This is a genomic window from Sulfitobacter sp. 15WGC (assembly GCF_005068605.1).
GTDB lineage: Bacteria > Pseudomonadota > Alphaproteobacteria > Rhodobacterales > Rhodobacteraceae > Sulfitobacter > Sulfitobacter faviae.
On sequence record NZ_SZNL01000010.1, the window covers coordinates 1 to 56804 of the forward strand.

General features: G+C 62.9%; 57 protein-coding genes (1 of these 57 running past the window's edge). 40 read left to right on the plus strand and 17 right to left on the minus strand.

The genetic code is table 11. The features are described from left to right. Positions 1–137 precede the first annotated feature (137 nt). The 18 genes from FCK22_RS10060 (at position 138) to FCK22_RS10140 (ending at position 22651) form a co-directional block, all read left to right on the plus strand. On the plus strand, positions 138–1841 hold the full coding sequence (locus tag FCK22_RS10060; RefSeq protein ID WP_136720407.1) for a hypothetical protein: 1704 nt from the start codon (positions 138–140) through the stop codon (positions 1839–1841). Between the two features lie 6 nt (positions 1842–1847). Further along, complete coding sequence (locus tag FCK22_RS10065; RefSeq protein ID WP_067268074.1) at positions 1848–3740, plus strand: glycosyltransferase family 2 protein; 1893 nt, start codon at positions 1848–1850, stop codon at positions 3738–3740. Continuing rightward, a complete protein-coding gene (locus FCK22_RS10070) occupies positions 3737–5152 on the plus strand; it encodes a hypothetical protein (protein ID WP_067268071.1) in 1416 nt (471 codons plus the stop codon). Before FCK22_RS10065 ends, FCK22_RS10070 begins: the two co-directional genes overlap by 4 nt. Positions 5153–5156: 4 nt before the next feature. Continuing rightward, the gene (locus tag FCK22_RS10075; protein ID WP_067268069.1) at positions 5157–6107 is read left to right on the plus strand and encodes a response regulator; all 951 of its coding nucleotides are present in this window, start codon (positions 5157–5159) and stop codon (positions 6105–6107) included. 1 nt (position 6108) lies between these two features. Next, complete coding sequence (locus tag FCK22_RS10080) at positions 6109–8112, plus strand: ATP-binding protein (RefSeq protein WP_067268067.1); 2004 nt, start codon at positions 6109–6111, stop codon at positions 8110–8112. Beyond that, positions 8109–8468 carry a response regulator gene (locus FCK22_RS10085; RefSeq protein WP_067268065.1) on the plus strand — a complete coding sequence of 120 codons (360 nt, stop codon included), beginning with the start codon at positions 8109–8111 and terminating at the stop codon, positions 8466–8468. The genes FCK22_RS10080 and FCK22_RS10085 overlap by 4 nt, the downstream gene beginning before the upstream one ends. 65 nt (positions 8469–8533) lie before the next feature. Next, a complete protein-coding gene (locus FCK22_RS10090; RefSeq protein WP_067268063.1) occupies positions 8534–9229 on the plus strand; it encodes a hypothetical protein in 696 nt (231 codons plus the stop codon). A gap of 258 nt (positions 9230–9487) precedes the next feature. Further along, positions 9488–10468: a TAXI family TRAP transporter solute-binding subunit gene (locus FCK22_RS10095; protein ID WP_067268061.1), complete on the plus strand. Its 981-nt coding sequence runs from the start codon at positions 9488–9490 to the stop codon at positions 10466–10468. A gap of 111 nt (positions 10469–10579) precedes the next feature. Further along, complete coding sequence (locus tag FCK22_RS10100; RefSeq protein ID WP_067268059.1) at positions 10580–12823, plus strand: TRAP transporter permease; 2244 nt, start codon at positions 10580–10582, stop codon at positions 12821–12823. 120 nt (positions 12824–12943) lie between these two features. Continuing rightward, positions 12944–13855, plus strand: a complete 912-nt coding sequence (locus FCK22_RS10105) for an AEC family transporter (protein ID WP_067268057.1) — start codon at positions 12944–12946, stop codon at positions 13853–13855. A 120-nt stretch (positions 13856–13975) separates the two neighbouring features. Continuing rightward, positions 13976–14566 (plus strand): TetR/AcrR family transcriptional regulator, encoded by a 591-nt coding sequence (locus tag FCK22_RS10110; RefSeq protein ID WP_067268055.1) that lies wholly within the window; start codon positions 13976–13978, stop codon positions 14564–14566. Positions 14567–14568: 2 nt separating this feature from the next. After that, the gene (locus FCK22_RS10115) at positions 14569–15648 is read left to right on the plus strand and encodes an efflux RND transporter periplasmic adaptor subunit (RefSeq protein ID WP_082852162.1); all 1080 of its coding nucleotides are present in this window, start codon (positions 14569–14571) and stop codon (positions 15646–15648) included. 4 nt (positions 15649–15652) lie between these two features. Beyond that, the gene (locus FCK22_RS10120) at positions 15653–18703 is read left to right on the plus strand and encodes an efflux RND transporter permease subunit (protein WP_067268053.1); all 3051 of its coding nucleotides are present in this window, start codon (positions 15653–15655) and stop codon (positions 18701–18703) included. Between the two features lie 187 nt (positions 18704–18890). Continuing rightward, on the plus strand, positions 18891–19805 hold the full coding sequence (locus tag FCK22_RS10125) for an ABC transporter substrate-binding protein (protein WP_067268051.1): 915 nt from the start codon (positions 18891–18893) through the stop codon (positions 19803–19805). 89 nt (positions 19806–19894) lie between these two features. Then, entirely contained in the window at positions 19895–20230 is a 336-nt protein-coding gene (locus tag FCK22_RS19305; protein WP_248646495.1) for a hypothetical protein, read from the plus strand. After that, the gene (locus FCK22_RS10130) at positions 20230–20988 is read left to right on the plus strand and encodes an ABC transporter permease (RefSeq protein WP_248646497.1); all 759 of its coding nucleotides are present in this window, start codon (positions 20230–20232) and stop codon (positions 20986–20988) included. The genes FCK22_RS19305 and FCK22_RS10130 overlap by 1 nt, the downstream gene beginning before the upstream one ends. Further along, positions 20985–21920 carry an ABC transporter ATP-binding protein gene (locus FCK22_RS10135; RefSeq protein ID WP_067262440.1) on the plus strand — a complete coding sequence of 312 codons (936 nt, stop codon included), beginning with the start codon at positions 20985–20987 and terminating at the stop codon, positions 21918–21920. Before FCK22_RS10130 ends, FCK22_RS10135 begins: the two co-directional genes overlap by 4 nt. Next, positions 21917–22651: an ABC transporter permease gene (locus FCK22_RS10140; RefSeq protein WP_067262438.1), complete on the plus strand. Its 735-nt coding sequence runs from the start codon at positions 21917–21919 to the stop codon at positions 22649–22651. Before FCK22_RS10135 ends, FCK22_RS10140 begins: the two co-directional genes overlap by 4 nt. A gap of 3 nt (positions 22652–22654) precedes the next feature. Here the strand turns inward: FCK22_RS10140 and FCK22_RS10145 are convergent, their stop codons facing one another. From FCK22_RS10145 to FCK22_RS10155, 3 genes are all read right to left on the minus strand, one after another. Continuing rightward, positions 22655–23350 (minus strand): haloacid dehalogenase type II, encoded by a 696-nt coding sequence (locus FCK22_RS10145; protein ID WP_067262436.1) that lies wholly within the window; start codon positions 23348–23350, stop codon positions 22655–22657. A gap of 71 nt (positions 23351–23421) precedes the next feature. Then, the gene (locus FCK22_RS10150; protein WP_067262433.1) at positions 23422–24726 is read right to left on the minus strand and encodes an FAD-binding oxidoreductase; all 1305 of its coding nucleotides are present in this window, start codon (positions 24724–24726) and stop codon (positions 23422–23424) included. Further along, positions 24726–26075, minus strand: coding sequence for a glutamine synthetase family protein (locus tag FCK22_RS10155; protein ID WP_067262431.1), 1350 nt, complete (start codon positions 26073–26075; stop codon positions 24726–24728). Before FCK22_RS10155 ends, FCK22_RS10150 begins: the two co-directional genes overlap by 1 nt. 124 nt (positions 26076–26199) lie before the next feature. Between FCK22_RS10155 and FCK22_RS10160 the strand changes: the two genes are divergently transcribed. The 3 genes from FCK22_RS10160 to FCK22_RS10170 all read left to right on the plus strand — a co-directional run bounded on the left by FCK22_RS10160 (position 26200) and on the right by FCK22_RS10170 (position 29110). Then, complete coding sequence (locus tag FCK22_RS10160) at positions 26200–26901, plus strand: GntR family transcriptional regulator (protein ID WP_067262429.1); 702 nt, start codon at positions 26200–26202, stop codon at positions 26899–26901. 118 nt (positions 26902–27019) lie between these two features. Further along, positions 27020–28102 (plus strand): alpha/beta fold hydrolase, encoded by a 1083-nt coding sequence (locus FCK22_RS10165; protein ID WP_067262427.1) that lies wholly within the window; start codon positions 27020–27022, stop codon positions 28100–28102. A gap of 90 nt (positions 28103–28192) precedes the next feature. Then, positions 28193–29110: an MYG1 family protein gene (locus FCK22_RS10170; RefSeq protein WP_067262424.1), complete on the plus strand. Its 918-nt coding sequence runs from the start codon at positions 28193–28195 to the stop codon at positions 29108–29110. A gap of 31 nt (positions 29111–29141) precedes the next feature. On the opposite strand, the gene FCK22_RS18915 is transcribed toward FCK22_RS10170, so the two are convergent. The 4 genes from FCK22_RS18915 to motA form a co-directional block, all read right to left on the minus strand. After that, the gene (locus tag FCK22_RS18915; protein ID WP_067262423.1) at positions 29142–29480 is read right to left on the minus strand and encodes a peptidoglycan-binding domain-containing protein; all 339 of its coding nucleotides are present in this window, start codon (positions 29478–29480) and stop codon (positions 29142–29144) included. A gap of 182 nt (positions 29481–29662) precedes the next feature. Then, positions 29663–30088, minus strand: a complete 426-nt coding sequence (locus tag FCK22_RS10180; protein WP_067262420.1) for a hypothetical protein — start codon at positions 30086–30088, stop codon at positions 29663–29665. Then, entirely contained in the window at positions 30085–30342 is a 258-nt protein-coding gene (locus tag FCK22_RS10185) for a hypothetical protein (protein WP_067262417.1), read from the minus strand. Before FCK22_RS10185 ends, FCK22_RS10180 begins: the two co-directional genes overlap by 4 nt. Next, the gene (gene motA / locus FCK22_RS10190) at positions 30339–31205 is read right to left on the minus strand and encodes a flagellar motor stator protein MotA (RefSeq protein WP_067262415.1); all 867 of its coding nucleotides are present in this window, start codon (positions 31203–31205) and stop codon (positions 30339–30341) included. The genes FCK22_RS10185 and motA overlap by 4 nt, the downstream gene beginning before the upstream one ends. 93 nt (positions 31206–31298) lie before the next feature. Between motA and FCK22_RS10195 the strand changes: the two genes are divergently transcribed. From FCK22_RS10195 to FCK22_RS10220, 6 genes are all read left to right on the plus strand, one after another. Then, positions 31299–32399 (plus strand): hypothetical protein, encoded by a 1101-nt coding sequence (locus FCK22_RS10195; RefSeq protein ID WP_067262412.1) that lies wholly within the window; start codon positions 31299–31301, stop codon positions 32397–32399. Positions 32400–32585: 186 nt separating this feature from the next. Beyond that, a complete protein-coding gene (locus FCK22_RS10200) occupies positions 32586–33056 on the plus strand; it encodes a MucR family transcriptional regulator (protein ID WP_067262409.1) in 471 nt (156 codons plus the stop codon). A gap of 43 nt (positions 33057–33099) precedes the next feature. After that, on the plus strand, positions 33100–34029 hold the full coding sequence (locus FCK22_RS10205; protein ID WP_067262407.1) for a flagellar motor protein MotB: 930 nt from the start codon (positions 33100–33102) through the stop codon (positions 34027–34029). 277 nt (positions 34030–34306) lie between these two features. After that, entirely contained in the window at positions 34307–34936 is a 630-nt protein-coding gene (locus FCK22_RS10210; protein WP_067262405.1) for a hypothetical protein, read from the plus strand. A gap of 53 nt (positions 34937–34989) precedes the next feature. After that, positions 34990–36336: a flagellar hook-length control protein FliK gene (locus FCK22_RS10215; protein WP_067262403.1), complete on the plus strand. Its 1347-nt coding sequence runs from the start codon at positions 34990–34992 to the stop codon at positions 36334–36336. Between the two features lie 11 nt (positions 36337–36347). Next, the gene (locus FCK22_RS10220) at positions 36348–37016 is read left to right on the plus strand and encodes a flagellar hook capping FlgD N-terminal domain-containing protein (protein WP_067262400.1); all 669 of its coding nucleotides are present in this window, start codon (positions 36348–36350) and stop codon (positions 37014–37016) included. Between the two features lie 19 nt (positions 37017–37035). On the opposite strand, the gene FCK22_RS10225 is transcribed toward FCK22_RS10220, so the two are convergent. The 5 genes from FCK22_RS10225 to flgF all read right to left on the minus strand — a co-directional run bounded on the left by FCK22_RS10225 (position 37036) and on the right by flgF (position 40682). Beyond that, positions 37036–37614 carry a hypothetical protein gene (locus FCK22_RS10225; protein WP_136720408.1) on the minus strand — a complete coding sequence of 193 codons (579 nt, stop codon included), beginning with the start codon at positions 37612–37614 and terminating at the stop codon, positions 37036–37038. An 80-nt stretch (positions 37615–37694) separates the two neighbouring features. After that, positions 37695–38465, minus strand: a complete 771-nt coding sequence (locus FCK22_RS10230) for a flagellar basal body L-ring protein FlgH (protein WP_067262396.1) — start codon at positions 38463–38465, stop codon at positions 37695–37697. Beyond that, positions 38462–39121 carry a flagellar basal body P-ring formation chaperone FlgA gene (gene flgA / locus FCK22_RS10235; protein ID WP_067262393.1) on the minus strand — a complete coding sequence of 220 codons (660 nt, stop codon included), beginning with the start codon at positions 39119–39121 and terminating at the stop codon, positions 38462–38464. Before flgA ends, FCK22_RS10230 begins: the two co-directional genes overlap by 4 nt. After that, positions 39121–39906 (minus strand): flagellar basal-body rod protein FlgG, encoded by a 786-nt coding sequence (flgG, locus tag FCK22_RS10240; protein ID WP_067262392.1) that lies wholly within the window; start codon positions 39904–39906, stop codon positions 39121–39123. The genes flgA and flgG overlap by 1 nt, the downstream gene beginning before the upstream one ends. A gap of 32 nt (positions 39907–39938) precedes the next feature. Then, positions 39939–40682 (minus strand): flagellar basal-body rod protein FlgF, encoded by a 744-nt coding sequence (gene flgF / locus FCK22_RS10245; protein WP_067262389.1) that lies wholly within the window; start codon positions 40680–40682, stop codon positions 39939–39941. A gap of 98 nt (positions 40683–40780) precedes the next feature. Between flgF and FCK22_RS10250 the strand changes: the two genes are divergently transcribed. The 11 genes from FCK22_RS10250 to FCK22_RS10300 all read left to right on the plus strand — a co-directional run bounded on the left by FCK22_RS10250 (position 40781) and on the right by FCK22_RS10300 (position 51018). Further along, the gene (locus tag FCK22_RS10250; RefSeq protein WP_067262387.1) at positions 40781–42541 is read left to right on the plus strand and encodes a hypothetical protein; all 1761 of its coding nucleotides are present in this window, start codon (positions 40781–40783) and stop codon (positions 42539–42541) included. A gap of 98 nt (positions 42542–42639) precedes the next feature. Continuing rightward, a complete protein-coding gene (locus FCK22_RS10255; RefSeq protein ID WP_067262384.1) occupies positions 42640–43908 on the plus strand; it encodes a flagellar hook protein FlgE in 1269 nt (422 codons plus the stop codon). Positions 43909–43920: 12 nt separating this feature from the next. Further along, on the plus strand, positions 43921–45336 hold the full coding sequence (gene flgK, locus FCK22_RS10260; RefSeq protein ID WP_067262382.1) for a flagellar hook-associated protein FlgK: 1416 nt from the start codon (positions 43921–43923) through the stop codon (positions 45334–45336). 7 nt (positions 45337–45343) lie between these two features. Then, complete coding sequence (locus tag FCK22_RS10265; protein WP_067262380.1) at positions 45344–46405, plus strand: flagellin; 1062 nt, start codon at positions 45344–45346, stop codon at positions 46403–46405. A gap of 13 nt (positions 46406–46418) precedes the next feature. Further along, positions 46419–47519, plus strand: a complete 1101-nt coding sequence (locus FCK22_RS10270; protein WP_067262378.1) for a flagellar basal body P-ring protein FlgI — start codon at positions 46419–46421, stop codon at positions 47517–47519. Positions 47520–47528: 9 nt separating this feature from the next. Further along, positions 47529–47831 carry a rod-binding protein gene (locus FCK22_RS10275; RefSeq protein ID WP_067262376.1) on the plus strand — a complete coding sequence of 101 codons (303 nt, stop codon included), beginning with the start codon at positions 47529–47531 and terminating at the stop codon, positions 47829–47831. 35 nt (positions 47832–47866) lie between these two features. Continuing rightward, positions 47867–48205, plus strand: a complete 339-nt coding sequence (locus FCK22_RS10280) for a hypothetical protein (protein ID WP_156505629.1) — start codon at positions 47867–47869, stop codon at positions 48203–48205. Positions 48206–48312: 107 nt separating this feature from the next. Beyond that, a complete protein-coding gene (locus FCK22_RS10285) occupies positions 48313–49251 on the plus strand; it encodes a flagellin (protein ID WP_067262370.1) in 939 nt (312 codons plus the stop codon). A 105-nt stretch (positions 49252–49356) separates the two neighbouring features. Next, complete coding sequence (gene flaF, locus FCK22_RS10290; RefSeq protein WP_067262368.1) at positions 49357–49761, plus strand: flagellar biosynthesis regulator FlaF; 405 nt, start codon at positions 49357–49359, stop codon at positions 49759–49761. A 1-nt stretch (position 49762) separates the two neighbouring features. Then, the gene (locus FCK22_RS10295) at positions 49763–50188 is read left to right on the plus strand and encodes a flagellar biosynthesis repressor FlbT (protein ID WP_067262365.1); all 426 of its coding nucleotides are present in this window, start codon (positions 49763–49765) and stop codon (positions 50186–50188) included. Next, a complete protein-coding gene (locus FCK22_RS10300) occupies positions 50185–51018 on the plus strand; it encodes a DUF1217 domain-containing protein (protein WP_067262362.1) in 834 nt (277 codons plus the stop codon). Before FCK22_RS10295 ends, FCK22_RS10300 begins: the two co-directional genes overlap by 4 nt. Before the next feature lie 6 nt (positions 51019–51024). Here FCK22_RS10300 and FCK22_RS10305 read toward each other — a convergent pair whose 3' ends face one another. Genes FCK22_RS10305 through fliF form a run of 5 tightly spaced genes read right to left on the minus strand, consistent with a single transcriptional unit; the run spans position 51025 to position 55718 of the window. Beyond that, positions 51025–52074: a flagellar motor switch protein FliG gene (locus FCK22_RS10305; RefSeq protein WP_067262359.1), complete on the minus strand. Its 1050-nt coding sequence runs from the start codon at positions 52072–52074 to the stop codon at positions 51025–51027. A gap of 22 nt (positions 52075–52096) precedes the next feature. Then, a complete protein-coding gene (gene fliP, locus FCK22_RS10310) occupies positions 52097–52933 on the minus strand; it encodes a flagellar type III secretion system pore protein FliP (protein ID WP_067262357.1) in 837 nt (278 codons plus the stop codon). Further along, the gene (locus FCK22_RS10315) at positions 52920–53369 is read right to left on the minus strand and encodes a FliM/FliN family flagellar motor switch protein (protein WP_082851984.1); all 450 of its coding nucleotides are present in this window, start codon (positions 53367–53369) and stop codon (positions 52920–52922) included. The genes fliP and FCK22_RS10315 overlap by 14 nt, the downstream gene beginning before the upstream one ends. After that, positions 53356–54018, minus strand: a complete 663-nt coding sequence (locus FCK22_RS10320; RefSeq protein WP_136720409.1) for a FliH/SctL family protein — start codon at positions 54016–54018, stop codon at positions 53356–53358. Before FCK22_RS10320 ends, FCK22_RS10315 begins: the two co-directional genes overlap by 14 nt. After that, a complete protein-coding gene (fliF, locus tag FCK22_RS10325) occupies positions 54015–55718 on the minus strand; it encodes a flagellar basal-body MS-ring/collar protein FliF (protein ID WP_082852070.1) in 1704 nt (567 codons plus the stop codon). The genes FCK22_RS10320 and fliF overlap by 4 nt, the downstream gene beginning before the upstream one ends. A gap of 182 nt (positions 55719–55900) precedes the next feature. On the opposite strand from fliF, the gene FCK22_RS10330 reads away from it, so the two are divergent. Further along, positions 55901–56434 (plus strand): flagellar basal body-associated FliL family protein, encoded by a 534-nt coding sequence (locus FCK22_RS10330; protein ID WP_231886262.1) that lies wholly within the window; start codon positions 55901–55903, stop codon positions 56432–56434. Next, positions 56431–56804, plus strand: the beginning of a protein-coding gene (locus tag FCK22_RS10335) for a FliM/FliN family flagellar motor switch protein (RefSeq protein ID WP_067261046.1). It continues 574 nt past the right edge of the window; 374 of the gene's 948 nt are visible here — the first part of the coding sequence; it begins with the start codon at positions 56431–56433; its stop codon lies off the right edge, out of view. Before FCK22_RS10330 ends, FCK22_RS10335 begins: the two co-directional genes overlap by 4 nt.

Consider the following 56804-nt stretch of genomic DNA (forward strand, 5'->3'; position numbering starts at 1 on the left):
TTCTGAGGCAGCAAAGAAAACTGCAAAGGAGGCCAAAACATTGACCGCATCATAGACCACGACGCATAACTGAGGGTGGGTCAAATCTCGGTGAAAATACCGGGTCAGTTCTCAGTGACAATCAACATTCGGGCCGTTTGCAGCTTGAGCTTGAACATGCCTCCACCACCGAGGTGGATCGCTATTTGCAGGTTTCGGTCGCGGGCCGTCCGGTGACCTCGCAGGCGTTGCCCGATGGGGCAGGGCGGCTGAGCGTTCCGGTCCCGCTTAGCCCCGAGGACGTGTCGGGCGGGTTTATCGCCGTGGGCCTGTCCTATTCCGGGGCTTTCAGCGATCGGGTCTGCGTGGACGAACGCGCCTCGGGGGATTTTCTTGAGATCACGGCGGCTTCTTCCGTGACCTTGCAATTGGACCCGTCTGAGATCGACACATCGGCGGCATTCGCCGGGCTGCGCCCTGCGGATACGCGTCTGGCCATCGGGGGCAACGACTCCCTCGCGGCCTTGGCCGCTGCGACCCGCGCCGCAGCGCTGTTTGACGCTGAGGCCGGGCGGCTGACCTTTGGCGGCGACGGGGTCAGCACATCGGGTGCATGGGCCGAAGGGGTCATCGAACTGGACGTGACCACCTCGGGCGTGGCGAGCGAGATGGCCGTGGACAATCAAGCCGGGCTGCCCGTCTTGAACCTGCGCGGCAGCGATCCGCAGGTGGGGCTGTGGCAACTGGTCTCGGAATGGTCGGCCCTGTCGAACGAAGGCGCGACCGTGGTCGATGTGGCAGGGGGACCGGCCCGTTTTGACGACCGTTTGCCGCTGTCGGCGCTGGAGGGCGACCTCACCCCGCGTCCCGTGGTCTCGACCGAAGACTTCTTCGTGCCGTTCCAATCCTCCGACCTTCCGGCGGGCAAGGGCGTGTCTGGCGTGAACCTGCATGTCGCCGCAGCGCTTGACCCCGAAGGGCGGGGGGCGACGGCCTCGGTCTTTCTGAATGACACGCTGTTGGGCAACCGCCCGCTTGGCAGCGGCAAGCCCGAGCAGCTTACCTTTTCGGTCCCGAGCGGCCTGCTGGGCCGGGACAACCTGCTGCGGGTGTCGATCCAGCGTCAGCCTTCGGGCGGCGAATGTCGTTTCAAACCGCAGGGCTATCCGGCGCAAATTCTGCCCGGCAGCGCCCTGCTTCTTTCGGATTCCACAGCGCAGGATCGGGACTTCTTTACCCTGCGACAGGAATTCGCCGATGGCGTTCAGGTCGTGCTCGACCCCGCGCTTTCGCTTGATTTCGCGCAGACCCTGCCGTGGCTCGCAGGTGTCGCGGGCAGTGTGATCCCGGACCGCGCGCCTATCCTGCCGCGCGCCTCGGTCGAGGCGCTTGAGGGGGATGAGCCTTTCTTTGTAATCTCTGACCAGAACCCCGGCGATGCAGAGCCGCTGATCACCTTCGATCAGGGCCGGATTGAGGTGCGCGACCGTCAAGATAACCTGATCTATTCGGGCGAAGACCTGTCGCGGCTTGGCGTGGTGCAGATCGTCACCCGGGGCGACACCCGTGGCCTGTGGCTGCGTCCGGGCAATGGCCCTGCACCAGAGCTGACGCCCGAACGCCCCATGATGCTGGACCGCGGCGATCTGGCGCTGATCGGGCAGGAGGGGGTGATCCTTGCCACCGCCACCGACCGCAGCCCGCTTGTTGATGTCGTCTACCCCGACCGCACCAGCCTTGCTCAGATGCTGGCCAAGTACCGACCCTGGATCGTGGGGGCCATCTGGGTGCTGGTGACGCTGCTTGTGCTGATCGTGTTCCAGCGCGTCTACCGCGCCCGCCGCGGCAAAGACGAGACGTAAGCCACCGTGCCGTTGGATGCCGAAAGCGAAGCCATTGGTTCGCTGCTGCTTGACCGTGGCGCGCTGACGGCGGAACAGCTCGACGCGGCAGAGGAACTGGCCGAGGAGTGGAACGTCTCTCTGGTCAAGGTTCTTCTGTCGCGGCGCTGGCTGACCACGCAGACACTCTACCGCGAGATCGCCTTTTACCACGGGCTCGCGCTGGTCGATCTGATCGAGGACCGCGCCGATGACGATCTGATCCGCCAGTATGATCCGGTGGTGATGAACCAATTCATGACGGTGCCGATTGGCCGGGCAGAGGATGGCACGCTGACGGTGGCCACCTCGCGCCCCGGCCCGCGCACGCTGCTGCATATCCGCGAGGTCTATGGCTCTGGCGTGACCATCGTCGTGGCCTCGCATTTCGATGTGTCATGGCAGTTGCAACGCGCCTTCCGCGAGAAACATTCGCATGAGGCGGTCTTTGCGCTGGCCGAGCTTGACCCCGATATGTCGGCGCAGAACGTCGTGACCCCGCCGCAAATCTTGGTGATCTACCTCCTGATCTCGGCGCTGCTGCTGGGTCTGGCCTTTGCGCCCGTAGCCACGCTGATCGTGCTGAACGTCCTGCTGACGGTGTTCTACACCGGCAACTTCCTGTTCAAAGCGCTGCTGGTCTGGCTCGGCGGTGCTGCGCAGGAAACCTCATCGCGGGCCATCGCGGCCGAGGCATCGCTGCTGCGCGACGAAGACCTGCCGATCTATACCGTGCTGGTGCCGATGTTCCGCGAGCCCGAGGTGCTGCCGATCCTTGCCCAAGCGCTGCGCAACCTCGACTATCCGCTGGCCAAGCTCGACATCAAGATCGTGCTGGAAGAGGGTGATCACGAGACCATCGACGCGGCGCGCAAGCTCGACCTTGAAGGCGTGTTCGAGATCATCCGCGTCCCGGCCTCCCACCCGCAGACCAAACCCAAGGCCTGCAATTTTGCGCTGCGCTATGCGCAGGGTGATTTCCTCGTGATTTTCGACGCCGAGGATAAGCCCGAACCGGATCAGTTGAAAAAGGTCATCGCCGCCTTCAACCAATCCGCGCCCAATACCGCCTGCATCCAATGCCGTTTGAACTACTACAACGCGCGGGAGAACTGGCTGACGCGGATGTTCACGCTGGACTATTCGCTGTGGTTCGACCTGATGCTGCCGGGGTTGGAGCGTTTGGGCGTGCCGATCCCGCTGGGCGGCACTTCGAACCACTTCCGCATGGACGTGCTGCGCGAGTTGAACGCATGGGATCCCTTCAACGTGACCGAGGACGCCGATCTGGGCATTCGTCTGACGCAGAAGGGCTACCGCGTGGGCGTCATCGATTCCACGACCTTTGAAGAGGCCAATGTCTCGATCCCGAACTGGGTGCGCCAGCGCTCGCGCTGGATCAAGGGCTATATGCAAACTTTCCTCGTCCACAGCCGCAGACCCATTCACCTGTGGCAATCGGTCGGGGCGGCGGGCGTCTTTGGCTTTGTCTTCTTCATCGGGGGCACGGTGCTCTCGGGCCTGTTGAACCCGGTCTTTTGGTCGATCTTCGCCATCTGGCTGATCTTCGGGACCGAGGTGATCACCCCCTATTTCCCGCTGCCGGTGCTCTATCTGTCGTTGGTGAACCTCTTGGCGGGCAATGGGCTGCTGATCTATCTCACGATGGTCGCACCCTTCCGGCGCAGGTGGACCGATCTGGCGCCTTGGGGGATCACCGTGGTGGGCTATTGGGTGCTGATGACCGTGGCCTCTTACAAGGCGCTGTCGCAGTTGATCTTTAACCCGTTCTATTGGGAAAAGACCCAGCACGGCCTGTCCAAACACACCGCCAATGAGGTGGCCGAAGCCAGTGCCGAAGCGACGGAGGCCGCGCAATGATCCGCGCCGCCTCATGGTCTTTCGGCTTTGTCGCGCTGGCGTTGCTGCTTTTGCTCACCCTCGGCTGGACTGAGGCGCATGGCTTTTTGTCGATGGATGTGACCGACCTTTGGGCCAAGTCGATTGTGCAGATCGAGGGGCCAGCGCAGTTCAAGGCAAGCGATGCTTTCTACCCGCCCGTGCCCTATGCGCTGTCGCTTTTGGGGCAGGCGGTCTTGCCCGATACGCAGGTGCCGGTGCCTTTCGTGCTTTCCGCGCTGGTGGGGGCGGGGCTGCTGGTCCTGTGGTTCCTCAACCTGCGCGACACGGGCGGGTTTTCGGGCGTGACCTCGGCGCTGGTGGTGCTGCTCTTGGCGCTGAACCCGTTTTTCCTGCGCGCCTTGGCCGATGGGCCAGAGACGATGTTTTGCATCTTGGGCACATGGCTTTTCGCACGCGGGATCGTCAATCTGCGCCTCACGGGCAACGCGCCGGATATGATGAAAGTGGCCGTGGGGCTTTTGGTGGTGGCCCTGTCGGACAGCTATGGCCTGATGCTTTGCCTCGGGGCGATGCCTTTCATGATCGTCGCGGCACGGCCCAGCATGATCGCGGTCTCCTCGACGGGCTATCTGGTGGCGATGTTCTATCCCGTGGCCGCCGCCGTGGGGGCGCTGATGTTCGTCAGCATGATCTTCGACAGCCGCCTTATCCCGCTTTTGTCGGAAAGTGCCACGCCGCTGACCTTGCGGCAGCATCTGGTCATTCTGGCCGGGCTGGGCCCGGCGGCCCTTATCGCGATCCTGCGCAATATCATGGTGCCGCGTCTCTTCATGCCGCTCTTGGCAGCGGTCGGGGCGGTGCTGGGCGGCTATACGCTCAACGTCTTTTTCCATGTCGAAGGCGACCCGGCCATGGCGCTGGCGCCCATGCTGGGGGTCTTGGTCGCCGCGATCCGCTTTTGGCCGAACCTGTCCCTGCGCGAGCCGATTGCCATCGCGCTGTTGGCACTGTCGCTGCTGACCTCGGCGTTGGTGATGCGCCATGTCGCCCATGACGAGACCCGCGCTTGGAGCAACGCGATGCTCGGGGCGGAAAACGCAGCGTCCCGCCCCGCGCGAGAGGTCGTTTCATTCTTGCGCGACAAGTCTGATATTATGGTAGATGTTGAGAGAAACCCCGAGATCGTCGTCGGTCTGGGGAATATCGACCGGCTGGTGATCGCCGGTGAGCCTGCCTACGACTGGGCGCTTGAGGGGGGCGTGCCGCGCACAAGGTACATCGTGGTCCCGCAACAGGCGGAAGGGCAGGCCACAGCAGACAGAATTCTGCGCAGGTTCCCGCAGCTGAAGCAATCGCAGATGCCGGGGTATGAGGAGGTTTTTCAAAACAGCCGATGGCGTGTTTTTGAAAGAGTTAACGAGTGGAATTAAAATCATGAGCCCACGAATTATCGCAGTCGACGATTCGGATATCGCGCAGGATTTCATCAGCGCGACGCTTTCTGAGCTTGGCTTTGACGATGTCGTCAGTTTCATCGATCCGCGCAGTGCACTCGACGCGATCGAAAGCGATGAGGCCACGGCGGACCTGATCCTGATGGACATAATGATGCCCGATATTGATGGTATCGAGCTTTGCGCCCGTATCCGTGCCTTGGACAGATGGAGCGATGTGCCGATCATTATGCTGACCAGCCGAACAGACATGGGGTCTCTCTCCGAAGCCTTCATGGCGGGGGCCAACGACTATGTCACGAAACCCTTCAACCGGATTGAGCTTCAGGCCCGTATGCGCAGTTGCCTGCGGCTGAAATCCGAGTTGGACCGCCGCCGTTCGGGCGAAAACCGCGGCGCCCGCCGCCGTGCCGCGCCGAGCGTGTCAGAGGCCACGGTGCCCAGCCTTTTGGGCAGCAAATCCGGGTTTCAGGGGCATCTGATGTCGCTGTCGCCCGCGATGCAAAAAGACCTCGGCCTGATCGTCTTTCGTATTGATGGCGACCGTGATCAATCCGATGCGGCGCGCGCGCAGCGGCAAGAGCTTCAGCGCCTCGTGGCCGGGCTTTTCGGCAAGGTCGAAATTCCCGCGCAAGACGGGTTCGCCCATTGGGAGGATGACCTTTTCGTCTATGGCGCGCTCCAGGCGGATCGCGCCCAGCTTGAAGCGCGGGCGCAGCAGTTTATCTCAGCCGTGGCTGAGGCCTCGGCCACCGTGAAAGAAGGCTGGACCTCGCGGCCCTTGAGCGTCAGCGCCTGTGTCGTGCCGCCCTCGGACGCGGCTGTCGCCACCTCGCTTGCGCGGGGCATTCAAGGCGTCGAAAGTGCTGGAATAACAAGCGCGCCGGGCAGCATCTGCCTTGCCGCCAATGACATAGGACACCAAGCCTAGAATGGTCAGCACTGAGCCCACCAACAAAGCCGATGCGGAACCCTCTTCGCGCGCGCAAACGCTCTTCTGGGGGCTGATCGCAACGGTCGTTGTGACCTATTTCGTCGGGCTCGCGGCTCTGACCTGGTCCGACTACAACCGCGCCACAACCCGGGCCGAGGTGGAGCTTGAGCATTTCGCGGAGCTTTACGAGCAGGCGGTCGATGCCTCACTTTCGGTTGCGAATGTACGGATGTGGGGGCTGATTGATGAGCTGTCGACCGCGCGCCTGAGCGACCCCGCGCAGTTTGAGGCGCAATACGGCGATCTGATGAATGCCGCCGTGCAGGAGACCGAGCAGGTCGATGCGCTTGTGCTGATCGGCGCCGATGGGATCGTGCTTTGGGCCACGGCCAAACCCCTGATGGGGCAGTACCTTGGGGACCGGGCCTATTTTCAGGCTGCGATTGGCCTTGATGTGGATGAATACACGGTCGGGGTGCCCATCGTGTCGCGGGCCACGGGGCGGCGTCTGACCCCGATTGCATGGCCCTTGATCGGGATGGATGGCCGGTCACGCGGGGTCTTGGCCTCTTCGCTGGGCGAGGATTACTACTCGCAATTGCTGGCGATAGATGGGATGCAACAGGACATGTATGTCGAGGTGGTAACCTCCAACGGAGAGCGGGCCTTTGTTTCGGGGCGGCCTCCGCGCGACCCCGATACGCCCGTGTTCCGCGCCCGGAAGGAGATTCCGGCGCTGGACCTCTATATCGACGTGACGCGCAGCAAACGGGCGGTGCTGCAAAATTACTGGCAGCGCACATTGGTTTTCGTGGGGCTTGCCACGATCCTGTTCCTGACGGTGATCAATGCGGCGATCCGCGCGCGGCGGCAGTCGACCCAATTGGCGCAGGCCCTGCGCACTTCCGAACGGCACCGCGAACGGATCCGCGTGGCGCAGAGCGAATTTGACGCGATCTTTGAGAATGTCGGCGACGGGCTGATCGTCTATAACGACAACAACAAGCTGCACCGCTCCAACCGCAAGGCGCGTGCGTTGATGGGTGTGTCCTCAGACATCGAAGCCGTGCAAAAGCTCCGCGGGATGGTCCCGCCCTTTTCGCAGATGGACGAAGACGTGGCCGTTCACCGCATTCAGATCACCACCGCCGAGAACGAGAATGTGGCGGTGCAATGCCGGGTGATGAAGCTGCATCTGCATGGGGATTACATCGCCTATAACGTGCTTCAGGACATCTCTGCCGAAGAGCGTCTGGTGGCGGCGCGCACGGCCTTTGTCACCTCGGTCAATCACGAACTGCGCACGCCGCTCACCTCGCTGGCCGGATCGCTCGAAATCCTGCATGACCGCTTTGGCGACAGCATGCCAAAGAACGCGGGCAAGCTGTTGTCGATGGCCACCCGAAATGCCGACCGGCTGTTGGTACTGGTCAACGATATCTTGACCCTTCAGGCGATCGACCAGCGCCAACTTAGCATCCAGACCGAGCGGGTCGCGGTGTCGGAAGTGCTGTCGGAAGCCATCGCGGCCAACACCGGCTATGGGGTGAACCGCGACGTGCAACTCGACATTCACAGAGGCCCCGATGCGGCGCAGGAGGCCTATGTGCGGGTCGATACCGTGCGCATGCAGCAAATCTTCTCCAACCTCATTTCCAACGCGGTAAAATATACCCCGCGCGGCGGTACGGTAAAAATCGGTGCCGAGGTGGACGACCAATGGGTCACGTTCTATGTCTGCGATGCGGGGCCGGGCATCCCAAGAGCCGCCCATGATCGTATGTTCAAAAGGTTCGCTGACCCTGTGCACTCTCGCGAAAACCAAGCGAATGGGACGGGGCTGGGGCTGGCCATCACGCGGGAGTTGGTGTTGCGACAAGGTGGCGATGTGAGCTTTGAGACACGCTCGGAAGAGGACGGCGATGAGAACCCCGGCACCACGTTCTATGTGCGTTTCGCCCGGGATACAGGCGCCGCGCCCAAGCAGGGGGCATCGGTATGAGAGTGTTGTTCGTCGATGACGAAGATGACATCCGCGAGTTGATCGAGTTTGCGATCATGACCGAGGATGACATTGAACCGACCTTCGCGGGGACCGGGCTCGACGCGATTGCCACGATGGAGAGGCAGTCTTTTGACGTAATCATGCTGGATGTGATGATGCCGCCCCCCGATGGTATGGAGGTACTGCGCTGTGCGCGGGCCAATGCGAATTTGGACGACACGAAGATCGTCATGTGCACCGCCAAAACCTCGCCCGAGTCGGAGAGGAAGTTTCGCGACCTCGGGGCAGACCACATTCTGCACAAACCGTTCAAACCGCTGAAGCTCGCGGATTTCATTCGGTCGATCGTTTAATACCTCATCCCTCAGCCTCTCGCGGCTCTGAACACGCGGAACTTACCATGCGCAAAACAGCGAAAATGCCTTCTGACCTCCCGCGGCGGTTCTTGCCCCGGCTTGTTGTCTTCTCGGCCATCGGTACCATCGCCCTCCCGGCAAGTGATGTGGCATCGGCGGCTTGGCCGCGGGGCGAAGACAAAAGCTTTGTCTCCCTGTCCTATGAGACCACCGCAGATGGCCCCGACTTTGGCGATTTCGGCGCGTTTTACTACGAATACGGGGTGACCGAGAAACTGACCTTCGGCCTCGACATCGGCAAGAGCCAAAGCGCGGGGCAAGTCAGCGCCATCGCCTTTCTGCGCTATCCGCTTGAACTCTCGGGTGGGGACAATGTTTTCGCCGCCGAAGTCGGTCTTGGCTGGGCCGAACGGGATGGCAGCGCGGTGGCGGCCCTGCGTCCCGGCCTGTCTTGGGGGCGTCCGGTATCGGGGGCTTGGGGCAGCGGCTGGCTGGGGGTGGAAAGCACCTTTGCCATTTACGAAGACGGCGAAACACTGGGCAAGATCGACAGCAGCTTCGGCATCAACCATGACAATGGCAATCTGTCGATTTTCAAGCTGGAGTTCGCGGCCCCGTCAGACGGGGATGAGACATTGGCCTTTGCGCCGTCGCATGTGATCAAGGTCTCGGAAAACAGCTTTCTGGAACTGGGCCTTTCGCATGAATTCACCAACGCTGTGACCAAGGTCAAAGTCGGGGTCTGGCACAGCTTCTGACCGGGTGCGGCGCGGGGCAGCCTTTCGCCATGTGATTCTCTCCATGGGGCATCTCTGGCTCTCAGGCGGGGACCGAAAGGGAAAACGCCATTGACCCAACGGCAGGCGGTCTCTTTCTTTCGCATCTCGCATTTTGCGGCAAATTCGGACTTGCCTCTGCCTGCCGGAGTACAGTTAATTGGCCGAACAAGCTGAATACAGCGGCGGCGCGCGGCACCCTGTGCCGACGCCCGTTAAGAGCAACCAAGGGAGAGAGACATGAAATTCACCGCAATCCTCGCCGCAAGCACCATTCTGGCAGGCGCTGCCGCCGCTCAGGACATGGATAAATCCGACTGGCCGAGCAGCTTCACCGTGGGCACGGCCAGCCAAGGCGGCACCTACTTCGCCTATGGCTCGGGCTGGGCGAACCTTGTGGCCAAGGAACTGGGCCTGACCGGCGGTGGCGAAGTCACCGGCGGCCCGATGCAGAACATGGCGCTGGTCCACACCGGCGAGGCGGCCTTCGGCATGACCACAATGGGCCCGGCGGCGGAATCGCTGGCCGGCACCAACCCCATCGCCCCCGGTCTTGAAATGACCCAAGCCTGCGCGATGTTCCCGATGTATCAGACACCTTTCTCCGTGACCGCGCTGTCGTCCTCGGGCATCTCTTCGGTCGCTGACATTCCGGCGGGTGCCAAGATCGGCTTTGGCCCGGCGGGCTCCACCTCAGACACCTATTTTCCGCGCATGATGGACACGCTCGGCGTCGAGTATGAGCGTCGCAACGGCGGTTGGACCGATCTGGGCGGGCAGTTGCAGGACGGTCTGCTGGACGTGATCGCCTTTGCTGCCGGTGTGCCGGTGCCTGCGGTCAGCCAGCTTGAGGTTCAGACGGATGTGAACATCATCGAGTTCACCGAGGAAGAGCAGGCCAAACTGCTCGAAGAGTTCCCGGTGTCCGAGTTCACCATCGACGCCAGCACCTACACCACGCTGGAAGAGGGCGCGCGTTCGGTCTCCATGTGGAACTTCGCGATTGCCAACTGCGATCTGCCGGAATCCTTCGTCAAAGCGGCTGTGGATGTCGTCATGTCCGACAATGAGCGGATGAAGGGCATTCACAAAGCGGCGGCTTCGACCCTGCCTGAGAACTGGGAGAAGAACACCGTTTTGAAATGGCATCCCGGTGCGGCAGCTTGGTTTAAAGAGAACGCGGATGCCGATATTTCCGACGATATGATCTACGGCAACTAAGCGAACGCCTAGACAAACTTGCATGCCGTCCCTAATCGGGGCGGCATCTTGCCATCATCCCGCCTGATTGTCGGGACAGATCCCGCGCAGATATCGGGAAAGGAAGCCTCCATGACAGACCAGCATAGCGCCGCCGACCCGCAGGGCCCGATTGTCGCCGAAGGGGTCGATGACGAACCGGTAGAAAGCAATCGCCGCATATTCACCGGGCGGACCTATCTGGTCGTTGCGGCCATGTCGGCGATCTATGCCTTCTTTCACATGGCGGCGCTCAACGGCATGTCGATCGGAGAGCTGACCGGCATCCGCATCCCGCTTTTGCCGACCTTCCCGATGGAGACGTGGAATTTCCGCATCGTGCACATCGCGGGTGCGTTGATCCTTGGCTTTACCCTCTATTCCGCCCGCGCCTTTGTGGATGAAGGCAAGGGGCAGGGCCGTCATCCGCTGGATTTCGTGGCATGGGCTGCGATGATCCCTGCGCTTTATTCGATCTGGACCGCTTGGAGCATCGCCAGCCAGATCGCTGGCGGCACCCAGTGGAACGGCATGAGCCCCGAGTTCAAGACCCTTGAAATCTATCACTATGGCCTGCCGCTGGTGGCGGCGACGGCCATCGGCATCGTCGTGGGTTGGCTGCGCGGACGCGAGCGGGGGCAGGTTTCGCCTGCGGACCTGTTGCTGTCCATCTGCGGGGTGGCCGTGGCGATTTACCTGATCACCATGTACGGCACCTTGATGCGCAACTCGACGGGCACGCCCTTTGCGCCCATCGGCATCTCTATCGCCGCAGTTGCAGGCACCGCGCTGATCATGGAGCTGACGCGCCGCGTGGCGGGGCTTGCGCTCATCGTGATCTCGGGTGTCTTTCTGGTCTATGTCTTCGTCGGGGACATGCTGCCGGGCTTCCTGAACGCGCCCAACATCCAGTGGACCCGCTTCTTTAGCCAAGTCTACACCGATGCGGGCATTCTGGGGCCGACCACGGCGGTGTCATCGACCTATATCATCCTCTTCATCATCTTCGCGGCCTTCCTTCAGGCATCGAAAGTGGGGGACTATTTCGTCAACTTCGCCTTTGCCGCGGCGGGCCGCTCGCGCGGGGGGCCAGCCAAGGTCGCGATCTTTGCCTCGGGTCTTATGGGGATGATCAATGGCACCTCGGCGGGCAATGTGGTGGCGACAGGCTCGCTGACCATTCCGCTGATGAAAAAGGTGGGCTACCCGGCCCGGACCGCAGGCGCGGTCGAAGCCGCCGCCTCGACCGGGGGGCAGATCATGCCGCCGATCATGGGGGCGGGTGCCTTCATCATGGCCGAGATCACGGGCATCCCCTACACCGATATCGCCGTGGCGGCGATCATCCCGGCGGTGCTCTACTTCGTGTCGATCTACTTCATGGTGGATTTCGAAGCGGCCAAGCTGGGCATGCGCGGGATGCGTTCCGAGGAACTGCCCAAGCTCAAGGACATGCTGCGCCGGGTGTTTCTGTTCATCCCGATCATCATCCTGATCTATGCGCTGTTCATGGGCTATTCGATCATCCGCGCGGGCACGCTGGCGACGGCGGCAGCGGCGGTGGTGTCGTGGTTCACGCCCTTCCGCATGGGGCCGCGCAGCATCGTCAAAGCCTTTGACCTGGCCGGGATCATGTCGATCCAGATCATCGCGGTCTGCGCCTGTGCGGGCATCATCGTGGGTGTCATCAGCCTGACCGGTGTCGGCGCGCGTTTCTCTTCCGTGCTGCTGGGGCTGGCAGAGGCGAGCCAATTCCTCGCCCTGTTCTTTGCCATGTGTATCGCCATTCTGCTCGGCATGGGCATGCCCACCACGGCGGCCTATGCGGTGGCGGCTTCGGTCGTGGCGCCCGGTCTGGTGCAACTGGGCATTCCGCTGCTGACGGCGCATTTCTTTGTCTTCTACTTCGCCGTCGTCTCGGCCATCACGCCCCCCGTGGCGCTGGCGAGCTATGCCGCGGCGGGGATTTCGGGCGCCAACCCGATGGAGACTTCGGTGGCCTCCTTCAAGATCGGCATCTCGGCCTTCATCGTGCCCTTCATGTTCTTCTACAACGGCGCGATCCTGATGGACGGCACGTGGTTCGAGGTGATCCGCGCCGGTGTCACGGCAATCTTCGGGGTCTATCTGCTGTCTTCGGGCATGCAGGGCTGGTTCGCGGGCAGCGGGGCGGCTTGGTTCATCCGGCTGGGCTTGATCCTCGCGGCGCTTTGCATGATCGCGGGTGGTCTGATGACCGACCTCATCGGCATCGCAGTGGCGGCGGTGATCTTTGCGGTGCAGTGGAAGTTCCGCCCCGCACCCGACGCCCAAATCGCAGTGCACGGCAGCGATTGATCCGTGATTGATCCATGTCCCGGCCCTTTGGGGCCGGGGCCGCCCGTTTGAGGCAACGCTCCCTGTTGCATCTGGGCCAAGCCGCGCCTAGGGTCCGCGCGATCCTTCCGGGCGGTTAATATGTTTACTATCTTTCTGGCCATCGCGCCGGTCTTCGCGCTGATCCTCATGGGCTATGGCCTGCGCCGGGGCGGTATCCCTTCGACCAAGTTCTGGAACCTGAATGACCGGCTGGTCTATTGGGTGCTGATGCCCGCGCTGTTCTTTGCCAAGATCTCGGCGGCGGACCTCAGCGGTGGCTTGGGCGACTATGCCCTGCTGCTCTACGCCGGGTTCTTTGCAGCGATCTTTTGCGGCTGGCTGTTCGGTCGGGCCTATGCCGCGCCGCAGGGCAGTTCGCTGATGCAGGGCAGCGCAAGGTTCAACACATTCATCGGCCTCGCGATTGCCGAAGCCGTCTTTGGCACGGCGGGGCTACAGATTGCCGTTCTCGGTTCGGCCCTGCTGGTGCCGGTGGTGAATGTGACAGTGGTGACGCTGATGACCCGGCAGTTGGGCGGCGGCGGCAAATCCATCCTCAAAGGCTTGGTCAAGAACCCGCTGATCTTGGGCATTCTGGCAGGCGTGCTCTTTAACTTCGCGGGGCTGCACCATGTGCCCGTCTTGCATGAAAGCGCGCGCATTTTGGGGGATGCGGCGCTGCCGATCATGCTGCTTTGCGTCGGCGCCAACCTGCGGCTGCGCGGGTTGTCGGGCTCGGTCTCGGTCATCGGCCTGTCGATCATCGGCAAACATCTGGTGAACCCGCTGGCGGTCTTGTTGGCCGCACTGGTGCTGAACCCTGCGCCGCTGACGCTGCAAATCGCGCTGATCTTCGCGGCGCTGCCGACGGGGGTGGCCAGCTATACGCTGGCGCGTGAGATGCGCGGCGATGCGCCCTTGATGGCCGCGATCATCACCACGCAGACGCTGCTCAGCTTTTTCACCCTGCCGCTCACGCTCTATCTCGGCAGTCTGATTTCCGCGCCCTAAAGCGCGCTCCATGCGCGAAACGCGATTGTGATCTGCGCGGGCTGCATGGTCGCCGATTTACAGGTTGACATATTTGGTTCAAATGTCCAATTGCGCCTTGACCCATGTTAAGGAGCCCGCATGACCGAACTCGAAAAGACCGTGCTTGACGCTGCGCTGCATGTCTTTTCCCGCTATGGGGTCAAGCGCACCAGCATGGGTGATCTCTGCGAAGAGGCGGGTGTCTCGCGCCAGACCCTCTACAATCGGTTTCGCAACAAGGATGACATTCTGCGCGGGCTGATTGGGCGCTACACAGAATTGGCGCTGGAAGAGATCGCCGAAGAGATGCCCAATGCCACCGATCTGGCGGCGCAGCTTGATCTGATCTTTGATCGGATGGTGGTGCGCGGCTATGACACGATGCAGGCGATGCCCAATGCGCAGGATTTCATCGCCGGGGCCAATGCTGTCAGCCAGGAGGCGCTGCAATGTTCCGCCGGGCGTTTCAGCAGCGTGATCTACGACGTGCTGATGCCCTATGAGGCGTCGATCACCCGCAATGGCTTGAGTGTCGAAGCGCTGGCCGATTTCATCCAACGTTCCGCCAAAGCCGCTGGCATGCATGCGCTGGACCGTGACCACTTTCTCGCGCAGCTGCGCACCCTCAAACAACTTAGTCTGACCGCCGCCCTTGGGCCCGTGCCGGATGCTATACATAAGGAAGACTGACCATGGCCAAATGGCTTGTTGAGACGACGCGCGGGACCGGCGCGGGGCGGGTGTTGGGATTTGCGCTGGCCTTGGCCGCCGGTGTCGCCGCGCCGATGGTGGCTGCCGCCGAAATGCCGGTGGTAAAGCTGCAAACGGTCAAGGTCAGCGACGCCGAGGTTGAGCGCGTGTTCTTTGGCAAGGTGGTTGCACGTGAAACCGTGGACCTTGCCTTTCAAGTCGGCGGTCAGATCGAGGAATTCCCGGTCGAAGAGGGGGCCACGGTCAGTGAGGACACGGTCGTCGCCCGGATGGATCTGGAGCCGTTTCAACTGGCGCTAGAGCAGGCGCAGGCCAATGACGCGCAGGCGCGCCGGACGATGGAGCGTTATCAAAAGCTCGCCGGGTCTTCGGTGGCCGAGGTCAATCTGCAAGATGCGGAAACCGCCGTTACGGTCAACGATATCGCCGTGCGCAACGCCGAGCGCGACCTTGAGAACGCAACCCTCCATGCGCCCTTCGATGCGATTGTCGCCTCGCGGTTGGTGCCTAATTACTCGACCGTCAGCGCGGGCACGCCGGTGGTGCGCCTGCATGACATGTCCGAGTTGCGGGTCGAGATCGACGTGCCCGAAACCCTGTTCCTGCGCGCAGGGCGCGACCCCAGCGTGCGGTTCATGGCCAAGTTCCCGGCCAACGCCAATACCTACCCGATGCAAATACGCGAATACAACGCCGAGACGGCGGATGTCGGCCAGACCTATAGCATCACCCTTGGGGCGGAATTGCCCGAAGATTTCGTGCCGCTGCCCGGCGCCTCGGTCGAGGTGCGCGCCACGCTGAACATCGGCGGGTCGAGCATCATCGTGCCAGATACCGCCATCGTGGTCGGCAATGACCGTGGCACCTATGTCATGGTCTTTGACCCCACCGGCGCGCGGGAAGGCACCGTGACCCGCACCGCGGTTGAGATCACCCCCACCGCGCGCGGCGATGTCAAAGTCGAAGCCGGGCTTTCCGATGGGCAAGAGATCGTGGTGAGCGGCGCAAGCCAGCTTGAAGACGGTGCCGCCGTGCGCCGCTTCGTCGGTTTCGGAGACTGAGCGCATGGATATCGCACGTCTGTCGATCAACCGCCCGATCTATACTTGGATCATCATGCTGACCTGTCTTTTGGGCGGCATCTGGGGCTTTGCCACCCTTGGCCGTCTCGAAGACCCGGCCTTTACCATCAAAACGGCGGTGGTGGTGACCCAATACCCCGGTGCCTCTGCCGAAGAGGTCGCGCTTGAGGTCACCGAACCGCTGGAATCGCAAATCCAGAAGATGTCCGAGATCAAGGACGTCGAATCCATGAACCAGCCCGGTCTGTCGTGGATCACGGTCAACATGCAGGACACCTTCGATGGGTCGGAACTGCCGGAAATCTGGACCAAACTGCGCAACCGCGTGAATGAGGCAGCCCTGCCAAGCGGGGCGACACAGCCCTATGTGAACGACGGTTTCGGCGATGTTTACGGGCTTTACTACGCCGTCACGGCTGAGGGCTATTCCGACGCCGAGGTCAACGAGCTCTCCAGCTATCTGCGGCGCGAATTGCTGCTGGTCGATGGTGTGTCGGATGTGGCGCTTTCGGGCCTGCCCAACGAGGTCATCTATGTCGAACCGCAGCTTGCGCTGAGCACCACGCTTGGCATTCCGCCCTCGGCCATTGTTGGCGCGGTATCAAGCGCGAATGAGATCGTCGACGGCGGCGCCATTCAAGACGCGGACGGGCGCACCCTGATCCAGCGGCCCGAAGGCTCTGACAGCGTGTCCGAGATCGCCGCCCTGTCGGTGGGGGTTGGCGGTCAGGTGATCAACCTTGCCGATGTGACCAACATCTACCGCACCCGGGAGGCGAACCCCGATCTGGTGATCCGCCACAACGGGCAGGAGGCCTTTACTCTCGGGGTGGCCGGGATCGCGACCGAGAATATCGTCGATATCGGCAAACGGGTGGACGACAAGCTTGCGCAGCTGCGCGAAACGCTGCCCTTGGGCATCTCGATCGAGTCCATCTACCGCCAGCACGCGGTGGTCGAAGAGGCGTCGAACGCCTTTTTGCTGAACCTCGCCATGTCGGTCGCCATCGTTGTGGCCGTGCTGGCCGTCTTCATGGGCTGGCGCGCGGCGGTGGTCGTGGGCTCTACCCTGTTGCTGACGGTGGTTGGGACACTCTTTTTCATGGCGCTCGGCGCGATTGAGATGGAACGTATCTCACTCGGGGCGTTGATCATCGCGATGGGGATGCTGGTCGACAACGCCATCGTTGTGGCCGAGGGGATGCAGATCTCCATGCAGCAGGGCAAAAGCTCACGCGAAGCGGCGACCGAGGCGGCGAGCAAGACGCAGATCCCGCTTTTGGGGGCGACCGTTATCGGCATCATGGCCTTTGCCGGGATCGGGCTGAGCCCCGATGCCACGGGCGAATTCCTCTTCTCGCTCTTTGCCGTGATCGCGATTTCGCTGCTGCTCTCTTGGGTGTTGGCCATCACCGCCACGCCGCTTTTGGGGCACTATTTTTTCAAACGTGGCGTCGAAGGAGGGGCTGGCGGCTATGATGGGGCGATCTTCAAGAGCTATGCCGCCGTGCTGCGTGCCTCGCTCAAGCTGCGCTGGCTGGTGATCGTGGCGCTGATTGCCGGGACGGCGGTGTGCTATGCCCTCTTTGGTCAGATCAAGCAGCAGTTCTTCCCCGACAGCAACACGCCGCTTTACTTCGTGCATTACAAACTGCCCCAAGGGTCGTCGATCCATCAGACCTCCAACGATCTGGCCGTGCTCGAAGACTGGCTGGTGGCGCGGGACAATGTCGAAGACGTGACCTCCTACGCGGGGCAGGGGGCGGCGCGTTTCATGCTGACCTATCAGGCCGAAGACCCCAACCCCAGCTATGGGCATCTGATCGTCCGGGTGTCTTCGCTTGAGGTGATCCAAGACGAGATGAACGCGCTTGAGGCTTTCGCCGCAGATGCGGTTCCGCAAGGGGAGTTCCGGGCCAAGCGCTTGGCCTTTGGCCCCGGCGGCGGTGCCCCGATCGAGGTGCGCTTCTCGGGCCGCGATCCCAATGTGCTGCGCGATCTGGCGGATGAGGCGATGGACCGGATGCAGGCGGCGTCGGACAATATCATCACCCCGCGTCAGGACTGGCGCGAGCGTGAACTGGTGCTGCGTCCGATCTATGCCGAAGAACGCGCGCAGGACGCTGGCATCTCGCGGACCGAGATCACGGAGACCCTCAAATTCGCCACCGAAGGCACCAGCGGCGGCACCTTCCGCGAGCGGGATCGTCAGATCCCCATCGTGATCCGCGCCCCGCAGGATGCCGATTTGGCGCTGACGGACCATGTGATCTATGCCCAAAACACCAATGCGCTCGTCCCGATGGAGCAGGTGATCGACGGTTTCCGGTTCGAGCCGCAGGACACGCTGCTCTACCGCCGCGACCGGGCCGATGTGATCACCGTGGGCGCGGATATCCCGCGCGGCGTCACGGCGGCGCAGGTGCAGGCCGAGGTGCAGGAAACCATCGAGGCGATGGAAATTCCCGAAGGCTATGCCATGGAATGGGGGGGCGAATTGGAAAGCGCGGGCGAGGCGCAGGCCGCCTTGGGCAAGCAATTGCCCTTCAGCATCATCATCATGGTTTTGATCTCGGTCCTGCTGTTCAACGCGCTGAAACAGCCGATCATCATCTGGCTCTTGGTGCCGATGGCGGTGAACGGGGTCAGTCTGGCGCTTTTGGGGACGGGGCTGCCCTTCACCTTTACCGCGCTTCTGGGGCTCTTGTCGCTCTCGGGGATGTTGATCAAGAACGGCATCGTGCTGGTCGAAGAGATCGACCTCACCCGTGCCGCCGATCCGACGCTGGACCTGAAAGAGGCTATCGTCACCGCCTCGACCTCGCGTTTGCGCCCGGTCTTCCTTGCCGCCGCGACGACCATTCTGGGGATGCTGCCGCTGTTGTCGGATGCCTTCTTCCAGTCGATGGCGGCGACGATCATGGGCGGGCTGGCCTTTGCCTCTGTCCTGACGCTGATCGCGGCACCGGTGCTCTACTTCCTTTTCTTCAAGCGCAGCGCCGCGCGTGAGGCGGAGGCCGCCCGCGCCGCCTGACCGGCGCGTGGCGGCAAGGCAAAGGGCGCGTCCGGTCACTCCGGGCGCGCCCTTTGTCGTACTTGGGGCGGTAAAAATTCCGCGCCGCTGTGCAATCCCGCCTTGGTTTCGCGAAATCGCCAGCTACTTTACCGTTTTCAAACGGCATGTCGCCGTGTCAGGCCATTGTTTCAAGGAGTTCTCGCCCATGGGTCCCCGCATTCTTTCCACTGCCGTCGTCGCTGGCCTTGCCGCCACTCTGGCCTCTGCCGCCTCGGCTGAGATCACCGTATCGTCGAAGATCGACACCGAAGGCGGCCTGTTGGGCAACGTCATCGCACTGGCGCTCGAAGATGCGGGTCTGCCGGTAGAGCGGCGTCTGCAACTGGGCGGCACGCAGGTCGTGCGCGAAGCGATCCTGTCGGACCAGATCGACATTTACCCCGAATACACCGGCAACGCGGCCTTCTTCTTTAACGAAGCGGAAAGCGATGTCTGGAAAGACGCGGCCAAGGCCCATGCCCGTGCCAAGGAATTGGACGGCGGTGAGAATAACGTCACATGGCTCGACTCCGCACCGGCCAACAACACCTGGGCCATCGCCGTGACCGGCCCGGTGGCCGAGGAAAATGACCTCACCACCATGTCCGATTTCGGCGCATGGGTGGCCGAGGGCGGTGAGGTGAAGCTCGCCGCCTCGACCGAATTCGTGTCCTCTCCGGCTGTCTTGCCCGCGATGCAAGAGACCTATGGTTTCGAACTGACCCAAGATCAGACCGTGATCCTGTCGGGCGGCGACACGGCTGCGACCATTCAGGCGGCGGCGCGTGGCACATCGGGCGTGAACGCGGCGATGGTTTACGGCACCGATGGCGGCGTGGGGGCCACGGGCCTGGTGGTGATGGAAGACGACAAGGGCGTGCAGCCGGTCTATGAACCCGCCCCCATCGTCCGCGCCGAGGTGTTGGAGGAATACCCCCAGATCGCCGAAGTGCTGAACCCGATCTTCTCCGGGCTCGACATGGCGACGCTGCAAAAGCTGAACGGTCGGATTCAAGTCGGCGGGGAGCCGGCGGAAGCCGTGGCACGCTCCTATCTGACCGAGACCGGGGTGCTGGACTGATCTCCGCCGCCCGCACAATAATTGGCCCCGGCGCAGGGATTTCTGCGCCGGGGCTTTTGTTCGCTGTGCTGGGCGCGGCAGCACTTTGCGTGCCTTTCATGACCCTTGCCGCCAACCGGATCGTGGCGGGCGAAGGGGTGATGGCATGGGGCGTGGCCAGCCTGCCGGTGGTGCTGCCGGGGCTTGCGGCGATCGGGGCGGGGCTGCTGATGGGGCTGCCTGCGGGCCGCAATGGCCTGCGTATTGCCGGGGCGGCTTTGGGCTTGGGCGGGCTGTTGTGGCTGTTGACCCAAGGCGCCTCCGGCCTGCTGGCCGAGGCGGGTGATTATGCCCGTGTCTCGCCCTCGGTGGGCTTCTGGTGCTTGCTGGTCGTTTTCATGCTGCTCATGGCAGATGCGCTCGCCGCGATGGCGCCGGGGCGCTGATGCGCGGGGCCGTGCTGGCGGGCGTGCTTGCGGTGCTTGGCGCGATCCTGTGGTCGGGGGCGCTGTCGGAGCTTTCGGTGATGCAGGAATACGCCAGCCGGGCCGATGCCTTTGGCCGGGAGTTCCTCCGCCATCTTGGGCTGGCCTTCGGCTCTCTCGCCGCGGCGGCGGTGATCGGTTTCCCGCTTGGCGTGCTCTGCCACCGGCTTGCCGGGTTGCGCGGGGCCACGTTGCCGGTGTTGAGCTTTTTGCAAACCATCCCCTCGCTTGCCATGTTCGGGCTGATGATCCCAATCCTCGGCTGGGTGGGGGCCAATTTGCCCGGCGCGCGTGCGCTTGGCATCGCGGGCATCGGCTTTGCGCCCGCCTTTCTGGCGCTGGTGCTCTATTCGCTGCTGCCTGTGGTCGGCAATACAGTGGCGGGGCTGGGCTCGGCCCCTCCGGCGGCGCTTGAGGCCGCGCGGGGCATGGGGATGACGCCGCTGCAACGGCTGTTGCGGGTGGAACTGCCGCTGGGCCTGCCGATCATCCTCACCGGGCTGCGCATCGTCTTGGTGCAGAACATCGGGCTGGCCGTCATCGCCGGGCTGATCGGCGGCGGGGGCTTCGGGACATTCGTCTTCCAGGGGCTGAACCAAACGGCGACCGACCTGATCCTGCTGGGTGCCCTGCCGACCGTGGTGCTGGCCCTGACGGCGGCCATCGTGATGGACATATTGGTCGAACTGACCCGCAAGACCCCAAAGGACAGCGCATGATCGAGATCGACCGCATCACCAAGACCTATGGCGACATTCGTGCGGTGGATTCCGTGTCGATGACGGTGGAGACGGGCACGATCACGGTGATCGTCGGCACCTCAGGCTCAGGCAAGACCACGCTGTTGCGGATGATCAACCGGTTGGAGGAACCGACCTCGGGCGAGGTGCGGATCAATGGCGACTCCACCCTTTCGGTCAAGCCGCATATCCTGCGGCGGCGCATCGGCTATGCCATTCAGGGCCACGGGCTGTTCCCGCATCATAAGGTGGGGCGCAACATCGGCGCGGTGCCGCAATTGCTGGGCTGGCCGCGCGAGAAGATCGCGGCGCGGGTGGATGAGCTGCTTGCGCTTTTCTCGATGGACCCCGCGCAATTCCGCGACCGTTATCCGGCGGAACTGTCAGGCGGGCAGCAGCAGCGGGTCGGCGTTGCGCGGGCCTTGGCCTCAAGGCCCGATTTGTTGCTGATGGACGAACCCTTTGGCGCGCTCGATCCGATCATTCGCACCCGCGCGCAGGAAGACCTGCGGCACATCCAGCAGCGGCTGGGGTCGACCATCATGCTGGTGACCCACGACATGGAAGAGGCGATCCGGCTGGGCGACCGGGTGGCGGTCATGGACGGGGGGCGTCTGGTGCAACACGGCACCCCTGCCGAGATCATCGCGACACCCGCGACCGATTTCGTCGCGGATATGGTCGGCGATGTGGAGCGGCCCCTGCGGCTTCTTTCATTGATCCCCGTCGCCCAATTGGTGGAAGAGGGCAGCGCCGAAGGCGAAGCGCTGCCCGACGATGCGAGCCTGCGCGACGCGCTCTCGGCCTGCTTGTGGACGGGGCGCGCGGCGGTGCCGGTGGCGAAAGACGGGGTGCCGATGGGCCGGGTGACCCTCGACGCAATCCGCGCCCGGGCCGGGCAGCACGCATGAGGATCGGCTGGTTCCTGCGGCCGCTTCTGGTGGCGGTGCTGTTGGCGTTGGTCCTGCAGCCTGAGTGGTTCACCCCGCTGCTGGCGCCCTTGGCTCCGGAGAATGGTCCGGTGATCTACACCCGCGCCTCTCTTCTGTCGCTCTCGCTGAGCCATCTGGCGCTGGTAGCCATGGCTTCGGCTGCGGCGACGGTGGTGGCGGTGACGCTGGCGGTCCTCGTGACCCGTCCGGCGGGCGCGGCCTTCCGCCCGCTGTCGCGCACCATCACAAATATGGGCCAGACCTTCCCGCCCGTGGCGGTGCTGGCGCTGGCCGTTCCGGCCTTGGGTTTCGGGGCGGGGCCGACGTTGGTGGCGCTATTTCTCTATGGCCTGCTGCCGATCTTCGAGAATGCGGTTACGGGCCTCACCAACCTGCCGCCCGCCACGATGGAGGCCGCGCGCGGCATCGGGCTCAGCCGCTGGCAGCGGCTCTGGCGGGTGGAACTGCCGCTGGCCCTGCCGGTGACCCTGACGGGCATTCGGCTGTCGGTGGTCATCGCGCTTGGGACGGCGACCATCGGCTCGACCGTGGCAGCACGGACCTTGGGGGAGGTGATTATCGCGGGGCTTTTGACCAATAACACCGCATTTGTGGTGCAGGGCGGGCTGGCGGTCGGCCTGTTTGCGGTGCTGATCTATGACGCCATGGTCCAGCTTGAAACGCGGCTGGCGCGGCGCATGGGCGGCTGAGGATCAGCGCCCGTTCGCGGCGATGATCTGCTCGGCCAAATCCGCCAGATTGTCCGATAGGTAATGCGGCTGCGGCACCTCTTGCACCTCGATCAGGTTGTTATTGGGCCGGGTGAGGAAGGCCCCCTGACAGCCCGCCGCCTGCGCGCCGATGGTGTCCCACAGATGGCAGGCCACCATGCAGAGATCATCGGTTTGCAGATCAAGCGCCTCGGCCACCATTTGGTAAGTCGCTGGATGGGGTTTGAACTTTGCGACCGCGTCGATGCTAAAGCTCCGCTCGAAGAAATCGGCGATCCCGGCTTTCTCCAGCGGGGTCGGCGCGGGGGACGGGGGCGAATTGGTCAGCGTGACCAGCCGAAACCCCGCCTCTTCCAGCCTGCGCAGGGCAGGGGCGACATCCGCGTGGGCGGGCATGGAGCCGATGCGGGATTTCAACTCGGCCACGTCCTCATCCGTCACCGCCACGTCCTTATTCGCGCCGACCATCCGCAAGACGCCCCCCGCCAGCGCGCCGAAGGGCGCGTAGCGGCCCGAGAGGGTCATGGTTTGGGAATAGAGGATCAGCTCGGCAAACCATTCGCGCAGCACCGAGGCGTCGCCGAAGAGGCGCGTGAAGAGCGGCTCTAACGTGGTGATGTCGAGCAGGGTCTCGTTGACGTCGAAGACGATCACGGAGGCGGGCTTTTGATCGGGCATGGGGGTCCTTCCACTCATGACGTGCGCGTTGCCCGCCACTGTGAAGAAACCCCCAGCCCTGTCAAAAGGTTTCAGACACCCAAACGGTCGCGCAGCCCGTACCACCACGACCCCACGACCGAATAGGGCACGCGGAACATGCGCCCGCCGGGGAAGGGGAACCATGGCACATTGGCGAAGACGTCAAAGCGGGTGAGGTCGCCGTCGATCGCCTCGGAAAGGATGCGCCCGAAGGTATGCGATCCGGTCACGCCGTGACCGCTGTAGCCATGGGCGAAATAGGTGTTGTCACCGATCCGGCCCATCTGCGGCACGCGGCTGAAAGAGAGGGCGAAATTCCCGCTCCAGGCATAGTCGATCTTCACGTCTTTCAACTGGGGGAAGACCTTGTCCATATTGCGTTTGAGCTTGGCCTTGATGTCGCGCGGGTCCGCGCCGCCATAGACGGTGCCGCCGCCAAAGAGCATCCGTTTGTCACCCGACAGGCGGTAGTAGTCGAGGATATAGCGAATGTCTTCGACGCAAGCATCGGTGGGCAGCAGCGCTTGGGCCTGCGCCTCGCTCAGCGGTTCGGTGGCCATCACTTGGGTCGAGACGGGCATCACACGCGGGGCCAGTGTGGGCACCACATGGCCGAGGTAGGCATTGCCGCAGAGCACCAGTGTCTTGCAGGTCATCGTCCCCTTGGCCGTGCGGACCACGGGGCGGGCAGCCTCGTGATCGACATGGGTGACGGGGGACATCTCATAGATCGTGCCGCCGTTCTTCTCAAAGGCCGCCGCTTCGCCGAGGGCGAGGTTCAGGGGGTGCATATGGCCGCCCGAATGGTCGATCAGCCCGCCTTCGTAGAGGTCGGAATTGACGTGGGCGCGCAGTTGTTCCTTGTCCAGCATCTCTTGATTGTCGATGCCGTAGCTTTGCCAGAGCTTTTGCCGCTCCTCCAACTCGCGCATATGCGCCGTGGTGAGCCCGGTGAAGATGTTCTTGTCCTTGAGGTCGCATTGGATGTCATAGGTGCGGACCCGCTCGCGGATGATCTCGCCACCCTCTTGCACGAGGCCGGCGACAAAGGTCGCGGTGTCCTGCCCATAGCGGCGCTTGATCGTTTGGAGGCTGGCGTTCAGCCCGTTGACGATCTGCCCGCCATTGCGCCCCGAGGCCCCCCAGCCCACGCGCGCGCCTTCGATAATGGCGACCTTATAGCCCTTTTCGGCCAGATGCAGACCGGTCGACAGTCCGCTGTAGCCCGCGCCGACGATGCAGACATCAATCTCGTGATCGCCCTGCAATTCGGGGCGCGCGGGGGCAGGGTTGGCCGAGGCGGCGTAGTAGCTTGACGTATGGCTGCCGTCTCCGGCGTAGGGATGGCGCGACATCAGACGATCTCCAGATAGGTGTCATATTCGAAATGGGTCACTTGCCGCGCGAATTTGCGTAGTTCCTGCGTCTTGCATTCGACCATCATGGTCTGCAACCGGGCAGAGAACAGGCCGGGCACATCCGGCCCCTTGCGGAAGGCGTCGATGGCCGTGGCCCAGTCGAGCGGCAGGTTGTCGAGTTTCATCGTATAGGCATCGCCGGTGATCGGGGCCACGGGCTGCATGTCTTGCTCGATCCCCAACAGCGCGCCGCCCAGGATGCTGGTGAGCACCAGATAGGGGTTGGCGTCGGCCCCGGCGACGCGATGCTCGATGCGGCGGGCCTTGGGGTCGCCGCCCGGGATGCGGATCGCCGCGGTGCGGTTCTCATAGCCCCAAGCGACATTGGTCGGCGCATGGGCGCCCGGCAGCAGGCGACGGTAGGAGTTTTCATGCGGCGCGAAGGTCAGCGTGTTTTGCTGCATTGTGGCCAGCAGTCCGGCGACGGCGTTGAGCATTAGGGCCGTGCCTTCCTCCCCGCCATTGTCGAAGACATTGACGCCGTTTTCATCCACCAAGGAGAAGTGAACGTGAAAGCCGCTGCCCGCCAGATCACCATAGGGTTTGGCCATGAAGGTGGCGGCAAAGCCATGTTTGCGGGCGATGCCGCGCACCAGACGTTTGAACAGCACCGCGTCATCGGCGGCGCGCAACGGATCGTCCACATGGCGCATGTTGATTTCGAACTGCCCCGCCCCGTTTTCCGAAATGGCGGCATCCGCCGGGATGCCCTGCAATTCGCAGGCGTCATAGACCTCGTTCAGGAACTCATCGAAATGCTGCAATTCGTCCAGCGATAGCGCACCGTCGGAATCCAGCCGTTTGCCCGTGACCGGAGAGCAGGGGGCCTGCGGGTGATCCTCGGTCGGGTCGAAGAGGTAGAACTCCAGTTCCGTGGCGACCACCGGGGTCAACCCGCGCGCCTTGAACCGCGCGGCCACCTCGGCCAGCGCGCGGCGCGGATCGCCGGGGAAGGGCTTGCCGTTTTCCTGACGCATCCAGAGCATGGCCAGCGCCGTGGGGCGCGTGGTCCATGTGATGGGCATCAAGGGGCGCCCGGTGAAATCGCACAGCCCGTCGGAATCCCCGGTCTCGAACACCAACTCGCTGTTTTCGACATCCTCGCCCCAGATATCCATGCCGACGATGGACAGCGGCAGGCGCAGCCCGCCTTCGACGACTTTGGACACCTGATCGGCGGGCACCCGTTTGCCGCGCATGGTGCCGTTGAGGTCACAAACGCAGGCAAAGATCGATTCGATCTCGGGATGTTGCGCCAGCCACGCTTCGGCTTTGCTCTCGGACATGGGGTTCCTTTCGATATCGAACCAGAAAATGTGATACCATTTGTTGGAATGTCATATCACTATCCGCTTGTCTGTCAATTGGCCCCACGCGTATGGTCGGCGGCGAAAGACCAAAGGCGGCCAGATGATCGACACCGATAACGATGCGCTCAACATTCCCGAAATCCCCGAAATTCCGGGCGGGACGACGCAGGAATATGTCTATGAACGGCTGCGCAATGCGATCATGCTGGGCGCGATCACGCCCGGCACCTCGCTGACCATGCGCGGCATTGCGGAGCGGCTCGGCCTCAGCCCGACCCCGGTGCGCGAGGCGGTGCGGCGGCTGAGTTCTGAACATGCCATCCAGATCAAGGACAACCGCCGCTTGACCGTGCCGCTGATGACCCCTGAGCGGTTTGAGGAGCTGGTCGCCCTGCGCATCGCGGTTGAGACCCACGCCGCCCTGCGCGCCTTGCCCTATATCTCGGACATCGTGATCGACCGCCTGACCGAGATCGACGGCAGCATGGACCGTTTTGTGGCCGAGCGGAACGCGGATCAACTGACGCTGCTGAATCAAGCCTTCCACCGGATGCTTTACTCCGTGAACCCCGCGCAGGCGTCCTTGCCGATGATCGAAAGCATTTGGCTGCAACTTGGTCCGTTTCAGCGGCAGGTCATTACCGAGGTGGCGGAATACTATCAGATCGACCGCCACAAAGAGGTGCTGGCCGGCCTCACTGCCCGCGATGGCGCGGCGCTGAGCGCGGCGATTGCCAATGACATCGTCGACGGGGTGCTCGACACGGGCCGCAGGCTGCTGGCGGCAGAGGCAGGCAGATAGAGGGGGCTGCCGTAGGTTAGAAGCGGGGCTGTTTCGTCGCAGTCGCAGGGGCCTTTCGTCTATGACTTTATGGGCCAATTGGGCTAGAACTGCGCCGAACGAAGGGCCGGGGGGCGTTATGCAGGGACATGGGATTGGGGGCCGGGGGCTACATACGCTCTGCGCGGTTGCGGTGGTCTTGCTGTCGGCCTGCGCACCGCGCCCGGGCGGGGAGACTCTGACCGTGGTGCCCGAGGCCGAAGCTGCGCAGAGTTTGGCGATCACCGTGGCCTCGACCCGCGGGCGCGATCCGCAGACCGGCACCTATACCGACGCCCGCGCGCGGGCGCTGGATTACGAGCGGTTCACCATCGCCATCCCGCCAGACCATGAGGCCAGCAAGATCGAATGGCCCGATGAGAAGCCAGACCCGAGCCGCAGCTTTGCGGTGACGGCGCGCGATCCGCTGCCGGGGCTCGATATCCACCGCTCTGGCCGGGGGCGGCAGGACGTGGTGGTCTTTGTCCACGGCTACAACCAGACCTTCCCGGAATCGCTATTTCGTTTGGCGCAGGTGACGGCGGATGGGCATTTGCCCGAACAGCCGATCCTGTTTGCTTGGCCCTCTGCGGGGACGGTGGTGGGCTATGTCGCGGACAAGGACGCGGCGCTCTATTCGCGCGATGAACTGGCCGCCATGCTCGGCACCCTCGCCGCCGATCCCGACGTGGGCGAGATCACGCTTTTCGGCCACAGCATGGGCGGCTGGCTGGTGGTGGAGGCGCTGCGGCAGTTGCGCCTGTCGGGGCAGGATGCGGTGATCGCCCGGTTGAGCGATGTGGTCCTCGCAGCGCCCGACATCGACGTGGATGTCTTTCGCAAACAGGTTGAGGTGATCGGGCCGCTTGATCCGCCCATGGCCATCCTTGTGGCGCCGGACGACCGAGCGTTGCGCATTTCGGCGGGGCTTGCCGGGGCGCGGCCTCGGATCGGGCGCACAAGTGCCAGCTCCCCGGCGGTGCAGGCGCTGGCCAAACGCTATGGCGTCTTGCTAGTCGATATCTCGGCCATCGGCGCGGTGGACGGCACCCACCATAACCGCTTTGCTTCCCTCGTGCAGTTGATGCCGGAACGGCGCGATGGGTTGGCGCAGGCCCGGGCGCAGGTGGGGGCCTTCATCCTCGACCCCGTCTCGGCCACGCTGGTCGCGCTGTCGCGCTAGGGCGGGCGGCTTGCACTTGGCCCGCACCGCGCAGTATGGGGGCGCAAGCCACCATTGACCGATTTCCCCAGCCGCAGCGGAGCCAGCCCCATGACCATCACCCATCTCGTCACCCATTCGGGCGGCTTTCACGCGGATGAGCTTTTATCCTCCGTCATCCTGACCCGGCTCTACCCAGAGGCGGTGCTGATGCGCAGCCGCGATGCCGCGTGGATCACCCCCGGCGCGGGGCGGATCATCTATGACGTGGGCCGCGACTATGACGCCGAAGCGCTGATCTTTGACCACCACCAGCGCCCGGGACCGCTGCGCGAGGATGGTCAGCCCTACAGCTCTTTCGGGCTGATCTGGCAGCACTATGGCCGCGACTATCTGCGCAGCTTTGACGTGCCCGAGGCGGATGTGGAGGATATCCACCATAGTTTCGATCAGGGCTTCGTGCTGCCGGTCGACCTGATCGACAATGGCGCGCTTGAACCCTCGGTCGCGGGGCCGCTGGCGGGCATGACCCTGCCGGTGCTCTTGGAGACGCTGAAGCCCGTTTTCGACGAACGTGGTGAGGATGCCGACGACCGCGCCTTCATGGCCGCCCTGCCGGTCGCGCAGGCCTTTGTGGAGGCCGCGATCAAGGGCAAGGCCGCCAAACGCCGGGCCGAGGCGATGGTGATGCAGGCGATTGAGGCGGCAGGCAGCGGGCGCGTCTTGGAACTGCCCACGGGCATGCCCTTCCGCTCGGCGGTGGAAAAGGCCGCAGCCGATCACCTGCTCTTCGTCGTGCACCCGCGCGGAGAGGATTGGGCCCTGACCACGATCCGCAAAAGCGGCGATAGCTTTGAGGCCCGCGCCGATCTGCCCGAGGCTTGGGCCGGGCTAACGGATGCCGATTTGGAGGCCGCAAGCGGCGTGCCGGGGGCCAAGTTCTGTCACAACGCGCGGTTCATCGCCGTGGCGGCAAACCGCGACGCCGCGCTGCGTATGGCCGAACTGGCGGTCGCGGAGGCGGGGTAAGGCCGAGGCCCGAAAGGGGCCCCGGGCGCAGTCACATATAGGCGTCGGAAGTCAGGAAGAACATCGTTTCGCTGACCTGAACCTCATGGGCAAACGTCCATGTCGGCGCGTGGCGTTGGTAGCGGTCGGAGGCCATGAGCGCGCGAAAGGCGGCTTCGGTCCCCGGCCCCCATGCGCCGTCGATGGCCCCCTTGTAATAGCCCTCGTGTTTCAGGCTGTCCTGCACCATCCGGCGCGCACCAAGGTCGCGGCTTTGGAACAGGGCGCGCACCTCGGCAAGGGTCACCTCCGCCGATTGTGCGCAGAGCGGGCTGACGCTCAAAGACGCGGCACCGATCGCGGCGGCGGTGAAAAATCCTCTTCGCTTCATCGTAAATCCTCTCAAACTATACCGAAGCCGGAATACAAACGCGTTGGCCTCGGCGCCCCCTCCCCAGGGCGGCATTTTCAATGGGGCTTTGATGGAATCGAATTGCGGTTTTTTCTTGTCCGGTATTCGCTATTTAGGGGAATTTGCTACAATAGTTCCCGCAATTGGATATGGCCGTGTAATTATCGTTGATCGTCCAGCCAGATCGACAGAAAGCCTTCGGCTTGGGCGGCGGTTTCGGCCTCTTGCAGGGCTTGCCTGCGGGCCTCGGCGCGGCGGTTGCGGATCAGATCGATGCGCTTGGCCTCGGCGAAAAGCCCGTTCAGCCTGTCGTGGATGCCCGCGCTGTCGGCGCGCAGCCGCTCGGCCTCGGTTTCCTTGCGGTGGATGGTTTCCGAGACGTTGCGGATAAAGGCCGAGACCACGCGCGTCGATTCCACCGCATCAGGATCGCCGCGGTCGTTGAGCTGTTCCATCAGGCTGTGGCGTTCTTTTTCGATCTGGGTCAGCGCGCGGTTGACCTCGGCCATCTCCAGCGCGACATTCTCCATCTCAAAGCGTTTTAGCCGTGACAAAACAGCCAGCCCGTCGCCGCGCTTCGGCTTCACTGCTCTGCGCCCTGTGACAGAACGATGAGCCGCTCGCGCATCCGTTCCAGCACCGCGGCGTCGAGCAGCGGCAGCCCCTCCATCGGGGGGACATGGCCGATGACACCGTGGCGGCGCATGGAATTGGGCAGCCGGGCCTCTGCTTCGGCGGTCTTGTCGACCTCTTCCGCGTCCTTCTCCTTGGCCGGTCCCGCCGCCAGCCCCGGCCCGGCAAGGAGCGCGATCAGCACGATCAGGGGCAGGGGGCGCATCATACCGCAGGCAGTTCGCGCTGCGAGGCCTCCACGGCAGAGAAGTTCGGCTGTTTCGTCGTGGGAATGTTGCCGCGGCCCAATTCGATGCAGATGCTGGGCGGGTGGCCCGCCACGATGGCCACGATGACATCTCGGATCACCGTATACATCGCGCCGTCTTCTTCCTCGATCTGCTCCAACCGGCCTGCGATCGGCTGGACCATACAATAGGCAAGGAAAACCCCAAGGAAAGTGCCGACCAAGGCACCGCCGATCATCGCGCCAAGGATCTCTGGCGGCTTGTCGATCGACGACATGGTTTTGATCACCCCCAGAACCGCCGCGACGATGCCGATGGCGGGCAGGCCGTCAGCCATGCTTTGGATCGCGCGGGCCGAGACCAGCGCCTCGTGGTGGTGCTTTTTAATCTTGCGGTTCAACACGTCTTCCATCTGGAAACGGTCGTCGAATTGCATCGACATCATGCGAAAGCTATCGGCGATGAGGTCGGTCAGGAAATGGTCTTTCATCAGCTTGGGGTAGCGCTGAAAGATCGGGCTGGCCTCGGGGTTTTCGATATGCTCGTCCATCGCGACGATGCCCTTGGTCTTATAAAGACGTGCCAGTTCGAACATCAGCGCCAGCAGATCGTTGTAATCCGCCGCCTTCCAGCGCGGCCCCTTGATCACCCGCATTACCCCGGCCAGCGATGATTTGACCACCGAGAAGGAGTTGGCGATCACGAAGGCCCCCAGAGAGGCGCCGCCGATCATCATGCCCTCGTAGGGAAGGGCGTGCAGGACGATGTCCATATTGCCCCCCGACAGCATGAAACCGCCAAAGACCAGACCGAAGACCATTACAAGACCAAGCAAGAGTGTCATTGCTGCACACGCCTCCAAAAAGAAACTATTCTTACTTTATCCTTGAGTGAATGGGCCTATACAAGTATTATCTAGGAAAGAACTTGGGTTTCTATGATGAATAGTGGTTTTTCGGTCAAAGAAGAGTTGAAGGGTGATGTCGACGCTCTGCAAGAGCCCGATGCCTTCGCCTATTTCGTCGATCCTTCCGAGCTTTCGGTGCTCGTGCCGGGCTGGCCCGAAGAGATGCGGCTGCTGTTGTGCATGGATGCCGCCGGTCTTTGCGAGTTCGTGGTCTTTCACAATGACGAAGAACATGCAGTTTTCGACCGGGTGGCGGATATCCTCGACCGTCCCGTGGGAAGCTTTGCCGTCAGCCCCGAGGTTGAGGGCCACCCCTGCCGTAGGTTGTTGTTCTCTGAGGAAAATGCGCTGTTGAAGGCCATTCAGGACAGCAAAACGCTTGAGGAAACGGCGGCGGATTATCTGATCAACTACAATTTCGCCCGCGAAGAGGGGCTGGATTTCGACGAGTTGATGCGCCAGCGGCCCGAATTGGACCAGTTTCAGCGCGTCAGCACCAACAAGATCTTTCCCATCGGCAACCGCAAGCGCCGCAAGCTGCGCTCCGGCCCGCCCGAAGGCTATATGCCCTCTGCCGAGGTGCAGCCGGGGGAGTGTTTCTACGTCCGTCTTGAGATGTGGCTCGCCGGGGGGCGGATGCGAATCGCCTCCAACCCGGAGCAGCCGCTGCCCATGGTGCCGACCTTGGTGCGTGACATCGCCTTTCGGGATGATTTCGCATCGGTTTATATCCCCCGTGACACGCTGGCGGCAGAGTGGCGGCCCAAGGATGATATGGTGATCGATATCCCGGCTGAACTCTTCCCTGCAGGCTTTAGCGACAGCTGCGCGCGGCGCGAAGTGAAGGTTGCGGTCATGCCGCGCGGCATCTTTGTCGAGTTCGGCGCGCCGATCGAGGTGCCCCCGGCGCCCGAGCCTGAGTTGCTCGACCCCGCCGCATTGGCGCCGCAGCCGCCCGCACCCCGCAAGAGCCTATGGAAGTCCCTGCATGTGCCGCTGATCGCGGTGGCAGGGCTGGGGGTGACCGGTCTGTTCAGCACGATCATCGCCCAGACCACCGGAAATGACGCGGCCCCCGATCCGGCCCCGAAAAGCGCGATCTTCAAGACCGTCGCGCAGATGGAGCCGTGATGCATTCCGCACGATATGGCGAAAAAGTGCTTGCCAATGCTTGCGCGGGTTCCAAATACAATTCGAATCGTGATAAGAATAAACGGCGAAGAATTTTTTATCTTTGCTGCGTCTCTTGCGAAGCGCTCTTTGAATGCTTCGCGAACCTTGCAGAAGGCAAGATTAACTTAACAAGGAAGTTGCTTCATGCCTAATGTACCCCCCAAGCAGAATCTGAGCGATACCGCGATTGCGACCATCGTTTCGGGGTTCGCCAGCCGCAGCGACGTGACCATCGACGATATCCTGACCTTGGTCGAGCGTCTGCGCGCGACCCCCGCTGAGGCCCCCGCCACCGCATTGGCCAATATCCCCGCCGCCGCCGTGGCCCCCGTCGCGCCCAAGGCGCAGGGCATGACCGCCGCACCGGGCGAGCAGCCGATGACCGAAGACACGATCTTTTGCCTGTGCTGCGGCAAGGGGTTCAAAATGCTGAAACGTCACCTCGGGGCCGAACATGGGCTGACCGAAGCGGAATACCGCGTGATGTTCAATCTGCCTGCCGACACGCCGCTGGTCGCGCCGAGCTATTCCAAGCGCAAGGCCGAATACGCCAAACGCGCAGGACTGGGCAAATACAGCCGCGACAAATCGGACAACAACGCAGAGCTTTCCTGATCTGGCCCCCGTGCCCGGTCTTGCGTAATCGGGAGGCCGCGTGATGGCTGACAAGAAGAACGCGATGATCATCATCAAGCGCTACGACGCGGAGGGCGGCCACGCCCACCATGGCGGCGGTTGGAAGGTGGCCTATGCGGACTTCATGACCGCGATGATGGCGTTTTTCCTGCTGCTGTGGATCCTCGCCGCCTCGGATGAGGAAAAGCTGCGCGGGCTGGCCAATTACTTTACCCCCACGGTGTCGGACGGCGGATCCTCTTCGGATGCGGCGGCGGACCTGCGCCCGTTGATGGCCGCAGGGGTGATGACCGGGGCGGTCGACAACACCGGCAATGTCCAAAAGCCGACCTTTGGCCGCGACAATCCGATGATGGTCTTCGACAGCCGCCTGCGTGACAAGCCTGCCGCCGTGGTCGTGGAATATGCCGAAGCGCCCGAACCTGCGGCGCCAGCCGATCCCGCCACTCTCGCCGCGATCGAGGCATCCGAGCGCCGCCAGTCCGAGATCGACCGCATGGCCGAGGACATCGCCGAGCGGATCACCTCGGACAGCGCTTTGAACGATCTGGCGCGCAATGTCCGATTGGAGAAATCGAACGGGGCGCTGACGGTTCAGGTGCTCGATCAGGATGAGCGGTCGCTCTTTGCCCGGGGCAGTGCCGAGGTGACCTCGAAGACCCGCGAGCTGCTGCTGGCCATCGGCGATGTGATTGCCGAACAGAACCAGCCGGTCGAGATTGTGGGCCATACCGATGCCGCCGCCTTTGGCGCGAACAATGGCTATACGAATTGGGAGCTTTCGGCAGACCGCGCCAATGCCACGCGCCGCACGCTGATGGCCGCAGGTATCGCAGGCGCGCGCTTTATGCGGGTGTCGGGTGTGGCCGACACGCAACCGATCAACACGGTCGATCCCCTGGCGCCGGAAAACCGGCGGATCTCGATTCGCTTGGTCTATCAAGCCGAGTAGACCTTGTTTTCAAGGCTCTATCGGCCCGGTTGTGCGAAATCTCCATCCTAGGCAAAAGTGCGACATCCCTGCCGCTGATTCCCAAAAAAAATGGCACGGTCTTGTAAAATTGTTGACGGTCAAGGTCTTGCGATCTAGACCTTATGTAATAATCGAGCACCGGGCACCCAAAAAACCTTTAAAAATCGCCCGGATAAACCATGGACAGAACGTCCTGAACGAGGCGGAAATGCAGGTAAACTCACTTATAGGTGGCATCTGGAAGGGTGCCTGCCACATGGATTCATCGGCCGATGGCCGTCATTTCAACATGCTGATCCGGGCGCTGATTCCGGTTCAAGCTTCGGTCTTCGAGATGCAGGATTGGGCCGGTCATCCGGTGGCAATGCCAGATTGCATCGAACCGATCCCGGGCATTTGCCTTGGCGATATCCTTGCCGAAGAACTCGACGCCGATGTGCCTTATGGCTCGCTCGTCGTTATTCGCAAAAGCGACAATTTCACCAATATCTCCCAAGCCGCCGGTGCGCTGGTGGGCGAAGTGCTGATCGGGATCATCGGGCGCGGCCTGTTCCCGATGATGGACGAAGACAGCGTTCTGCATGCTTTGGGGCAGGCCTACCATCACGCCGCCGAGGCGGATGAGCTGCTCAAGCTGGGGCTTGAACCTGCGGCCTTCCGCATGGGGCTAAGCGCGGTTCTGGGGCAGTACTGGGGCCGTCCGGTTGACAGTCATTCGGTCTTTGCAGCCCCTGCTGAGGGCGCGCAGCTTTCGCTGCGTGCGCTGACCGGGACAGAGACGCCCGTGACCCTTAACCAGTGGACCCTGCGGCTCAAAGCCCTCGTCGAGGCCCGCAGCGCACGCCGCGCTTTTGAAGATCAGCGCGGGAACGTGCGGATCTCCTGATCCTACAAGAGCCTTCGGAATCCCGCCGTGGATCCCAAGTTGGAGGACGTCAGATGATCGCTCAACTTCAGGCAGCACCTGCGGTGCCGAATGCCGCAGGTCTCGGGCAGCCCTCGGGGAAGGGGGCCGCCGAAGGCTTCGCCGCCCTGATGCAGGGGTTGGCCGGGCAGGGGGGCGTGTCGGAGGCGCAGGTCCAAGACCTGCAAGCCACCGCGCCAGAGGCGGAAGTCGCCCCCGATCCGCTGCCCGAGGACATCGACCTTGAGACGGCAGAGGGGCTGATGGCCCTGATGGATCACACCCTCGCCGGGTTGGAGGAGACCAGCCAGCCGATCACCCCGAAAGCCGCCCTCGCGGCATTTGCCGAAGCCTTGGGCGAAGCGCCGCCCGAAAACCTCGGCGCGCTGGAGGCGGTGGCGAATGTGGATGACCCCAGCCTTGAGGCTGCTTTGGAGGAGAGGATCGCCGGTGCCCTGCGCCTGCCCACCCCGGCGAGCCAATTGAGCATCGCCTCGGCCGCGCTGCCGGTTGTGGGACGTATGGCCATGGGGCAGGCCCAGCAGGGGGCGCGCGTGATGGCCTCCGAAGGGGCCGCGCCGGTGTTGCAGGCCGAAGGCAGCATCGAACAGAGCAGGCTCAAAGCCGTCATGCCGAGTGAGGGACCGGCCCCGAGAGCCGCCACCGTGGGGGCGACAGAACCGCCCCTAGCCGCCAAGGCCGAGAACAGCACGACCGCAGCCCCCAAGGTGGACTTGAGCATTGAAGCCGCAGACCCGCGCCTCACCGCTGCCGCCGAGCGTTTCAGCGCCGCTGTAGATGCCGCCAAGGTAGCCCAGCCCGGCACAAATGCCCCGGCGGCAGAGGCCGTCCTGCGCGAGGTCGCCGCTTTGACCGCGCCGCAGGCACCGCAGAGCGAGGGGCTACGCCTCAGCCCGGCCCAGCCCACGCCGGCCCCTGCGCCGAACCCTGCCGCCGCGCCGGAAGAACAGCTTCGCCAGCACGTCAGCCAACAGATCCGCAGCCTTGATACGGCGGACAACAAGCTGCGTTTCTCGCTCTCCCCCTACGGTATGGGTGAGATCGAGATCGAGGTGGTGCGCAGTGAGGCAGGGCGCATGCAGATCGCCATGACCACCGAAAGCGCCTCGGTCCTGAACATGCTGCGGCAAGACCGTGAGCAACTGCTGGACGCGCTGCAATCGCGCGGCATCAGCGCCGAGAATGCGGATCTCGATTTCCAGACTTTCGGCGACCGGGGCCGCAACGGCGGGCAACAACAGGGCCCTGCGTTCACCCAGACCACAGCACAGGCCGATGATGCGCAGGGCGGTGACGCCGCGCCCACGGCCCAGACCTCCAGCCCCCGCCTCGGCGCCGGGCAGCTAGATATCCTCACCTGAAAGGCGAGACCATGATCGACGCGACCACAGCAAGCACCCTGAGCACCGCCAACACTTCGGCGGCGGCGACCTCATCCGCTGAGCTTCAGGAAAGCTACAACAGCTTTCTCACCCTGCTGACGGCGCAGATTTCGAACCAAGACCCGCTGAACCCGGTGGATTCGACGCAGTTCGTCTCGCAATTGGCGCAGTTGACCCAAGTGGAGCAGAGCATCGCCACCAACGCGAGCCTTGAGCAAATCTCGACCATGCTTTCCACCGTGGGCGCAATGTCGGACCTGCAATTGATCGGGCGCGACGTGCTGGTGCCCTCGACCCAAGTGCGCATGACCGAAGATGAATTCCCGCTGAGCTATCAGCTCAACGCCGGGGCGGAGGAGGTGACCGTTCGGATCTTCTCCGAAGACGGCACCCTGATCCGCGAGATGCCCGGCCCCTCCACCGCCGAAGGGGAGGTGATCGACGTGGAGTGGAACCGCCTCGATTCCGTGGGCCTGCCGGTGCCGCCCGATACCTTCCGGGTTGAGATCACGGCGACGGATGCCGAGGGCAACGATGTGGGTGTCACCCCGCTGACCCGGTCCGAGGTGACGCGGGTGAACTTCACCGCCTACGGGCCGGAGTTGGAGCTGGATAACGGGGAATCCGTGCTGTCGAACGTGGTGCGTTCGGTTCTCTAAACCTGCGCTGTGGCGCGTGTCAGAGCCGCGCCACGTCTTGTTTGTAAAGCGATACGAACATCACATCATCGACGCCCTTATGCTCTTTGCTGATCAGATCCCGCAGCAGCCGCGACAGGGCTTCGCTGTCGATCGCCACGCCGCGCAGCACGGCGCTTTCGGCGGCTAGGTTCATCGCCTGCAAGAGCGAATCGCGCATCCGCGTCGCGTCTTCCACGCGGCGGTAGCGTTCGGCCAATTCCAATGACCCCATCTTGAGCGCGAAATCCGCGACCACATAAGAGACGCTGTTGGTCTTCTCGACCGGGATCGTCATCTGCCCAAGGCGCACCACCGTGCGGTCCTTGGCCAGTTCATAACCGTCCATCGGCGCGTGATCATCGCCCTTGGCGGATTTCTCACCTTTATTGCCATGGGCGTCTTTCTCGGGCGCATGGGCGGCGTCCTTTGCCGTCTCCTTTGCGTCATAAGCGGTCTTTTCATCACTCTTTGTCCCCGCCGCTTCGGCTGGGGCAGGGGCGAGGGCCAGACCGGCGCCATAGCCCGCACCCATGCAAAGCAAGGGGAGTGCTACGAATGCGATTGCTGCCTTTTTCATGTTCGACCTTTCCTGAGCTTTCGTCAGGTTTAACGGTCGATTGCGACGGCAATGGTCTCACTTTGTGACCAAGTCAGGAATTAATAGGGCAGGATCACATCCATCGCGTCTTCGCCGTAGCTGCGCTCTTGCGCGCGCGACAGCGTGCCTCTGCCGCCATAGGCGATGCGGGCCTCGGCGATCTTGTCGTAAGAAATGGTATTGTCATCGCGGATGTCGGCAGGGCGCACGATCCCGGCCATGCGCAGCTCGCGCAGCTCCTGATTAACCAATATTTCTTGACGTCCCGCGACGACGAGCGTGCCGTTTGGCAGCTTGTCGATCACCAAAGCGGCGACTTTCAGCTCGATCCGTTCATTGCGCGAAATGGCACCCGACCCGCTGGCCTCCGAGGCCGATCCGACCTCGACGATATCGCCGCTCGGCAGATCGGCGGCGCTGATTCCGGGCAGAATTGCGGCAATTTTCGCGCCATAGCCAAAGAATGTCGGGAATCCGACCGAGCTTGCCCCCTCGCGCTCACGGTCCGTCGAATTGCGCAGTTGTGCACGGTCGTCGATGGAGATCACGACCGTAACGATATCGCCGATGTCATCGGCGCGCTGGTCGGAAAACAGCGGCTGGCTGCGCGCGGTAAAGAGCGAGGCTTTGGCACTGCCGCGCCGGGGCGGCTCCATCGCGACGGCGGGCATCGGCACTTGAACGCGGGCGACCTCGGGGATGGCTTGGCCATCCACCACAATCGGGGAGGGCTGCGGATCGCGGTCGAAATGATCGGCGGTATCGCAGGCGGACAGGGCAAGGGCGGCGCCGAACATCAAGACAGAGGGGCGCGCGAAAGCGGTGGTCATCGTAGGATCTCCACGGTCCCTTCACCGGTGGCGATGCCGGTGACCGTTTTGTTGCTGACAAGGTTCACGATACGGATTTCCTGCCCCTCATGCGCATCATCAAGCGCGCGCCCGGGTGAGGAGAGGGCCAGAAGCCCGTCGCTGAAATAGATCTCCACCCGCTCGCCCCGGTTGATGACCAGCGGCTGGATGATGGATTGCGTCTGAATGGGCCGCCCCGGCGTCAGCACGCGGCGCACCTGTTTGCCGACGACCTCTTCCATATCCGTCATCACGTAGGCGCCGATCCGGCCCACGGGCAGGCGCATCACGGTCAGGTCGTCTTCCATGATGATGTCATCGGGCAGCAGGCGGGTGATGGGCACAGGGACCGGCATGGTGACAAGGGCATAGCCCGCGATGCGCTGCACCTCGCCCGTCTCAAGCACCGCATTGGTCAGAAACTTGCCGCTGCGCGGGTCCATCCAAAACTCGGCCAGCGTCAGCACCTCGTCTGCGGGGGCGTCCTTGACCGTGATCTCGAAGGCGCCCTCTTGCGGCAGGCTGTCGGCGTAGTCCACCCGCGCGCGTTCCTCGACCAATACGCCGATGGGCGCCGAGAGGGCAGGGCCCGTCAGCGCCATCAGGCCAAGGAAGAGGGCGGCGAGCCGTCGCATTAGCGGATTTGGTTCGCAGCCGAGAGCATCTGGTCTGCGGTCTCGATGGATTTGGAGTTCATCTCATAGGCGCGCTGCGCCGAGATCAGATCGGTGATTTGCTGGATGACATTCACGTTGGACGCCTCAAGATAGCCCTGACGGATCATCCCCGCGCCCGGATCGCCGGGGTTCACCACCTGCGCCTCGCCTGAGGCTTCGGTCGCCAGCAGGAAGTTGTTGCCCACCGGACGCATCCCCGGCTCGTTAACGAAGGTGGTCAGGTTGAATTGGCCCAGTTCCACCGGCACGGGATCATTCTCAACATAGGCCATGACGACGCCCTGTTCGTTGATCTCGACCGCCGTCGTGTTCTCGGGCACGACCATGCCCGGCTCGACGCGGTAGCCCTGCATCGTCACGATCTCGCCCTCGGGGGAGAGTTGGAATGACCCGTCGCGCGTATAGGCGGTGCCGCCATCCGGCAGCGTGACCGAGAAATAGCCGCGCCCGTCAATGGCGACGTTAAGTTGGTTTTCCGTGGCCACCATGCCGCCTTGAGTGTTCAGCCGCACGGTGCCGGCGGTCTGCACGCCCATGCCGATGTCGATGCCCACGGGGCGGGTCGATCCGGCCTCTGAGGTGACGGCGCCCTCGCGCTGCATGGATTGATAGATCAGGTCTTGAAAGGCGGCGCGGCTGGCCTTGAACCCGGTGGTGTTCGCGTTGGCGATGTTGTTCGAGATCACATCGACATTGGTCTGCTGCGCCATCATGCCGGTCGCGGCGATGCTGAGTGCCTTCATTGTCTCGTTCCTTCCGTTCTACGGATGCCGGGTCAGACCGCCTGCGCGATCCGTTTGAGCGAGTCGCGGCGCAGGTCGTCCGCATTGCCCATCATGGTATTGGTGCGCTCATAAGCGCGCTGCACGTCGATCAGCCGCGTCATCTCGCGCACCGGGTTCACGTTGCTCAGCTCCAGCGTGCCTTGGCGCACCTGCACGGCTTCGGCCACGCCCGGTTTGGCGGCCCCCTCAGGTGCGACAAGCATGCCGCCACCAAGCCGTTTGTAGCTTTGAATCTCAGGAATATCGAAGACGCCGATCCGGCCCAGCGGGCCGGTCTCACTGCCCGAAATGGTGCCATCTTCGGAAATGTTGATATCGCCCATGCCCGCAGGGGGCAGTTGGATCGGCGCACCGCCCGCGTCGAGCACTTTGGCCCCCGACAGGAGCGTCAGATTGCCCTCAGGGTCGATCGCAAAGCTGCCGTCGCGGCCAAAGGCCTGTTGCCCGTCGGCGGTTTGATAGCTGAACCACCCCTCACCATGCAGCGCCACGTCCAGCGGGTTGCCGGTTTGCGACAGCGCGCCGGGGCGGGTGTCGATGTAGGAGCCGGTATCGCTGACGAAAGCCGCCTGATCGTCGCCAAGCGCAGTGTTGTCCTGCAATAGCGCCTCGAACACCACATGTTCGCCCTTGTAGCCCGCGGTGCTGGCGTTGGCGATATTGTTGGCGGTGATGTCGAGCTGGCGCTGGAGGGAAGTCGCCAGCGACATGCTGATATGGCTGGTTTCCGTCATAACGGGCCTCAGTTTGGGCAAGGATGGCGTGACATTATGAAGATCAGTGTGAAATAAAGAATGGATCTTTACAAGAATAAAGTGCATCTATTCATATAATGAAGCATCTGCACAACATTGTTCTTGGCCTGTCTTTGCTCTTGGCTCCGCCCGCGACGGCGGAGGGGGGTGCTGTCTTTGCGCCTTTGTCCTTGGCTGAGCAGGGGGAGCAGGACTTTCTCGCCACGCGCGAAGCATTGATGACGCGGCTGGCAGAGGTCTCCGCGCCGGAGGATCCTGCGCGGACCGAGGTGTTGCTGGGGCTGGCGGAATTGCACCTTGCTTGGATGATGCGCCCCGAGGCGGCGGGCTTTCTGGAAGCGCTCGATGGCGAAACCCTCTCCGGCGATGCCGCGCGGCGGCACCGGACCCTGAGCCTCGCGCTCGCCCTGCTCGATGGGGGCGCGGGTGGCGATCTGGGGCAGGCGGTGTCATGGTCCGTCGGCTGGGGGCAGGGGCAGGCCCTGCGGGCGGCGGCCTTTGCCCGGCTGGGCGCGGTGGCTGAGGCGGCGCGCTTGATGCCGCGCACTTTGGAAAGCCTCGCCGACCTGTCGCCAGCCATTCAAGCCGCCGTTCTGCCCGATCTGCTCGAAGCGGCACTGGAGGCCGAGGATTGGGAAGTGGCGCAGGCTTTGGCCGCGCAATTCCCCGACCATGCCGAGCTGCGCGATGGCCCCGCCTATCGCTACCTTCTGGCCCGCGCCTCCGAGGTGTCGGGCGATCTTTTGATGGCTTTCGATGGCTATGCCCAAGCCGCACAGGGCCGCGATGCCTATGCGCAGCGGGCGCGACTGGCCTTGGTCCGGATGGGGCGCGAGACCGAGACCCTGCCGGGACAAGACGCGCTGTCGCTATTGAAAACCGGGCGCTGGATGTGGAGCGGGGATGCCCTCGGGCGCGAAGGCGCGCAGCTTTTGGCAGAGGTTGCCGCAGAGCAGGGCGACACCGATACCGCGTTGTGGGCGCTGCATAATTTGCTGCGCACCGCCCCTGAAGAGGAGGCCGGGGCGCTGCGTGCACAGGCGCGGGCGATCTACGGTGCCTTCTATGCCGAGGGGGCGGCGGGGGAGATCGACCTCGGGCCTTTCCTTGAAGGGCACACCCGTATCAGCGCCCGCTGGCGTTTCGATCCGGGCTTTGTTGGCCATGCCATGGCCGTGCCGCAACGCCTGCTGGATACCGGGATGACCGCCCTCGCTGCGCGGGAGTATCGCGCCCTGCGCGAAATGGCCCAGACTTTGGAGCGGGGCGGGGCGACTGCCCCCGATGCCAGCCTTATGGCGCGCTTGCGGCGCGGCGAGGCGCGTGCGCTTTTGGCAGGTGGGCAGGCGGATGCGGCAGTTGACCTGCTCAGCGGCTATGCCGACGATCAGGGCGCCGAGGCCGAAGCGCTTTTGGTCGAAGCCTTGGCGCAGGCGGGCCGGTCGGATGAACTCGCCGCCCTGCGCCTGCGCGCCCAAGACATGGACCTGCGCCGCAGCCGCGCGGTGGCCCTCTACGAGACCGGCAAATGGGGCGCTGCACGGCACGCCTATCTTGAGATGTGGGAGGCGCACCCCCAGCAGTTTGCCTTTGCCGATGCCACCCGCCTGACCCTCGCCGCCTATCAGGCGGGCGACAGTGCCACGGTCGCAAGGGCCGCCACGGCCTTCCCCGCGCTGGCCGACCTGCCCGGCTGGGCCGAGATAGCCACGGGGCTGGGCGCGCGCGCCGCCGAAGAGGGGCCGCTGGGATCAGACGTGATGCGGCTGAGCATGGAGAGCGCGGATCGTATCCTAGATGCCGTGACCAAGGTGACGGACGTCAAGGAAAGTCAGTGACATAAATATCAAATACAAATTTTATTCTTGCTTTGGCCATGCAGAATCGGCTTTCTCATGTATAAATCAAGAATAACAAGAACGAGCAGGATCAAGTCATGAGCATTACAAGCGCCCTTCAGATCGGGGTCAGCGGGTTGCAGGCCAACTCCTCCCGCGTCCAGAACATCTCGAGCAACATCGCCAACGCCAATACGGTTGGCTACCGGCGGACCTTCTCGGAATTCGTGACGCAGAACACCGGGTCGACGCAGGCGGGGGTGCTGACGGATGTGCGCGCCGATATCTCGGCCAATGGCAATATCATGGGCACGGGGCGCTCGACCGACTTGGCGGTGCAGGGTGACGGCTTCTTCGTCGTCTCGCGCAACCCCAACGATCCTGTCGAATCCAACTACTACCTGACCCGCGCCGGTTCCTTCACCCCGGATCAGGACGGCAACCTGCGCAACTCGGCGGGCTATTTCCTCTCGGGCTTTCCCACGGATGCCAGCGGCGCCACGGGCAGTGTCAGCAGCACCAGCTACAATGACCTCAGCACCGTCAATGTGGCGAGCTATCAGGTCCAAGGCACGCCCAGCACCCGCGTTGGCGTTTCGGGCAATGTCCCCGCACAGGAGACCGGCGCTGGCACCACCGGCACGGCCTTTGAATCCACCCTGCGCTATGTGAACCAACTGGGCGGCAGCGATGCGCTGAACCTGTCTTGGACACCGGGGGCCACGGCCAATGAATGGACTGTTAACATCAGCGATGAGGCGGGCAACAACTACGGCGATGCGATGGTGAATTTCACCGACAGCGGCGTCAATGCAGGCAGCCCGGCGAGCTACACGCCCGGCACCCTCCCGATTGATCCCGCGACCGGCGTGGTGACGTTGCAAATTAACAACGGCGGCACCCCCCAACCGCTTGAGATCGACTTCGGCGCGCCCGGCACCTTTGAGGGGATGACCCAATTCTCGGGCGACTACACGCCCCCGGCCTTTTCGGATGACGGCACCGAGACCGGCAGCCTTGAGCGGGCCGAGATGAGCGACAGCGGCATCCTTTACGGCGTCTTCGACAATGGTCAGCGCCGCGCGCTGTTCCAAGTGCCGCTTGCCAATGTCGCCAACCCCGACCAGATGCGATCGGTCGACGGCAACGCCTATGTGGCGACCCGCGATTCCGGCGCGGTGAGCATCGGCAACCCGATGTTGAACGGTCTGGGCAGCATCAACAGCGGGGCGCTCGAAGGCTCCAACGTGGATATCGCGGAAGAGCTGACCGACCTGATCCAGACGCAGCGGGCCTATTCCTCCAGCGCCAAGATCATCACCACCAGCGATGAGATGCTGAGTGAAACGCTAAGCATCAAACGCTAACCCGGTGCATGAATGAGCATCTCATCTGCCTTTAGCATTGCCCGCAGCGGGCTGAGCACGACAGAGGGTCGCGCCAACCTTGTTGCGGGCAATATCGCCAATGCGCAAACCGAAGGCTACGTCCGGCGCGAGGCCGCGCAGGTCACGACCAACGGACAAAGTGGCACGGTGGAGCTGCGCATCGCGCGGCAGGTGGATGAACGCCTTGCAGGCATGTCGCGGAATGCTTCGGCTGAATTGGGCCGCGCCTCTGCCACCAGTGAGATACTCGGCAGCTATCTGATCACCCTGGGTGAGCCGGGCGATGAAGTCTCCCCTGCCGCTCGTCTGGCGGAGTTTCAGGCGGGGCTCGACCTTCTGGCCAACAACCCCTCCGACCCCGCCGCCCAGAACGACCTTTTGTCGCGCAGCGAGACCTTGGTGCACAGCATCAACGAGGCCGCCATCGGGCTTGAGGCCAGCCGCGCGCAGGCCGGTGACAGCCTTGTGGCGAGCGTGGCCGAGGTGAATGCGGCGCTCTCGGATATCGCCGCGTTGAACGAACGTCTGGCCCTTGCCGGGACCGATCCCACCGGCACCAGCGGGCTGATGGATGAGATGAACCGCCGCCTTGATGCTTTGGGCAGTCAGATGGATTTCCAAAGCCGTTGGGAAGCGGATGGAACGCTGACGCTGCACACCACCGGCGGCACGGAATTGGTCCATGGCGAAACCGCCGTGCGGCTGAACGCCAACCCCGAGACGGGGCGGCTGATGGCCGGGGACATCGACATCACGCCAAACAGCGCCACCGCGCGCGGGTCCGACAGTGGCCGCCTTGCGGGGCTGAGCGGGTTGATCGCCAATGACCTGCCGCAGATGAAGCTGCAATTGGATGAACTCGCCCGCGGGCTGGTGCAGAGTTTCGAGGCCGCAGATGCCTCCGTCGGGGCCGGGCAGCCGGGGCTTTTCACTGATGCAGGCGGGGCTTTCGATCCGGCGCAGTTGGACGGGCTGGCCGGGCGGCTTGCGCTAAATGACAGCGTCCAGCCCGACAAGGGCGGTGCGCTTTGGCGGCTGCGCGACGGTGCCGGTGCCACATTCCCCGGCGAGCCGGGCGACACCACGCAGTTGAACGCCTTTGTCGACGTGCTTGAGACGGGCATGGCTTTTGACGCGGCCACGGGCCTCAGCACCAATGCGCGTTTGGGGGATTACGCCGCCGATCTGGTCAGCCAACAAAACGTGCTGCGGGTGGGGGCAGATGGGCAGGCCGAGACGGCGCGCGTGCGGCTCATCACCTTCGAGGACAACCGCAGCAGCATCGAGGGCGTGAACGTCGATACCGAACTGCAAAAGCTGCTGGAGATCGAACAGGCCTACGGCGCGAATTCGCAGGTGCTTACCAGTCTGAGCGATATGCTCGACACCCTTTTGGCCAGCGTGTGAGGATAGGATGACCGAGATTTCCCGCACCGTCTCCACCGCTTTGCAAAGCCTGCGCCAGCGCGAACAGACCAGCCGCCTTGCCGCTGAGATCTCGGATGTGTCCAAAGAGGTGACGACCGGGCTGAAGGCCAACCCCTATGACGATCTGGGCCACCGCTCTGCCGATGCCATCGCCATTCGCATGCAGATCACCCGCAACGATGGTTTCCTGACCTCCAATGCGCTTTTGGACCGCCGTTTCCTCGCCGTGGAAACATCGCTCGGGGCTATGCGCGACGTGGGCCAAGAGGTGCTTGAGCAAGCCTTCACCGCCGACAGCGCGGGCGGGCTTTCGACGACCTATCTGTCGCAGGCGGCGCGCACGGCGCTTGACCGGGTGTTGGAACGTGCGGCGGTCAGCGACAGTTCCGGTTTCCTGATGTCCGGCACCCGCAGCGACACCAACCCGCTGCAAGCGTGGGATGAGATCAACCCGCGCACCGGCGAATCCCCGGCCATTGCGGTGGATCACATGATCGGCGGCCCTCTGACCGATGTGGCGGATGTGCAGCGCGCCATCGATGACCTCAAGGCGGGCTTTGGCGACAGTTCGGTGTTCTTCAACCATAATTTCGAGAACACCTTTTACAACGGCGCGCCGTCGGGCAATCCGCCGCTGACCTCGCGCACCTCAGAGACGCAAACCCTCACCCAAACCGCCCAAGCCAATGACCCGGCAATCCGCGATCTGATCCGCGGTCTGGCCATGCTGAGCGCGGTGAACCCCAGCGACATCCCCGATGAGGCCGCCCGCGATGCGTGGCTAACCGAGGCCCGCAGCGCCATCGGCGCGGGGCTCGAAGGGCTGACCGATCTAGAAACCCAGACCGGCCTGAAACGCGCACAGCTCGCTGATACGATCGCGGCCCAAGAAAGCCGGGCGCTGTTTCTGGATGGGGAGGTGATGAACCTCGAAGGGGTTGACCAATATGACACGGCCACCCGTCTGACCCAATTGCAAAACCAACTCGACTCCAGCTTTGCCATCACCGCGCGGCTCTCGCGCCTGTCCTTCCTGAACTACCTCTAACCGGAACCGCCCCATGAACGCCTTGTTTAAACTCTTGCTGATCGGCCTCACCTTCGCGCTCGCCGCGCCGGCGGCAGCACAGGTGCGGATCAAGGATATCGTCACCGTCGAGGGAGTGCGGTCGAACCAATTGGTCGGCTACGGGCTGGTCGTGGGGCTGAACGGCACGGGCGACAGCCTGCGCAACGCGCCTTTCACCGAACGCGCCATCGAAGGCATGCTAGAGCGGCTCGGCATCGGCAACCTGACCGAAGATCAGATGCGCACGGCCAATACCGCCGCCGTCATGGTCACCGCCTCCCTGCCGCCCTTCGCGCGGGCCGGTAGCACCATCGACGTGGTGGTCTCCTCCTTGGGTGATGCGTCATCGCTGCGCGGCGGCACGCTGATCGTCACCCCGCTGACCGCGGCCGATGGTGAGATCTACGCCGTGGCCCAAGGCCCGATCGCCGTCGCCGGCTTCGCCGCACAGGGGCTGAACGCCTCCATCGTCGAAGGCGTGCCCACGGGCGCGCGGATCGACAATGGCGCCATCGTCGAGCGTGAGGTTGACTTCGACTTTAGCGAAATGAACAGCATCAAACTGGCCCTGCGCAACGCCGATTTCGTCACCGCACAGCGGGTCGAGGCCGCGATCAACCAAGCCATGGGTCCGGTCGCCAAGGCCATCGATTCGCGCACCATCACCGTGTCGGCCTACGGCAAGGGATCGCTGATGGAGACGATGGCCCTGATCGAACCGCTGCAAGTCCAGCCTGATCAGGCCGCCAAAGTGGTGATCGACGCGCGTTCAGGCACCATCGTCATCGGCGCCAATGTCCGCATAGACCGCGTCGCGGTTAGCCAAGGCGGGCTGACCGTCACCGTCCGCGATGATTTCAACGTCAGCCAGCCCGAATCGCTGTCCATCGGCGGGACCACCGTAGTGGTCCCGAACTCTTCGGTCGGCGTGGAAGAGAAAGACGCGAAATTCGCCGTCATCGACGGGTCAGTCAGCCTGCAACGGCTGGTCGATGGGCTGAACGCCATCGGCGTCGGCGCGACCGAGACGATTTCAATCCTTCAAGCCATCAAGGCGGCGGGCGCTCTGCATGCCGACCTTGAGATCATCTAGGGGCAGGTCTTGGAATTCGCATCTTTCCCAATCCCCGCGCCGACCCCGGCGGCCAAACCGGCAGCACCGCAGGCCGATGCCGTCACCGCCGAAAAGGCGCAGGAGTTCGAGGCCATGTTCCTCGGGCAAATGGTCGATGAAATGCTCTCGACCGTGGACATCGGCAGCTTCGGCGGGGGGCATGCCGAAGAGACTTGGCGCAGCTTTCTGTCCAACGCGATTGGCGAAAGCATCGCCGAGCAGAACAGCACCGGAATCGCCCGCACAATTGAGACCGCCATGCAGCGCTATCAAACGGGGGCCAACCGATGAGCGATCCGCGCAAAGCACTCGCCGCCGTTGACGCTTTGGGCAATCTGCTGCGCCGCGAAATCGCCGCAGTCGAGGGCGGGGCGTTCAATCAACTGGTCGAATTCGCCAGCGAAAAGGCCCGACTCACCGCCGTGCTGGAAGAGCAACTCAGCCAAGATCCCGAGGCGGTCAGCAAAGATAAATTGCGCGATCTGAAAGATCTGATCGCGCGCGATCATCACCACCTGCAATTGGCCCGCCAAGCCGCGTCAGAGATGATCTCACAGGTTTCCCAAATCCGGGAAAAGCACAGCATTGCAGGCATTTACGGCCGAAGCGGTGCGAAACGTGACAACCGCGCAACACTGATGACAACCGTGGACAAAAGTTTCTGAATTGCCTCAATGTTGCCAGTTTTTCGCGTAAAAACGTAATCAAGCGGGTTCGCCCCGCAGTTGTCAGAAAGACGACATAACGAACTAGAATAGTCTGGAATAAGAATATGTCTTCGATCAACACAAACACATCCGCAATGAACGCTCTGTCGACTCTGCGGAGCGTCAATTCGAGTCTGAATCAAACGCAGGACCGTATCTCGACCGGCCTGAAGGTCGGCTCGGCCAAAGACAACGCCGCATACTTCGCCATCTCCGAAACGATGAAGGGCGACAGCGGCATGACCAAAGCCGTAAACGAGAGCCTGACCCTGACCAAGAACTCGCTGGCCACGGCGCGTGTGGGCGCGGAAAGCGTAAAAGACTTGGCCAACCAATTCTCGGAGCGTGTGGCCTTTGCGCAGAGTGGCGATGCCACTATTGACGACATCTCGACCGAACTGGCCGAAATCGTTAAGCAAATGGGCACTTCTATCAGCCAATCAACTTTTAACGGTGACGATCTGGTAGCAGCAGGCGACACCATCGCGACAACTGCGGTTGTTGACGGCACGACCGGTGCTATCACCACCGATGCTGCAACGACCAATGGTGAACGCAGCCTTACCGTTGTAACCGGCATTAGCCGTTTGAACGACACCTTTGCCACCACGAACATGACAGTTTCGGGTGTGGATCTGAAAGAAATCCATAACGAATTCAAAGCTATCTCGGATAACTTGAAGACGAACTACGACGCGCTGACGACAGATGCCGCAAAGCAAACATATCTGGAGAATACGCTGGAAGAGGCTCAAGGTCTGCTGGCTCGTTCGGTCTCGGCAGAAACCACTTTGGGCGTTGCTGAAAAATCTATCGAAAACCAGCAAGAGTTCCTGACCAAGCTCTCCGACAACCTCGACTCCGGCGTTGGCGCGATGGTTGACGCCAACATGGAAGAAGAAGCCGCCCGTCTTCAGGCGCTTCAGGTTCAGCAGCAGCTGGCATCGCAGTCCCTGTCGATCGCAAACCAGGCACCGCAGAACATCCTGAGCCTGTTCCGTTAAGGATTAGGGTTTTCGGGGCCAGAGCCTAGTGCTCTCGCCCCGATCCAACCGCCTCAGAATTTGCGGTTGGCAGGCAGCAAACGATAAAAACAAGGAAGAATTCCTATGGGGCTGGCAGCATACAAACGAACAATTCGCGAAAGCGAAACCCCGCGGCAGATCGAGCGCCGCATCCTGAGCCGCGTCACACATGACCTTGCCGAGAAGGGCCAGGGCTTTGATGCGACAGACGACAAGAGCGAGCGGTTGAACATCCTCGCCTCCGGTCTGCGCGACGCGATCTATGAAAATCAACGGTTCTGGTCGGCTCTGCGCTTTGACCTGTCTGAGCCGGAAAACAAGATGCCTGACGGGCTGAAAGCCTCGCTCATTTCCATCGCGCTTTGGGTGGACCGTCATAGCACCGCGCTGATGGCAGGCGAAGGCCGTTTGGCGGGTCTTGTCGAGATCAACGGCAATATCGCCGCCGGTCTGGCCGGGCAGGCCGCCCCGCAGATGCAGGAGGTGTAAGATGCTGAAACTCACCCTCCGCCCCCGCGAACGTGTGGTCGTGAACGGCTGCGTCATCCGCAACGGCGACCGCCGCCAAGCGCTGACGGTCGAGAATCGCGCCGACATCGTGCGCGAATCCGATCTGCTGAAGCCGGACGCGGAATCCACGCCCGTCTCCAAGGTCTACTTCTTGGTGCAGACTGCGCTGATCCGTCCCGACACCCGCGACCAAATCATGCCGATGATCCAGCAGGGCTTGGCCGATCTGGCCTGTTGCTTTGGCGCAGACATGCGCGCCCGGATCATGGAAGCGGCGAATTTCGTCTCCATGGCCGATTTCTACAAAGCAATGAGCGAGCTGCGCGCGGTGCTCAAATACGAGACCGAACTCATGCAGCTTCGCCCGGTGCCGCCCGCCTCTAGCCATGAGGCCGCGCACGCATGATTTCGCTGGGCGGCATGGGCACGCAGGTGGCGGTCAAACTGTTTGACGCAACGCGCGACAAACAGCTCGACCTTGCCGCCAGCAACGCCCTGAACGCCCGGCAGATCGAAGCCTTTGAAGAGCGTATCGGCAGCATCTCTTCCCCGCAGGAACTGATTGCCGATACGGAAGTCTATACTTTCGTCATGCGGGCCTTCGACCTCGAAGATCAGATCTTTGGCAAGGCGATGATCCGCAAGACGTTGGAAAGCGATATCACCGACAGTTCCGCGCTGGTGAACCGCCTCAGCGACCCCAAGATTCGCGACATGTATCTCACTTTGGGCTTCACGCCCGGAGGGGGCAGCAGCGAGAACCTTGATAAGGTCGATTGGCAGGCCGAGATGATCGAGCGTTTCAAAGAACGTTTCGTGCTGAACGAGGCCGGAGAGGACAACGAAGGCGCGCGGATCGCCTTGGAGTTTAAAGCTAAGGCCGCTGAGATCGACTCATGGCTCGACGTGCTGAAGGACGAAGACCTCGGCAAATTCATGCGCCGCGCCCTTGGTGTGCCGGATGAGGCGATTCAAGTCGATCTCGACCGTCAGATCGCGCTTTTTGAGCAGAAGTTCGACATCGAAAAGCTGCAAGACCCGGCGGAGGTCGACAAGCTCGTCTCGCGGTTCTCGGCGATTTACGATGCGGTCGAAGGTGTCTCTTCGTCGTCGAGCACGGTGCTTTCGCTGATGCAGGGGGCTGTCTCGATCGGGCAGGGCGGCAGCTTTACGGCAGCGACCATCGACATCCCCACGATCACCGGCGGCTATAGCGCGTCGAGCGTCTACCGCTGACCCCCTTTACTCGATGAATTCGTCGTCATCGGCGGCCGAGGGCAATTCGATCACCCCTTGATCGGCAAGGCTCTTAGCATATTCCACCATGGCGGCCTGTGCCGCGCGCACGTCGCGGCCCCGGACCGGGCCGGTGGCGGCCATCTCGTCCATCAGCATCTGACGCGAGCGTTGCGGCAGGCATTCCATCAGGTGATCGCGCTGCTCTTTCTTGGCGCCGCGCATCGCCATCGGTAGGGTCGCCCCATCGAGCCCGCGCATTACCTGCGCCAAGTCCTGCATCGGCAGTTTGAACAGGTCGTCAAAGACGAACATGCGCTGTTTGATGGCTTGGAAAGCGTCCGGAATACGCGCGTCCAGCGCGCCGGAAAGCTCATCAAAGGCCTGCACATCCAACTGGTTGAACAGATCCGCCATGCGCTGATGCGTCTCGACCGAATTGGTATGCATCGCATTCGACAGGATATCCTGTTTCAGCGTCTCTTCGATCTGCTGCATCATATGCAATGGCACGGCCTCCATCGCGATCATGCGCTCGGCGATGTCCTGCATCCGCTCAGGACCCAGCAGCGGCAGCACCTTGGCGGCTACGCCGGTGTCGACGTTGTTGAGGATCGCCGCGGCGGTTTGGTCATGCTCGCCCTTGAGGTAATTGGCGATCACCGTCTCATCCAGCGCACCAAAGCCGCGCCACATGGCGTTCTCCCGCTCGCTGTTCTTGAGGCCTTCCATGATGCTGCTCACCTGCTCTTCGGGCATGAATTTGCGCAGCATGGATTCCGCCGTCGACAGCGACCCCACGACCGAACCGGTGCCGCTGACGACCTTTTGGGTGAACTCTTTGAGCACATGTTCCACCACCTCTGCCGGGATCGGGCCAAGGCGGCTCATGGCGCTGGTGATACGCTCGATCTCGGCGGTGCCAAGCTTTTGCATCAGTTTCGATCCGGTCTGCTCGCCGAGGCAGAGAAAGGTGATGGCCGCCTTGGTCGGACCGTTCAGATCCTCCACCGTGATGGGCTTTCTGCGGGATTTGGAAAGGGCATTGGTCGACATGGAGAAATCCTTTCAGAGCAGGTCAGCCACCGGCAAGCGGCACATAGCTTTCGATCAGAGACCCGGCCAGCATGTACCAACCGTCGATCAGCACAAAGAAAATCACCTTGAACGGCAAGGAGATGAGTACCGGGGGCAGCATCATCATGCCCGCGCTCATCAAGACCGAGGCGACGATAAGGTCGATGGCGACGAAGGGCAGGTAGATCAGAAAACCGATGGTAAAGGCGCGGCGCAGTTCCGAGATCATGAAGGCGGGCACCAGATGGCGGAAAGTGGCCTCTTCCGCCGAGGCGGGCAGGGGGCTTTCTTCGGCCTCCTCATCCGCAGGCGCGATGCGCAGGAACAGGGCGTAGTCTTCGGGCCGCGTGTTGACATACATGAAGGTCTTGAAGGGCGCGGCGATCCGCTCCAGCGCCTGTTCCTCGGCGATGGCGTTTTCCAACAGCGGCTCAACCCCGGCCTCATAGGCGTCCTCAAACACCGGCTGCATGACGAAGAAGGTCATGAACAGCGCCAGCGAGGTCAGCACGATATTGGGCGGGGTCTGGTTCAGCCCAAGGGCCGAGCGCAGCATCGACAGGACAATGACAAAGCGGGTGAAGCTGGTCATCACCACCAAAAGCCCCGGCGCGATGCTGAGCACGGTGACCAGCGCGATGAACTGGACGATCCGCCCCGAAAGATTGGCGTTCTCATCACTGCCCGGCGCGGTGTCACCAATCACATCCGAAAGCGTGCTGAGAAATCCGCCATCTTGGGCCACGGCCATGCCGCCGCTGGCGAGAAGCACCAGCAGGGCAAGGCCCATCCGGCCCGACGCATAGCTGCGCAGAGAGGGGCGGTCAGTCAGGGACATAGTCCTTGACGATCTGGGTCAGGGAGACGCCAAGCCGGTCTTCACCGACCTTCACGAGATCACCGCGCGCCACCAGACGGTCCGAGACCATAAGGTCCACCGGTGCACCGATCTTGCGGTTCAACTCCACGATAGAGCCGCGGGTGAGTTCCAGCAGGCGCGAAATCGGCATACGGGCTTGGCCCAGCACGATCTGCACATCGAGGCCGACGTTCAGCATCGCGTTGATGCCCGCGCCGCCCGCATCGGGGCGGGGGGCCAGCGCGTTGCGCGAGTCTTCGGTGTCAAGCTGCGGGAAGACGCCCGCATCATCGCCGCCCGCGCTGGCGGCGTTGCCAAAGGCATCGGCGCGCGGCTGCTCTGGCGTGGCGTCAGGCGCTTTGCCGTCTGTGGCGTTGTTGTCGTCTTGGGGGGATTGCAGGTCAGGCTTGTCCATTTCCGTCCTTCTCCTTTTGTGCTTTCAGCGCCCGCGCATGGGTGTCGCGCAATTCGGCGAGCAGGCGGTCGCAAATCTTTTTGAACCCGTAATCAAGGTTGCCGTGGTCCCATTCCATGCGCGCATCGCCATCGGGCAGTTCGGGATCGGCCCGCAGGTCCAGCACCCTGTCGCATTTGTAATAGACCGCCCGTTGCCGCAGCTCGGGGCCGATCTGATCCAGCGTGGCGGGCGACAGGCGCACTTTGATATGGCTCGACCCGATGGCCATTTTCAGCGATTGGGTCACGGTCTTTTTCACCCGCGCGGTTGAAAGCCGTTCGATCACCTCGGGCAGGACGATCTCGCAGGTTTGCAGGGTAAAGCCCACGATCTGCGCCATCAGCGCTTCTTGATGGGCCTGCATCGCCTGTGCCAGCCGCGCCAGTTCCTGCGCGAGCTTTTCGGCCATGGCGGCATGTTCGGCCTGCATGGTCTGATGCATCTCGGCGCGGCCCGCATCGGCCCCGGCCAGATAGCCTTCGATATGGCCCTGCTTATGGGCCTTCTTGATTTTCGCTTCGATCTCTTCCGGGGTGGGCAGCGCCGGGTCTTGCGGCTTGCTCTTGCCGTCTTCGTCGAAGTTCTGAAGCTTGAGGCTCGTGATCACAAATCATCCCCTTCCGACAGCCATTCGCCCAGAACGCGCAGGGCGTCATCAGTGTTGTCCTCGGCCAGCTCGGCCACGGCGCGCAATTGGCTGTGCTGAACCGCCCCCTCGACCGAGGCGAGATGCACCATGTCGCGGGGCATTTCATCCATCGGGCCAAGCACCGCACCGGTCTGCGCCCCCGCCGGGGTGGGCAGGCGGTTTTGCGGCGTCTCTTTCTGGGTGCCGCCGGTCAGCGCCTTGGGCGCGTTGTCTTCCTCGGGGCCGTCCAGCAGCGCCGCATCGGCCCCGGCACCGGCCAGCGCGGGCTGGGGCAGGGTGGCATCCAGCACCATGCGCAGGGGGCGGGCGCCCAGCACCATGATGATCGCCACCAGCGCCAAGGCGAAGAGCGAGCGCAGGATGGTCATGGCGTTATCGGCCAGCACCGCGCCCAAGCCACGGCTGGCGGGGTTGCTGAACTCGGAATCGAAATCGAGGAATTGCAGACTGTCGACCTGCACCTGATCGCCCCGGGCCTGATCAAAGCCGATGGCCGTGCTGACCAGCTGCGTCAGACGCGCCATCTCCTCGGGGCTGCGCTCGATATAGCCTTCGGAGCCATCGGGCAGGGTGCCGTAGCTGCCGTTGACCAGCACCGCGACCGAGATACGCTCAATATCGCCCGGCTCGCGCACCAATTCGCTCTGAACCGAGCCGATCTCGTAGTTGATGATCTCATCGTTTTCCGAACGGGTGGACTGGCCTGCCGCCCCGCCCGCATCGTCGCGCAGCTCATCGGGAATGTTGTTGGCCACATCCACCGTGGCCGCCGCCGGGTCAGTCTCATTCGAGTTGCGCACGCGGGTCTCGATCGACCGGGCGACCTGCTGGGCGGGATCGAAGCTGCGCGAGACACGCACTTCGCGCTCGGTGGTCAGATCGACGCTGACCCGCACGCGGGCATTGCCCGGCCCAACCCGGGCGTTGAGGATCGATTCAACCTTTTGCGCCAGTTGCTCTTCGATCATGCTGCGCTGCCCCTGCAGCGAGAAGTCGGAGCTGCCGCCCTCATCCTTGGCCAGGATCGTCTCGCCGGAGGCCGAGAGGACGGTCACGTTCTGCGCTTCCAAATCCGCCACGGCTGAGGCGACCAGCGCTTGGATCGCCTGCGCCTGACGGCGCGTCATGCTGGTATTGGCCTGCGACCGCACGATGACCGAGCCGCTGGCCTCGGCTCGGCTGCGCGAAAAGGCGGCGCGTTCGGGCAGCACCAGATGCACCCGCGCGGCTTTGATGCCGCTGATCGTCTGGATCGACCGGGCAAGCTCCCCTTCCAGCGCGCGCAGGCGGTTCACCTTTTGCATGAAGGAGTTCATCCCCATGCCGGACATATTGTCGAAAATCTCCCACCCCGGGACGCCTTCGCCGGGCAGCCCTGCATCGGCCAACGCCATGCGGGCGCGGGCGATGTCGGTCTCGGCGACCGAGATGGTATCGCCGTTGCGCGACAGATCGACCGTCAGCCCCGCCTGTTCCAGCGTCTGCATCATCTGCGAGGCGGTGCCGGGGCTTAACTGGCTGTAAACCGGGACATAGGTAGGGGCGAGGATGGTCCGCGCGCCGATGAAGATGGCCGCGGTGATCGCCAGACCGATGCCGCCAAGAAGAGCCAGCCGCTTTGGACCCAAATCCTTAAGGTTTTCAACGATCTGATTCACGGCCCCTCACTCGGTTGTATGGCCCGAGCATTCTCCACTCGGCCCTCACTATGCAAGCATATATCGATTTATACTTGGCCGATCCGAAAAATAAACAGGTTTCTGTTGCAATAAAGCTTGTTTGAATATGTATTTGTTCTTGCATGTGGCGCTTCGCGCGGGATCCGATTAAGAGTGAAAGAATGAAAAAACCTCTCGCTATCCTTGCTGTCGTCTTGCTCTGCCTTCTTGCGGGTCTGGGTGGGGTCACGCTGGCCATCGGGCCTTCGGGGTTGCTTGAAATGGCCGGGCTGGGGGGGGAGGAAACCGCCGAAGAGACCGTTGAGACGGCTGAGAGCGATCACGGCGAGAAGGGCGGCGAAGACGGCCACGGCGCAAAGCCCAAGACCGAAGTCAAAATGCCGGTCATGCCTTTTCCTGAGATCATCGTGAACGTCACCGACACCGGCCCGCAGGGCGGGCAGACCAGCCGCTTTCTCAAGCTCAACATGCTGATGGTCTATGACGAAACCGCCGAGGGCGCAGAGCGTCTGGTCGCGCGTGAGATTTACCTGCGCGACAGTTTCCAAGATTTCCTGCGCCAGTTGCATGTCAGCGATCTGTCGGGCAGCTATGGGCTGGCGATGCTAAAGACCGAACTGCTGCGCCGGGCGCGGGCGGTGGGGCACACCGACGCGCCGCATGAAATCCTGATTGCCGATATGGTGGTGCAATGACGATAGCGGCCTCCCCCGATGCGCTGAGCCTCGAAGAGACGATGATCCGTCAGGCGCGGGAAAGCTTCCAGCGCCTGCCCACGCTTGAGATCATCATCGACCGTCTGCTGCTGGCGCTGGTGCCCGACCTCAAATCCTATTGCACCGTCGCCCCCGAGATCGAGCTGAGCTCGCTCGAATACATGCCCTATGAGGACGCGATGGAGAGCATCCAGTCGCCCTCGCTCATCGCCATTGCCAATGCGGAAAGCTGGGGCAGCCAGATCGCCTGTGTGGTCGAGCCTGACCTGCTGTTTTCGGTGCTCGAGATCATGCTGGGTGGCCGCCGCGCCACCAGCCAGCAGTGGAAACCCCGCGGTTTGACCGCGAT

Bases quoted from the DNA above. Each gene is read 5' to 3' on its own strand.
- FCK22_RS10130 (WP_248646497.1), top strand. From the start codon at position 20,230: ATGCGCGGGGCCGTGCTGGCGGGCGTGCTTGCGGTGCTTGGCGCGATC.
- FCK22_RS18915 (WP_067262423.1), bottom strand. From the start codon at position 29,480: ATGAAGCGAAGAGGATTTTTCACCGCCGCCGCGATCGGTGCCGCGTCT.
- FCK22_RS10220 (WP_067262400.1), top strand. From the start codon at position 36,348: ATGATCGACGCGACCACAGCAAGCACCCTGAGCACCGCCAACACTTCG.
- FCK22_RS10105 (WP_067268057.1), top strand. From the start codon at position 12,944: ATGTTTACTATCTTTCTGGCCATCGCGCCGGTCTTCGCGCTGATCCTC.
- FCK22_RS10080 (WP_067268067.1), top strand. From the start codon at position 6,109: ATGGTCAGCACTGAGCCCACCAACAAAGCCGATGCGGAACCCTCTTCG.
- FCK22_RS10250 (WP_067262387.1), top strand. From the start codon at position 40,781: ATGAAGCATCTGCACAACATTGTTCTTGGCCTGTCTTTGCTCTTGGCT.
- FCK22_RS10160 (WP_067262429.1), top strand. From the start codon at position 26,200: ATGATCGACACCGATAACGATGCGCTCAACATTCCCGAAATCCCCGAA.
- FCK22_RS10125 (WP_067268051.1), top strand. From the start codon at position 18,891: ATGGGTCCCCGCATTCTTTCCACTGCCGTCGTCGCTGGCCTTGCCGCC.
- flgK (WP_067262382.1), top strand. From the start codon at position 43,921: ATGAGCATCTCATCTGCCTTTAGCATTGCCCGCAGCGGGCTGAGCACG.
- FCK22_RS10315 (WP_082851984.1), bottom strand. From the start codon at position 53,369: ATGGACAAGCCTGACCTGCAATCCCCCCAAGACGACAACAACGCCACA.
- FCK22_RS10070 (WP_067268071.1), top strand. From the start codon at position 3,737: ATGATCCGCGCCGCCTCATGGTCTTTCGGCTTTGTCGCGCTGGCGTTG.
- FCK22_RS10170 (WP_067262424.1), top strand. From the start codon at position 28,193: ATGACCATCACCCATCTCGTCACCCATTCGGGCGGCTTTCACGCGGAT.
- FCK22_RS10075 (WP_067268069.1), top strand. From the start codon at position 5,157: ATGAGCCCACGAATTATCGCAGTCGACGATTCGGATATCGCGCAGGAT.
- FCK22_RS10205 (WP_067262407.1), top strand. From the start codon at position 33,100: ATGGCTGACAAGAAGAACGCGATGATCATCATCAAGCGCTACGACGCG.
- FCK22_RS10225 (WP_136720408.1), bottom strand. From the start codon at position 37,614: ATGAAAAAGGCAGCAATCGCATTCGTAGCACTCCCCTTGCTTTGCATG.
- FCK22_RS10085 (WP_067268065.1), top strand. From the start codon at position 8,109: ATGAGAGTGTTGTTCGTCGATGACGAAGATGACATCCGCGAGTTGATC.
- FCK22_RS10195 (WP_067262412.1), top strand. From the start codon at position 31,299: ATGATGAATAGTGGTTTTTCGGTCAAAGAAGAGTTGAAGGGTGATGTC.
- FCK22_RS10270 (WP_067262378.1), top strand. From the start codon at position 46,419: ATGAACGCCTTGTTTAAACTCTTGCTGATCGGCCTCACCTTCGCGCTC.
- FCK22_RS10330 (WP_231886262.1), top strand. From the start codon at position 55,901: ATGAAAAAACCTCTCGCTATCCTTGCTGTCGTCTTGCTCTGCCTTCTT.
- FCK22_RS10255 (WP_067262384.1), top strand. From the start codon at position 42,640: ATGAGCATTACAAGCGCCCTTCAGATCGGGGTCAGCGGGTTGCAGGCC.
- FCK22_RS10155 (WP_067262431.1), bottom strand. From the start codon at position 26,075: ATGTCCGAGAGCAAAGCCGAAGCGTGGCTGGCGCAACATCCCGAGATC.
- FCK22_RS10230 (WP_067262396.1), bottom strand. From the start codon at position 38,465: ATGACCACCGCTTTCGCGCGCCCCTCTGTCTTGATGTTCGGCGCCGCC.
- FCK22_RS10210 (WP_067262405.1), top strand. From the start codon at position 34,307: ATGGATTCATCGGCCGATGGCCGTCATTTCAACATGCTGATCCGGGCG.
- FCK22_RS10110 (WP_067268055.1), top strand. From the start codon at position 13,976: ATGACCGAACTCGAAAAGACCGTGCTTGACGCTGCGCTGCATGTCTTT.
- flgG (WP_067262392.1), bottom strand. From the start codon at position 39,906: ATGAAGGCACTCAGCATCGCCGCGACCGGCATGATGGCGCAGCAGACC.
- fliP (WP_067262357.1), bottom strand. From the start codon at position 52,933: ATGTCCCTGACTGACCGCCCCTCTCTGCGCAGCTATGCGTCGGGCCGG.
- FCK22_RS10150 (WP_067262433.1), bottom strand. From the start codon at position 24,726: ATGTCGCGCCATCCCTACGCCGGAGACGGCAGCCATACGTCAAGCTAC.
- FCK22_RS10185 (WP_067262417.1), bottom strand. From the start codon at position 30,342: ATGATGCGCCCCCTGCCCCTGATCGTGCTGATCGCGCTCCTTGCCGGG.
- FCK22_RS10100 (WP_067268059.1), top strand. From the start codon at position 10,580: ATGACAGACCAGCATAGCGCCGCCGACCCGCAGGGCCCGATTGTCGCC.
- flaF (WP_067262368.1), top strand. From the start codon at position 49,357: ATGGGGCTGGCAGCATACAAACGAACAATTCGCGAAAGCGAAACCCCG.
- FCK22_RS10265 (WP_067262380.1), top strand. From the start codon at position 45,344: ATGACCGAGATTTCCCGCACCGTCTCCACCGCTTTGCAAAGCCTGCGC.
- motA (WP_067262415.1), bottom strand. From the start codon at position 31,205: ATGACACTCTTGCTTGGTCTTGTAATGGTCTTCGGTCTGGTCTTTGGC.
- FCK22_RS10115 (WP_082852162.1), top strand. From the start codon at position 14,569: ATGGCCAAATGGCTTGTTGAGACGACGCGCGGGACCGGCGCGGGGCGG.
- FCK22_RS10140 (WP_067262438.1), top strand. From the start codon at position 21,917: ATGAGGATCGGCTGGTTCCTGCGGCCGCTTCTGGTGGCGGTGCTGTTG.
- FCK22_RS10295 (WP_067262365.1), top strand. From the start codon at position 49,763: ATGCTGAAACTCACCCTCCGCCCCCGCGAACGTGTGGTCGTGAACGGC.
- FCK22_RS10095 (WP_067268061.1), top strand. From the start codon at position 9,488: ATGAAATTCACCGCAATCCTCGCCGCAAGCACCATTCTGGCAGGCGCT.
- FCK22_RS10145 (WP_067262436.1), bottom strand. From the start codon at position 23,350: ATGCCCGATCAAAAGCCCGCCTCCGTGATCGTCTTCGACGTCAACGAG.
- FCK22_RS10285 (WP_067262370.1), top strand. From the start codon at position 48,313: ATGTCTTCGATCAACACAAACACATCCGCAATGAACGCTCTGTCGACT.
- FCK22_RS10120 (WP_067268053.1), top strand. From the start codon at position 15,653: ATGGATATCGCACGTCTGTCGATCAACCGCCCGATCTATACTTGGATC.
- FCK22_RS10200 (WP_067262409.1), top strand. From the start codon at position 32,586: ATGCCTAATGTACCCCCCAAGCAGAATCTGAGCGATACCGCGATTGCG.
- FCK22_RS10135 (WP_067262440.1), top strand. From the start codon at position 20,985: ATGATCGAGATCGACCGCATCACCAAGACCTATGGCGACATTCGTGCG.
- FCK22_RS10090 (WP_067268063.1), top strand. From the start codon at position 8,534: ATGCCTTCTGACCTCCCGCGGCGGTTCTTGCCCCGGCTTGTTGTCTTC.
- FCK22_RS10165 (WP_067262427.1), top strand. From the start codon at position 27,020: ATGCAGGGACATGGGATTGGGGGCCGGGGGCTACATACGCTCTGCGCG.
- flgF (WP_067262389.1), bottom strand. From the start codon at position 40,682: ATGACGGAAACCAGCCATATCAGCATGTCGCTGGCGACTTCCCTCCAG.
- FCK22_RS10300 (WP_067262362.1), top strand. From the start codon at position 50,185: ATGATTTCGCTGGGCGGCATGGGCACGCAGGTGGCGGTCAAACTGTTT.
- flgA (WP_067262393.1), bottom strand. From the start codon at position 39,121: ATGCGACGGCTCGCCGCCCTCTTCCTTGGCCTGATGGCGCTGACGGGC.
- FCK22_RS10305 (WP_067262359.1), bottom strand. From the start codon at position 52,074: ATGTCGACCAATGCCCTTTCCAAATCCCGCAGAAAGCCCATCACGGTG.
- FCK22_RS10215 (WP_067262403.1), top strand. From the start codon at position 34,990: ATGATCGCTCAACTTCAGGCAGCACCTGCGGTGCCGAATGCCGCAGGT.